At 52.4% G+C, this 57,671-nt stretch carries 51 protein-coding genes, 1 rRNA gene and 1 pseudogene (1 of these 53 running past the window's edge); 18 read left to right on the top strand and 35 right to left on the bottom strand.

Annotated features, from left to right (window positions below):
• The 3 genes from tyrB to dnaB all read right to left on the bottom strand — a co-directional run.
• Positions 1-336, bottom strand: partial view of an aromatic amino acid transaminase gene (gene tyrB, locus ACU8YC_RS20820; RefSeq protein WP_151218065.1) — the beginning only. 858 nt of this gene lie to the left of the window's left edge; the window shows 336 of its 1,194 coding nt (coding positions 1-336); its start codon is at positions 334-336; its stop codon lies beyond the left edge, outside the window.
• A gap of 133 nt (positions 337-469) precedes the next feature.
• Positions 470-1,549, bottom strand: a complete 1,080-nt coding sequence (alr, locus tag ACU8YC_RS20815; RefSeq protein ID WP_187253975.1) for an alanine racemase — start codon at positions 1,547-1,549, stop codon at positions 470-472.
• Between the two features lie 16 nt (positions 1,550-1,565).
• A complete protein-coding gene (gene dnaB / locus ACU8YC_RS20810; RefSeq protein WP_061067020.1) occupies positions 1,566-2,981 on the bottom strand; it encodes a replicative DNA helicase in 1,416 nt (471 codons plus the stop codon).
• 64 nt (positions 2,982-3,045) lie between these two features.
• Here dnaB and ACU8YC_RS20805 point away from each other — a divergent pair, with 64 nt between their 5' ends.
• The gene (locus tag ACU8YC_RS20805) at positions 3,046-4,029 is read left to right on the top strand and encodes a quinone oxidoreductase (protein WP_187253976.1); all 984 of its coding nucleotides are present in this window, start codon (positions 3,046-3,048) and stop codon (positions 4,027-4,029) included.
• Between the two features lie 370 nt (positions 4,030-4,399).
• On the opposite strand, the gene pspG is transcribed toward ACU8YC_RS20805, so the two are convergent.
• From pspG to ACU8YC_RS20790, 3 genes are all read right to left on the bottom strand, one after another.
• A complete protein-coding gene (gene pspG / locus ACU8YC_RS20800) occupies positions 4,400-4,642 on the bottom strand; it encodes an envelope stress response protein PspG (RefSeq protein ID WP_151218066.1) in 243 nt (80 codons plus the stop codon).
• A 133-nt stretch (positions 4,643-4,775) separates the two neighbouring features.
• Entirely contained in the window at positions 4,776-5,774 is a 999-nt protein-coding gene (dusA, locus tag ACU8YC_RS20795; RefSeq protein WP_286543708.1) for a tRNA dihydrouridine(20/20a) synthase DusA, read from the bottom strand.
• A gap of 106 nt (positions 5,775-5,880) precedes the next feature.
• Positions 5,881-6,369 (bottom strand): cupin domain-containing protein, encoded by a 489-nt coding sequence (locus ACU8YC_RS20790; protein WP_003031710.1) that lies wholly within the window; start codon positions 6,367-6,369, stop codon positions 5,881-5,883.
• Positions 6,370-6,484: 115 nt separating this feature from the next.
• Between ACU8YC_RS20790 and zur the strand changes: the two genes are divergently transcribed.
• The gene (zur, locus tag ACU8YC_RS20785; protein WP_151218068.1) at positions 6,485-7,003 is read left to right on the top strand and encodes a zinc uptake transcriptional repressor Zur; all 519 of its coding nucleotides are present in this window, start codon (positions 6,485-6,487) and stop codon (positions 7,001-7,003) included.
• A 48-nt stretch (positions 7,004-7,051) separates the two neighbouring features.
• Here zur and ACU8YC_RS20780 read toward each other — a convergent pair whose 3' ends face one another.
• From ACU8YC_RS20780 to ACU8YC_RS20765, 4 genes are all read right to left on the bottom strand, one after another.
• Entirely contained in the window at positions 7,052-7,261 is a 210-nt protein-coding gene (locus ACU8YC_RS20780) for a CsbD family protein (RefSeq protein ID WP_003031706.1), read from the bottom strand.
• Positions 7,262-7,397: 136 nt separating this feature from the next.
• On the bottom strand, positions 7,398-8,717 hold the full coding sequence (gene dinF, locus ACU8YC_RS20775) for an MATE family efflux transporter DinF (protein ID WP_187260062.1): 1,320 nt from the start codon (positions 8,715-8,717) through the stop codon (positions 7,398-7,400).
• A 70-nt stretch (positions 8,718-8,787) separates the two neighbouring features.
• Positions 8,788-9,396 (bottom strand): transcriptional repressor LexA, encoded by a 609-nt coding sequence (gene lexA, locus ACU8YC_RS20770; protein ID WP_003826596.1) that lies wholly within the window; start codon positions 9,394-9,396, stop codon positions 8,788-8,790.
• A 109-nt stretch (positions 9,397-9,505) separates the two neighbouring features.
• A complete protein-coding gene (locus ACU8YC_RS20765; RefSeq protein WP_003826594.1) occupies positions 9,506-9,874 on the bottom strand; it encodes a diacylglycerol kinase in 369 nt (122 codons plus the stop codon).
• Positions 9,875-10,045: 171 nt separating this feature from the next.
• On the opposite strand from ACU8YC_RS20765, the gene plsB reads away from it, so the two are divergent.
• Entirely contained in the window at positions 10,046-12,466 is a 2,421-nt protein-coding gene (gene plsB, locus ACU8YC_RS20760; RefSeq protein WP_286541272.1) for a glycerol-3-phosphate 1-O-acyltransferase PlsB, read from the top strand.
• A gap of 53 nt (positions 12,467-12,519) precedes the next feature.
• Here plsB and ubiA read toward each other — a convergent pair whose 3' ends face one another.
• The 5 genes from ubiA to malK form a co-directional block, all read right to left on the bottom strand.
• Positions 12,520-13,392 (bottom strand): 4-hydroxybenzoate octaprenyltransferase, encoded by an 873-nt coding sequence (gene ubiA / locus ACU8YC_RS20755; RefSeq protein ID WP_151218070.1) that lies wholly within the window; start codon positions 13,390-13,392, stop codon positions 12,520-12,522.
• A 13-nt stretch (positions 13,393-13,405) separates the two neighbouring features.
• Positions 13,406-13,903 (bottom strand): chorismate lyase, encoded by a 498-nt coding sequence (ubiC, locus tag ACU8YC_RS20750; protein WP_044715430.1) that lies wholly within the window; start codon positions 13,901-13,903, stop codon positions 13,406-13,408.
• Between the two features lie 180 nt (positions 13,904-14,083).
• Entirely contained in the window at positions 14,084-15,031 is a 948-nt protein-coding gene (gene malM / locus ACU8YC_RS20745; protein ID WP_286543711.1) for a maltose operon protein MalM, read from the bottom strand.
• Between the two features lie 113 nt (positions 15,032-15,144).
• The gene (locus ACU8YC_RS20740) at positions 15,145-16,500 is read right to left on the bottom strand and encodes a maltoporin (RefSeq protein ID WP_151218072.1); all 1,356 of its coding nucleotides are present in this window, start codon (positions 16,498-16,500) and stop codon (positions 15,145-15,147) included.
• 80 nt (positions 16,501-16,580) lie between these two features.
• Entirely contained in the window at positions 16,581-17,690 is a 1,110-nt protein-coding gene (gene malK, locus ACU8YC_RS20735; protein WP_151218073.1) for a maltose/maltodextrin ABC transporter ATP-binding protein MalK, read from the bottom strand.
• Between the two features lie 360 nt (positions 17,691-18,050).
• Between malK and malE the strand changes: the two genes are divergently transcribed.
• The 4 genes from malE to xylE all read left to right on the top strand — a co-directional run bounded on the left by malE (position 18,051) and on the right by xylE (position 23,677).
• The gene (malE, locus tag ACU8YC_RS20730) at positions 18,051-19,241 is read left to right on the top strand and encodes a maltose/maltodextrin ABC transporter substrate-binding protein MalE (protein ID WP_151218074.1); all 1,191 of its coding nucleotides are present in this window, start codon (positions 18,051-18,053) and stop codon (positions 19,239-19,241) included.
• 187 nt (positions 19,242-19,428) lie between these two features.
• Positions 19,429-20,973: a maltose ABC transporter permease MalF gene (gene malF, locus ACU8YC_RS20725; protein ID WP_151218075.1), complete on the top strand. Its 1,545-nt coding sequence runs from the start codon at positions 19,429-19,431 to the stop codon at positions 20,971-20,973.
• A gap of 14 nt (positions 20,974-20,987) precedes the next feature.
• The gene (malG, locus tag ACU8YC_RS20720; RefSeq protein ID WP_005132680.1) at positions 20,988-21,878 is read left to right on the top strand and encodes a maltose ABC transporter permease MalG; all 891 of its coding nucleotides are present in this window, start codon (positions 20,988-20,990) and stop codon (positions 21,876-21,878) included.
• Positions 21,879-22,201: 323 nt separating this feature from the next.
• Positions 22,202-23,677, top strand: coding sequence for a D-xylose transporter XylE (gene xylE, locus ACU8YC_RS20715; RefSeq protein ID WP_187253980.1), 1,476 nt, complete (start codon positions 22,202-22,204; stop codon positions 23,675-23,677).
• A gap of 45 nt (positions 23,678-23,722) precedes the next feature.
• On the opposite strand, the gene psiE is transcribed toward xylE, so the two are convergent.
• Entirely contained in the window at positions 23,723-24,133 is a 411-nt protein-coding gene (gene psiE / locus ACU8YC_RS20710; protein ID WP_003031674.1) for a phosphate-starvation-inducible protein PsiE, read from the bottom strand.
• 138 nt (positions 24,134-24,271) lie between these two features.
• Here psiE and ACU8YC_RS20705 point away from each other — a divergent pair, with 138 nt between their 5' ends.
• On the top strand, positions 24,272-24,724 hold the full coding sequence (locus ACU8YC_RS20705; RefSeq protein WP_151218076.1) for an acyltransferase: 453 nt from the start codon (positions 24,272-24,274) through the stop codon (positions 24,722-24,724).
• A gap of 34 nt (positions 24,725-24,758) precedes the next feature.
• On the opposite strand, the gene ACU8YC_RS20700 is transcribed toward ACU8YC_RS20705, so the two are convergent.
• The 5 genes from ACU8YC_RS20700 to pgi form a co-directional block, all read right to left on the bottom strand.
• Complete coding sequence (locus ACU8YC_RS20700) at positions 24,759-26,855, bottom strand: YjbH domain-containing protein (protein ID WP_151218077.1); 2,097 nt, start codon at positions 26,853-26,855, stop codon at positions 24,759-24,761.
• Complete coding sequence (locus ACU8YC_RS20695; protein ID WP_187253982.1) at positions 26,855-27,592, bottom strand: capsule biosynthesis GfcC family protein; 738 nt, start codon at positions 27,590-27,592, stop codon at positions 26,855-26,857. The genes ACU8YC_RS20700 and ACU8YC_RS20695 overlap by 1 nt, the downstream gene beginning before the upstream one ends.
• Positions 27,589-28,227, bottom strand: coding sequence for a YjbF family lipoprotein (locus tag ACU8YC_RS20690; protein ID WP_423390896.1), 639 nt, complete (start codon positions 28,225-28,227; stop codon positions 27,589-27,591). Before ACU8YC_RS20690 ends, ACU8YC_RS20695 begins: the two co-directional genes overlap by 4 nt.
• Before the next feature lie 85 nt (positions 28,228-28,312).
• Positions 28,313-28,555, bottom strand: a complete 243-nt coding sequence (yjbE, locus tag ACU8YC_RS20685) for an exopolysaccharide production protein YjbE (RefSeq protein WP_061382702.1) — start codon at positions 28,553-28,555, stop codon at positions 28,313-28,315.
• A gap of 469 nt (positions 28,556-29,024) precedes the next feature.
• Positions 29,025-30,671: a glucose-6-phosphate isomerase gene (gene pgi, locus ACU8YC_RS20680; RefSeq protein WP_151218080.1), complete on the bottom strand. Its 1,647-nt coding sequence runs from the start codon at positions 30,669-30,671 to the stop codon at positions 29,025-29,027.
• 301 nt (positions 30,672-30,972) lie between these two features.
• Here pgi and lysC point away from each other — a divergent pair, with 301 nt between their 5' ends.
• Positions 30,973-32,322 carry a lysine-sensitive aspartokinase 3 gene (gene lysC / locus ACU8YC_RS20675; protein WP_446895698.1) on the top strand — a complete coding sequence of 450 codons (1,350 nt, stop codon included), beginning with the start codon at positions 30,973-30,975 and terminating at the stop codon, positions 32,320-32,322.
• 42 nt (positions 32,323-32,364) lie between these two features.
• Here the strand turns inward: lysC and ACU8YC_RS20670 are convergent, their stop codons facing one another.
• Positions 32,365-33,150: a nucleotidyltransferase domain-containing protein gene (locus tag ACU8YC_RS20670; RefSeq protein WP_187260056.1), complete on the bottom strand. Its 786-nt coding sequence runs from the start codon at positions 33,148-33,150 to the stop codon at positions 32,365-32,367.
• Between the two features lie 5 nt (positions 33,151-33,155).
• Positions 33,156-34,283, bottom strand: a complete 1,128-nt coding sequence (locus tag ACU8YC_RS20665; protein WP_446895697.1) for a slipin family protein — start codon at positions 34,281-34,283, stop codon at positions 33,156-33,158.
• A gap of 448 nt (positions 34,284-34,731) precedes the next feature.
• Between ACU8YC_RS20665 and rtcR the strand changes: the two genes are divergently transcribed.
• The 3 genes from rtcR to ACU8YC_RS20650 all read left to right on the top strand — a co-directional run bounded on the left by rtcR (position 34,732) and on the right by ACU8YC_RS20650 (position 37,735).
• On the top strand, positions 34,732-36,312 hold the full coding sequence (rtcR, locus tag ACU8YC_RS20660) for an RNA repair transcriptional activator RtcR (protein ID WP_151218084.1): 1,581 nt from the start codon (positions 34,732-34,734) through the stop codon (positions 36,310-36,312).
• Between the two features lie 111 nt (positions 36,313-36,423).
• The gene (gene panS, locus ACU8YC_RS20655) at positions 36,424-37,365 is read left to right on the top strand and encodes a ketopantoate/pantoate/pantothenate transporter PanS (protein WP_151218085.1); all 942 of its coding nucleotides are present in this window, start codon (positions 36,424-36,426) and stop codon (positions 37,363-37,365) included.
• Positions 37,366-37,462: 97 nt separating this feature from the next.
• The gene (locus tag ACU8YC_RS20650) at positions 37,463-37,735 is read left to right on the top strand and encodes a DUF3811 domain-containing protein (RefSeq protein ID WP_003031655.1); all 273 of its coding nucleotides are present in this window, start codon (positions 37,463-37,465) and stop codon (positions 37,733-37,735) included.
• Here the strand turns inward: ACU8YC_RS20650 and rluF are convergent.
• The 4 genes from rluF to ACU8YC_RS20630 all read right to left on the bottom strand — a co-directional run bounded on the left by rluF (position 37,732) and on the right by ACU8YC_RS20630 (position 39,763).
• Positions 37,732-38,613, bottom strand: coding sequence for a 23S rRNA pseudouridine(2604) synthase RluF (gene rluF, locus ACU8YC_RS20645; protein ID WP_032948298.1), 882 nt, complete (start codon positions 38,611-38,613; stop codon positions 37,732-37,734). The two genes, ACU8YC_RS20650 and rluF, sit on opposite strands and share 4 nt — an antisense overlap.
• Positions 38,614-38,863: 250 nt before the next feature.
• Entirely contained in the window at positions 38,864-39,181 is a 318-nt protein-coding gene (locus tag ACU8YC_RS20640; RefSeq protein WP_252838894.1) for a CcdB family protein, read from the bottom strand.
• Positions 39,181-39,474, bottom strand: a complete 294-nt coding sequence (locus tag ACU8YC_RS20635) for a type II toxin-antitoxin system CcdA family antitoxin (RefSeq protein ID WP_187253990.1) — start codon at positions 39,472-39,474, stop codon at positions 39,181-39,183. The genes ACU8YC_RS20640 and ACU8YC_RS20635 overlap by 1 nt, the downstream gene beginning before the upstream one ends.
• Before the next feature lie 130 nt (positions 39,475-39,604).
• Positions 39,605-39,763, bottom strand: coding sequence for a hypothetical protein (locus ACU8YC_RS20630; RefSeq protein ID WP_187254001.1), 159 nt, complete (start codon positions 39,761-39,763; stop codon positions 39,605-39,607).
• A 103-nt stretch (positions 39,764-39,866) separates the two neighbouring features.
• On the opposite strand from ACU8YC_RS20630, the gene ACU8YC_RS20625 reads away from it, so the two are divergent.
• Both ACU8YC_RS20625 and ACU8YC_RS20620 read left to right on the top strand, forming a co-directional pair.
• Positions 39,867-40,028, top strand: coding sequence for a phage protein (locus ACU8YC_RS20625; RefSeq protein ID WP_003841416.1), 162 nt, complete (start codon positions 39,867-39,869; stop codon positions 40,026-40,028).
• A 241-nt stretch (positions 40,029-40,269) separates the two neighbouring features.
• Complete coding sequence (locus tag ACU8YC_RS20620) at positions 40,270-41,094, top strand: DUF2971 domain-containing protein (protein WP_435580765.1); 825 nt, start codon at positions 40,270-40,272, stop codon at positions 41,092-41,094.
• A 403-nt stretch (positions 41,095-41,497) separates the two neighbouring features.
• Here ACU8YC_RS20620 and ACU8YC_RS20615 read toward each other — a convergent pair whose 3' ends face one another.
• Positions 41,498-42,415, bottom strand: a complete 918-nt coding sequence (locus ACU8YC_RS20615) for a hypothetical protein (RefSeq protein ID WP_435580764.1) — start codon at positions 42,413-42,415, stop codon at positions 41,498-41,500.
• 691 nt (positions 42,416-43,106) lie between these two features.
• Between ACU8YC_RS20615 and ACU8YC_RS20610 the strand changes: the two are divergent.
• Positions 43,107-43,386 (top strand): annotated as a pseudogene (locus ACU8YC_RS20610) (addiction module antidote protein).
• A gap of 108 nt (positions 43,387-43,494) precedes the next feature.
• A complete protein-coding gene (gene pepE, locus ACU8YC_RS20605; protein WP_151218102.1) occupies positions 43,495-44,184 on the top strand; it encodes a dipeptidase PepE in 690 nt (229 codons plus the stop codon).
• Positions 44,185-44,237: 53 nt separating this feature from the next.
• Here pepE and ACU8YC_RS20600 read toward each other — a convergent pair whose 3' ends face one another.
• On the bottom strand, positions 44,238-45,869 hold the full coding sequence (locus ACU8YC_RS20600) for a Na/Pi cotransporter family protein (RefSeq protein ID WP_003031618.1): 1,632 nt from the start codon (positions 45,867-45,869) through the stop codon (positions 44,238-44,240).
• Between the two features lie 136 nt (positions 45,870-46,005).
• Positions 46,006-49,689, bottom strand: a complete 3,684-nt coding sequence (gene metH / locus ACU8YC_RS20595; RefSeq protein ID WP_187253993.1) for a methionine synthase — start codon at positions 49,687-49,689, stop codon at positions 46,006-46,008.
• 195 nt (positions 49,690-49,884) lie between these two features.
• Between metH and iclR the strand changes: the two genes are divergently transcribed.
• Positions 49,885-50,709: a glyoxylate bypass operon transcriptional repressor IclR gene (iclR, locus tag ACU8YC_RS20590; RefSeq protein WP_446895696.1), complete on the top strand. Its 825-nt coding sequence runs from the start codon at positions 49,885-49,887 to the stop codon at positions 50,707-50,709.
• Positions 50,710-50,756: 47 nt separating this feature from the next.
• Here the strand turns inward: iclR and aceK are convergent, their stop codons facing one another.
• From aceK to metA, 4 genes are all read right to left on the bottom strand, one after another.
• Positions 50,757-52,481: a bifunctional isocitrate dehydrogenase kinase/phosphatase gene (gene aceK, locus ACU8YC_RS20585; RefSeq protein WP_210905481.1), complete on the bottom strand. Its 1,725-nt coding sequence runs from the start codon at positions 52,479-52,481 to the stop codon at positions 50,757-50,759.
• 102 nt (positions 52,482-52,583) lie between these two features.
• Positions 52,584-53,888, bottom strand: coding sequence for an isocitrate lyase (gene aceA, locus ACU8YC_RS20580; protein WP_016155323.1), 1,305 nt, complete (start codon positions 53,886-53,888; stop codon positions 52,584-52,586).
• Between the two features lie 31 nt (positions 53,889-53,919).
• Entirely contained in the window at positions 53,920-55,521 is a 1,602-nt protein-coding gene (gene aceB, locus ACU8YC_RS20575) for a malate synthase A (protein ID WP_210905482.1), read from the bottom strand.
• A 268-nt stretch (positions 55,522-55,789) separates the two neighbouring features.
• On the bottom strand, positions 55,790-56,719 hold the full coding sequence (gene metA / locus ACU8YC_RS20570) for a homoserine O-succinyltransferase MetA (RefSeq protein ID WP_446895695.1): 930 nt from the start codon (positions 56,717-56,719) through the stop codon (positions 55,790-55,792).
• Between the two features lie 157 nt (positions 56,720-56,876).
• Here metA and ACU8YC_RS20565 point away from each other — a divergent pair, with 157 nt between their 5' ends.
• Complete coding sequence (locus tag ACU8YC_RS20565) at positions 56,877-57,314, top strand: acetyltransferase (RefSeq protein ID WP_446895694.1); 438 nt, start codon at positions 56,877-56,879, stop codon at positions 57,312-57,314.
• Between the two features lie 92 nt (positions 57,315-57,406).
• On the opposite strand, the gene rrf is transcribed toward ACU8YC_RS20565, so the two are convergent.
• Positions 57,407-57,522: ribosomal RNA gene (rrf, locus tag ACU8YC_RS20560) — 5S ribosomal RNA — on the bottom strand.
• Positions 57,523-57,671: the final 149 nt, after the last annotated feature.

Below are 57,671 nucleotides of genomic sequence, written 5' to 3'. Positions count from 1 at the left end.
TGCGCCAACCTTTAGCGCGCCGGAGCCGCCCAGCGTCTGAATGGTTGCGACGCGCTGCTGCTGGAGAACCGGATGATCTGCGCCAAACAGCAGTGGTGCAATGGTATGACGATAAGCGTTCAGACCTTCCATCGGCAGGTACAGCGAAGCGCCATGCGGTTTGGCATTGAGTCGGGCTTCCGCTTCCGCGACCGCTTTAAGCTGAGGAATAATCCCGTCTTCGTTGTAATACAGGCCAATGCTGAGGTTCACTTTGTCGCTACGTGAATCTTCTTTGAACCGCTCCATAAGCGATAAAATCGGGTCGCCAGCGTAGGCGTCAACTTTTTGAAACACGTGTGGTTCTCCAGGTTTACAGGCAGAGGGTAAGAACACAATAAACCGGAAGCAGGAGAAGATCGAGAGGATGTTGAGAGGAATATTGCCGGATAGCGGCGTAACCGCCTTATCCGGCATATCATGCGCTTAATTAATCGATATACTTCATCGCCACGCGCGAAGTCAGGCGCGTAATAAGTTCGTAAGCACTTACTTTCGTCATTTCAGCAATGCGTTCAACGGGCAGGCCTTCACCCCACAGGATCACCGAATCGCCAGCTTTGTCCTGCGCCTCGGGGCCTAAATCGACGCAGATCATATCCATCGCGACACGACCGACGATCGGCACTTCACGGCCATTAACCAGCACCGGTGTCCCTGACGGCGCTGCACGCGGATAACCGTCGCCATAGCCCATCGCCACCACGCCCAGACGTGTATCGCGCTCACTCTGCCAGGTTCCACCATAGCCAACCGGTTCGCCCGCCTTGTGTTCACGCACCGCAATCAGGCTGGAGGTCAACGACATCACTGGCTGGCAGCCAAAATCGGCGCCGATAGAGTGGTTTTCCAGCGGCGATACACCATACAGAATCAGCCCCGGACGCGCCCAGTCGAAGTGGGACTGGGGCCACAGCAAAATTCCCCCCGACGCGGCAATTGAACGTTGCCCAGGTTTGCCCTCGCAAAAGCTATTGAAGATATCGAGCTGTTTTTCGGTCGCGCCGCATTCAGGTTCGTCTGCGCGCGCAAAGTGGCTGACGATATTAACCGGTTGACGCACGTTTTCACATTGGGTCAAGCGCTGATAAAACGCCTCAGCCTTCTCAGGACGAACGCCCAGGCGGTGCATTCCCGTGTCGAGCTTCATCCAGACGGTGACCGGTTCAGCCAATTCTGCGGCTTCCAGGGCTTCAAGTTGCTCCTGGTTGTGGACGGCAGTATGCAGACGCTGCGCGGAGATCGTCGGCAGATCGGAGGCATCAAAAAATCCCTCCAGCAGCAGAATGGGCTGCGTGATCCCTCCCGCTCGCAACCGCAGGGCTTCTTCAAGACGAGCGACACCAAAAGCGTCCGCATCGGGGAGCGTTCGCGCGGTCTCTAACAGACCATGGCCGTAAGCGTTCGCTTTCACGACCGCAACCAGTTTGCTGGCAGGAGCCAGTTCACGCAGACGTTGCAGGTTGTGTCGCAGAGCGCGGCGGTTAATCACTACAGTTGCCGCTTGCATTTGTGTTCCTTAGAAATTACTCATCATCATATTGGGGGCCAGCATAGTTGTCGAAGCGGGACCACTGTCCGTTAAACGTCAGGCGCACCGTGCCAATCGGACCGTTACGCTGCTTACCAATAATAATTTCGGCGATGCCTTTTAAGTCACTATTTTCGTGATAAACCTCATCACGATAGATAAACATGATTAAGTCGGCATCCTGTTCGATGGAGCCGGATTCACGCAGATCCGAGTTAACCGGACGTTTGTCGGCGCGTTGTTCCAGTGAGCGGTTAAGCTGCGACAGCGCCACCACCGGCACATGCAGTTCTTTTGCTAACGCCTTCAGCGAGCGGGAAATTTCAGCAATTTCCAGCGTACGGTTATCGGAGAGCGACGGCACGCGCATCAGTTGCAGGTAGTCGATCATGATCAGGCCGATACCGCCGTGTTCACGGGCGATACGACGAGCACGCGAGCGCACTTCCGTTGGCGTCAGGCCGGAAGAATCATCAATATAGATGTTTCGTTTCTCCAGCAAAATACCCATTGTTCCGGAAATTCGCGCCCAGTCTTCATCATCCAGTTGACCGGTACGGATTTTGGTTTGGTCTACGCGTGAAAGCGAAGCCAGGGAACGCATCATGATCTGTTCCGAGGGCATTTCAAGACTAAAGATAAGAACCGGCTTATCCTGCAGCATTGCCGCATTTTCGACGAGGTTCATTGCAAATGTCGTCTTACCCATCGACGGACGCGCGGCGACGATAATCAAGTCTGACGGCTGCAAACCCGCCGTCTTTTTGTTGAGGTCGTCATAGCCGGTGTTCACCCCGGTGACGCCATCGTGCGGCTGCTGGAACAGCTGCTCGATACGCGCGACGGTTGCGTCGAGCACATCGGTGATGTTTTTCGGGCCTTCGTCTTTGTTGGCCCGACTTTCAGCGATTTTAAAAACGCGTGATTCCGCGAGGTCCAGCAGATCTTCACTGGAACGGCCTTGCGGATCAAACCCGGCTTCCGCGATTTCGTGCGCAACCGAAATCATGTCACGAACAACAGCACGTTCACGGACGATATCCGCATAAGCACTAATGTTCGCCGCACTTGGGGTATTTTTAGATAACTCAGCCAGGTAAGCAAAGCCGCCGACGCTGTCCAGTTGTCCCTGAACCTCCAACGATTCTGCGAGCGTGATCAGGTCGATGGGTTTTCCCATCTCCTGCAGTCGATGCATTTCGGTGAAGATGTGCCGGTGCGGTCGGGTATAAAAATCTTCCGCCACCACACGCTCGGCCACATCGTCCCAGCGTTCGTTATCCAGCATTAAACCGCCCAACACCGACTGTTCCGCTTCAATCGAGTGCGGCGGTACTTTCAGCCCGGCGACCTGGGGATCGCGCTCACGAGCATCAGTCTGTTGTTTGTTGAAGGGTTTATTTCCTGCCATAGTGAATGGAGTTACCGAGATAATGATTGGGTCGAAAGATTACCACATTTCTTTTGGAGGAAGCATGGCAACGCGTATTGAATTTCACAAGCATGGTGGTCCTGAAGTGCTTCAGGTCGTCGAGTTTACGCCTGCAGATCCGGCGGAGAACGAAATCCAGGTCGAGAACAAAGCGATTGGGATCAACTATATCGACACATACATCCGTAGTGGTCTTTATCCGCCGCCTTCTCTGCCCAGCGGCCTGGGAACCGAAGCCGCGGGCATAGTCAGCAAAGTGGGGAGTAAAGTAACGCACATTAAAGCAGGCGATCGCGTGGTTTACGCCCAGTCTGCGCTTGGCGCTTACAGCTCAGTACATAACGTTCCGGCCGATAAAGCCGCCATCCTGCCCAACGCTATCTCATTTGAACAAGCTGCAGCCTCATTCCTGAAAGGGTTAACTGTTTTTTATCTGTTGCGTAAAACCTATGAAATTCAGCCTGATGAACCATTTTTGTTCCATGCGGCTGCGGGCGGCGTCGGGATGATTGCCTGCCAGTGGGCAAAAGCATTGGGTGCGAAGCTGATTGGTACCGTCGGCAATGCGCAAAAAGCGCAAATTGCGCTGCAGGCCGGTGCATGGCAGGTCATTAACTATCGTGAAGAGAGCATTGTTGAGCGAGTGAAAGAGGTAACCGGCGGTAAAAAAGTGCGGGTGGTCTATGACTCAGTGGGAAAAGATACCTGGGAAGCCTCATTGGATTGTTTACAGCGTCGAGGGCTGATGGTCAGCTTTGGTAACGCCTCCGGACCGGTGACTGGCGTTAACTTAGGCATTCTGAATCAGAAAGGTTCGCTGTACGTGACCCGCCCTTCGCTCCAGGGTTACATCACCAACCACCATGAATTAACCGAAGCCAGCAATGAGCTGTTCTCGCTGATTGCCAGCGGGGTGATCAAAGTGGATGTCGCGCCGGGTCAGAAATTTGCGCTAAGTGACGCGCAACGAGCCCATGAAGTACTGGAAAGCCGGGCCACGCAGGGCTCGAGTTTACTCATCCCATAATGCTCCGACTTCCCCTAAACAATTCAAACAGCAGGATAAAAATGATTAGGCGTTTTTGAGCAGTGCTTGCGCTGACCCTGAAGGGGCTAGGCTTTAAGCTGAGTAACGCGGCAATTGAATGAATCCCCAGGAGCTTACTGGAGTAAGTGACTGGGGTGAATGAAAGCAGCCAACACACCTGCGGTTTGAATTATGACGGGGGAATAAAGAATTAGGGCTTCCCGTGGGAAGCCCTTTCTTTTTTTAGTTCGGCTGTATGTAGGGTACAGCTCGATGAATTCGTTAACCTGGCAATAGTGACAGATTTGATAATCAATTCCTATTTGGTTCTAAAGGCAATGTTACAGGTTGTGACGTACCGCTCAATACCTTAGTAAAATCGGCGGTTATTACGCTGATACTGTGGGACTTTTGGCGCTTTTATCGCCTTGATAATCCACACCACAGCAACGGCCAGTAGCAGCCAGGGTAAAAGTTTTATCATCAAGGCAAATAGTCCGCCCAAAAACATCACTGCAGTGGCGACCACTAATGCGGCCAATACCCCCAGCAAAGATACGCCGGTGACCATCAGCATGATAAAAAACCCAATCACAAAAAGTAGTTCCAGCATAGCTCTCTCCCGAAATTAAATACTCTCCACTGCATTACAAGAAACATGCCAAAATTATTATATTGATTTATAAAGCAAACGCCCCGCGACAAAGCGCTGGGCGTGGTGAAATTCACTAACTTTTGGTGAAAAATTAACGCTTGTCAGCGACCAGCTGCAAGGCGTGTTCCAGAACGTTAATATCTGCCCCGGCTTTATGCGCATTTTCGCTCAGATAACGACGCCACTGACGGGCCCCAGCAATCCCCTGGAACAGCCCCAGCATATGACGCGTCACATGTCCAAGATACGTACCTTTACTCAGTTCACGCTCAATATAGGGATACATGGCACGCACCACGGCGACCGGATCGGCATCCTGAGTAGTAGCGGCAAAAATCTCGCGGTCAACGGAGGCCAGAATACCTGGGTTTTGATAAGCTTCGCGCCCCACCATTACGCCATCCATATGCTGCAAATGGATTTTCGCTTCTGCCAACGATTTAATGCCGCCATTGATCGACATCGTCAGATGCGGGAAATCGCGCTTTAGCTGATAAACGCGGTCATAATCCAGCGGTGGAATTTCGCGGTTTTCTTTCGGACTTAACCCAGACAGCCAGGCCTTGCGGGCATGGATGATAAACATCTCACATTCGCCGTTACCCGAGACCGTGTTGATGAAATCGCACAGAAATTCGTAGCTGTCCTGATCATCAATGCCAATACGGGTTTTCACCGTGACCGGTATCGACACCACATCACGCATCGCTTTGACGCAATCAGCGACCAGTTGCGCATTTCCCATCAGACAAGCGCCAAACATCCCATTTTGAACACGATCGGAAGGGCAGCCCACGTTGAGGTTAATTTCATCATACCCCCGCTGTTCAGCGAGCTTTGCGCACTGCGCCAGTGCAGCCGGATCGCTCCCACCCAGTTGCAATGCGACCGGATGTTCTTCTTCGCTATACGCCAGATAATCGCCTTTGCCATGAATGATCGCACCGGTAGTTACCATCTCCGTATAGAGGAGCGTCTGGCTGGACAGTAAGCGCAAAAAGTAGCGGCAGTGCCTGTCCGTCCAGTCGAGCATCGGCGCGATAGAAAAACGATGAGCGGGAAAAGCGGTAGACTGAGATTCAGGCAGCATGGCGAATATTCAAGCATCCGGTTAAAAAAGGGGCGCTACTATAGCATAGACCGTTACGATAGTGAGCCACATCCTCACAGTTCTCCATCTCTGGTGCCGACCAACGCTACTTACGCCCCGGTTTTCCGTCGTGAGATCCAAAAAACTGCGGCGGATGGTCAACCCAGCGATCCTCTCGCGTGGCGGCATAGACCGGATTAAGCGGATAATAAATGCGATTGTATTTTTTGTTCGCCTCACCCACGACCAGCAGGCGCACCTCTTCACTGGTGTTATTGATAAAGGTGTGACACACCCCGGTTCCTGCAGGAAAACCAACGCTGTCGCCGGGCTCCAGCTTCCATAAATAACCGTTAATCCAGGCCTCAGGATATCCTTCCAGCACATAGATAAACTCTTCTTCATCACTTTCAGCATGCGGGTAAGACGTGCGCCGACCTGGCGGCAGGCGTTCATGATGAATGCCGAGTCGTCCTAACCCCAATTTGCGGGCAAGCGGCGCTCCTATGGCAAACAGCTCATCGCTGTCTGGGTAGGTGGAATCATCGGCCCCCTCAACTTCACGCCAGTGACGAATACAATCGGGTCTTTTCATGTTTATTTTCCAGTATTGCGATGGCTCAGGTATAGCACATCGCGGCGGATCTCGGCGTTTTAAGCAGAACATGTTAAAGTAAGGGATTAACCTTCCACGCAAATCGAGGCGCCAAATGGACAAAACCACTACGCAAGAGTTATTGGCTCAAGCTGAAAAACTCTGTGCGCAACGCAACGTGCGGCTTACGCCACAACGCCTCGAAGTGCTGCGACTGATGAGCCTGCAGGAAGGCGCCATCAGCGCTTACGACCTGCTCGACCTGTTGCGGGAAACCGAGCCGCAGGCCAAACCACCAACCGTGTATCGCGCGCTCGATTTTCTGCTTGAACAAGGGTTTGTGCATAAGGTGGAATCCACCAACAGCTATGTCCTTTGTCATCTGTTCGATCAGCCAACGCACAGTTCTGCGATGTTCATTTGCGACCGCTGTGGCGTGGTAAAAGAAGAGTGCGCAGAAGGTGTGGAAGACATCATGCATACGCTGGCGGCCAAAATGGGCTTTGCTCTGCGACATAATGTTATTGAAGCCCACGGGCTGTGTCCGGCCTGTGTGGAAGTTGAGTCATGCCGTCATCCAGGCGACTGCCAGCATGACCACACAATTCAGGTGAAGAAGAAAGTTGGGCGTTAGTCAGGTGGGAGAGCGTACATCCTTGTACTCTCAGGAGGGAAGGGTCAATTACCAGCGGTAATCATTACGTTTTTCCCAATCGTTAACTTCTTTTTCCGCCTGATCTTTGGCGTAACCGTAACGCTCCTGGACTTTACCAACCAGTTGGTCACGTTTACCTTCAATGACCGTCATATCATCATCGGTCAGTTTGCCCCATTGCTCTTTCACTTTACCTTTAAACTGCTTCCAGTTGCCGCCGACTTCGTCTTTATTCATCATCAAGTCCTCATCGTTAGGTTGTGAATAGCGAGAGTGCCATGTCCAGACACATGCTGTTTTCTCTGGACGTGAGAATAAGTGTAGTCAGTGATTCTGGGTTTTATTTACTATTCGGAATTTTTAACCATTCTGATCAGGCAAACCAGGTTCCATTACGCCAGTGACGCCGCCAGATAAAGGCCAACGACAGCCCGCGCAGCGCGAGGAAAACAGTTAACGCCAGCCACAAACCATGATTTCCGAGCCACGGCAAAGCCAGCAGCGTTAAGGCGAATCCCACTGCGGCAACGGCCATACTGTTACGCATTTCTGCAGCCCGCGTTGCGCCAATAAACATACCGTCAAGCAGATAACACCACACGCCCACCAGCGGTAAAACCACCTGCCAGAAAAGATAGCGATCGGCCAAAAGTTGGATTTGCGACAGTGAGGTCAGCAGCGCCACAATCTGCTCGCCAAACAAGGCATAGATCAGCGAAAAAAGGATTGCCACAATTCCTGACTGTCGACACGCTGCTCGCCAGACATCCAGCAACTGGCTGCCGTCCCGCGCCCCATAGGCCTGGCCCGAATGCGCTTCCACGGCATAGGCAAATCCGTCCAGTGCATAAGCGGTAAACGTCAGCAAAGTCATCAGTACGGCATTAACCGCAATGATATCGCCTCCCAGACGCGCCCCCAGCACCGTAATGGCCCCAAAGCAGAGCTGCAACAGCAGCGAACGCAGCATGATGTCACGGTTGAGTGCCAACAAACGACGGAAGTTGCCCCGCCACGCCTGTTTCAACATTGCCAGCGATATTCCGCGCATATGCAGGACTTTGCGCACCATCATCAGACCGATAAGCAGTGTGGCATATTCAGCAATCACCGTTGCCAGTGCCGCACCCTGCACGTTCATATGCAGACCCATCACCAGCCATAAATCGAGCGCAATGTTGAGAATATTGCCGACAATCAGCAGGATAACCGGCGCTCGCGCATACTGCACGCCCAGCAACCAGCCGAGCAGCACCAGATTCGCCAGCGAGGCTGGCGCGCTGAGCCAGCGGATTTCAAGGAAACGCCGGGCTTGTTCAAGTACAGGTTCACTTCCCCCGACAATATGCAGCGCTAAATCGATAATCGGCGTGCGAAACAGCGCGATAAGTACCCCTGCGCCCAGTGCCAGCATCAGCGGCTGTACCAGCGCGCGCGCCAGCGCCTGTGGATTTTTCGCACCAAATGCCTGCGCGGTAAGACCGGTGGTACTCATGCGCAAAAAAAGAAGCAGCATAAAGAGAAAACTGGTCGCCGTGGCCCCGACAGCAACGCCGCCAAGATAGACCGGGCTGTCCAGATGACCAATCACAGCAGTATCCACCAGCCCCAGCAAGGGAACGGTGATATTGGAGAAGATCATCGGTAAGGCGAGGTGCCAGAGCGCTTTATCAGAGGCGGTAAAGAAAGGCATACAGGAAAGCCTGATGAAAAGAAGTGAAAACTAGCTGTGGCGCAGAATGCGCCACAGTATTAATACATGATTACAGCCATTCACCGTTACGAATGACGCCTACCGCCAGCCCTTCAATGGTGAAGTTTTGCTCGCGCAGATCGACAACGATAGGTTTAAATTCACTGTTTTCTGGCAGAAGTTCAACCTTGTTGCCCTGCTTTTTCAGGCGCTTAACCGTGACTTCGTCGTCGATACGGGCAACAACAACCTGTCCGTTACGCACGTCCTGAGTTTTATGCACCGCCAGCAAATCGCCGTCCATAATACCGATATCTTTCATCGACATACCGCTAACCCGCAGCAGAAAATCGGCGTTCGGTTTGAACAATGAGGGATCGACCTGGTAGTGGCCTTCGATGTGCTGCTGCGCCAGAAGTGGCTCGCCTGCCGCCACACGACCGACAAGCGGTAATCCTTCTTCTTCTTCCTGCAGCAGTCGAATACCACGCGATGCACCGGAGACAATTTCCAGCACACCTTTACGCGCCAGCGCTTTCAGATGTTCTTCAGCAGCGTTTGGGGAACGGAACCCCAAACGCTGCGCGATCTCCGCACGCGTCGGTGGCATACCTGTCTGGCTGATGTGATCTCTAATGAGATCAAACACCTCTTGCTGCCTGGCCGTTAACGCTTTCATTCCGCCCCCTGGGTGTATATACAGTTATGCTGTGAGTATATACAGCTAAAGGTGATTTTGGAACCGCAAACTGCACAAAAAGCAGGAGATTTATGAAGATGTGGAATCCTTATCGCAAATGCGACCACAACAGAATGCCCCAGGTGATCAGAGCAACGAAAATAGACAACAACACCGCCGCAGAACCCATATCTTTCGCCCGGCCGGAAAGTTCGTGATACTCAGAGCCTATGCGATCAACCACCGCCTCAATCGCACTGTTGAGGATTTCAACGATCATCACCAGCATCACGGAACCAATTAACAGCACGCGGGTAATCGCATCGACGTCCAGCCAGCAGGCGATAGCTACGCCCAGCAGTACGGCAACGCTTTCCTGGCGGAATGCCGCCTCATTGATCCATGCGGCGCGAAAACCTTTCCAGGAATAGCCTGCAGCTTTGATAATTCGGGTGAATCCAGTGGTATTATTGGCCATCAAAAAGAACCTTTTTACATTATTAGCGTCAATGTCATTGTAACGTTACCCCGTTTGTTTCAGGGGGTGGCAAAGCAGCGCGAAGTATGACGGGATACCACAGAAATTCACTAAACTTTCTGATATCCTTGCAGCGCATTTGCATTATTAACCAGAGGCTTTACATCGTTTATGTCCGGCTGGCCACGAATTTACTACAAATTACTGAATTTACCATTAAGCATCCTGGTAAAAAGCAAGTCTATTCCGGCAGAACCTGCCCCGGAATTGGGACTCGATACGTCTCGTCCCATTATGTACGTCCTACCGTACAATTCAAAAGCAGACTTGCTGACGCTGCGTGCCCAATGTCTGGTGCACGATCTCCCCGATCCCCTGGAACCGCTGGAGATAGACGGGACTCTGCTGCCGCGCTACGTGTTTATTCACGGCGGCCCGCGCGTGTTCACCTATTACACGCCGAAAGAAGAGTCCATCAAGCTGTTCCATAACTATCTCGACCTGCATCGCAGCAATCCAGACCTGGATGTGCAGATGGTGCCGGTTTCGGTGATGTTTGGCCGTGCGCCAGGACGCGAAAAAGGCGAAGTCAATCCGCCGCTGCGCATGCTGAACGGCGTACAGAAATTCTTTGCTGTGTCCTGGCTGGGTCGCGACAGTTTTGTCCGTTTCTCCCCATCAGTCTCCCTGCGTCGTATGGCGGATGAACACGGTACGGATAAGATAATCGCTCAGAAACTGGCACGCGTGGCGCGTATGCATTTTGCTCGCCAGCGTCTGGCCGCGGTTGGCCCTCGCCTCCCTGCCCGCCAGGATCTGTTTAATAAGCTGCTGGCGTCAAAAGCGATCGCTCGCGCGGTAGAAGATGAAGCGCGCAGTAAAAAAATCTCCCACGAAAAAGCACAGCAAAATGCCATTGCACTGATGGAAGAGATTGCCGCCAACTTCTCCTACGAGATGATCCGCCTCACGGACCGAATTCTGGGCTTTACCTGGAACCGTCTGTATCAGGGGATTAACGTTCATAATGCGGAACGTGTACGTCAGTTGGCGCACGATGGGCATGAAATCGTTTATGTTCCGTGCCACCGCAGCCATATGGACTATATGCTGCTGTCGTACGTTCTGTATCATCAGGGGCTGGTTCCACCGCACATCGCTGCCGGTATCAACCTGAATTTCTGGCCGGCAGGTCCGATTTTCCGCCGCCTGGGCGCGTTCTTTATTCGTCGTACCTTCAAGGGCAATAAGCTCTACTCCACCGTTTTCCGTGAATACCTGGGCGAGCTGTTCAGCCGCGGTTACTCGGTTGAGTATTTTGTCGAAGGCGGCCGTTCACGTACCGGTCGTCTGCTCGACCCGAAAACCGGCACGCTGTCGATGACCATTCAGGCGATGCTGCGCGGCGGTACGCGTCCGATTACCCTCGTACCGATCTACATCGGCTATGAGCACGTAATGGAAGTAGGCACCTATGCAAAAGAGCTGCGTGGCGCGACAAAAGAAAAAGAGAGTCTGCCACAAATGCTGCGTGGCTTAAGCAAGCTGCGTAATCTGGGTCAGGGCTACGTTAACTTTGGCGAGCCGATGCCGCTGATGACGTACCTCAATCAGCATGTGCCGGAGTGGCGTGAATCTATCGATCCTATCGAGTCTATCCGCCCGGCCTGGCTGACGCCGACAGTGAATAACATTGCCGCCGATCTGATGGTGCGCATTAACAACGCTGGCGCGGCCAACGCCATGAACCTGTGTTGTACCGCGCTGTTGGCTTCCCGCCAGCGCTCTCTGACCCGTGAACAGTTAACCGAGCAGCTTGACTGCTACCTTAGCCTGCTGCGCAACGTGCCGTACGCAGCAGACTCAACTGTTCCTGCACAGAGCGCCAGTGAGTTGATCGACCACGCCTTGCAGATGAACAAGTTTGAGGTCGAGAAAGACACCATCGGCGACATCATCATACTGCCGCGCGAGCAGGCCGTATTGATGACCTACTATCGCAACAACATTGCGCACATGCTGGTTCTGCCTTCGTTGATGGCAGCCATTGTAACTCAGCGCCGTCGTATTTCACGCGTCGCGCTACAGCAGCATATTGATGCGTTGTATCCAATGCTGAAAGCCGAGCTGTTCCTGCGCTGGGAACGCAATGAGCTTGCCGGAGTGATTGACGAATTGGCCAGCGAAATGCAGCGCCAGGGATTGATCGCTCAGCAGGATGGCGAACTGCATATTAACCCAGCCCGCTCCCGTACGCTCCAGCTGTTGGCTGCGGGTGCTCGCGAGACGTTGCAACGCTACGCCATTACCTTCTGGCTGCTGAGCGCCAACCCGTCCATCAACCGTGGTACGCTTGAGAAAGAGAGCCGCACCGTGGCGCAACGCCTCTCCGTACTGCACGGCATTAACGCGCCGGAATTCTTCGACAAAGCGGTATTCAGCTCTCTGGTGCTGACGCTGCGTGACGAAGGATTCATTAGCGATACCGGAGATGCCGAGCCGGAAGAGACGATGAAGATCTATCAGATGCTGGCTGAACTGGTCACATCGGATGTTCGTCTGACCATCGAGAGTGCCACACAGGGCGAGTAAGTAAAAAAAACCGGTCGAAATGACCGGTTTTTATTTTGCAGGCTAAGCCAAACTCAAAAATGCCAGTAGCTCATCGCCAGTCCTAAAAACAGTACCAGCCCTACATAGTTATTGTTCATAAACGCTTTAAAACAGGCATCCCGTTCACGATTAACGATCAGCTTCTGCTGATACACAAACAGCGCACCCGCCACCAGCAGTGACCAGTAATAGCCCAGCCCCAGCCCGTTTAGCCAGCCCACCAGCGCCATCAGCACCAGCACGCCCACCTGCAGAATACCAATGATTAGCTTGTCGTTTTGACCAAACAAGATCGCGGTCGATTTAATGCCAATCTTCAGGTCATCATCCCGGTCAACCATCGCATACTGGGTGTCATAGGCCACCGCCCAGAGAATGTTGGCGAGAAACATCAGCCAGCAGCTCAGCGGCACAGACTCGCTTACGGCAGCAAACGCCATCGGAATAGACCAGCCAAACGCCGCCCCCAGCACCACCTGCGGCAAATGCGTATAGCGTTTCATAAACGGGTAAACCCACGCCAACGCTAACGCCGCAACGGACAACATAATGGTCATTGTGTTGAGCGTTAAAACCAGCAGGAAGGCGAGCAATACCAATACGACGAACAGCGTTCGGGCTTCTTTTTCGGTGACGGCCCCGCTCGGCAGCGGTCGATTCGCGGTGCGTTTAACGTGTCCGTCAAATTTCCTGTCGGCATAATCATTCACCACGCATCCGGCGGCGCGCATTAACCAAACGCCGGCGACAAATACCGCCAGGATCCACAGTTGCGGCATGCCTGGGGTTGCCACCCACAATGCCCATAGCGTAGGCCAGAGCAGCAGTAAGGCGCCGATTGGCTTATCCGTACGCATCAAGCGGTGAAACGCCAGCAGCTTATTCTGCGTCAGACTCCACTCCATCTTTATCTTCCTCTCAGTACAACGGCGATGCAGGTAGGAAAAGTTCGGTAAGCATCAGCGGCTTACCGCTCAGCCGCAGGCGGGAACGTCGCCCCCACAGCGCTGCATCACGGCCAATCTCAATAAAATCTCGGGTCAATGTCGATGACGTAAACAGGTAGCGCCCAAGCGGGGTTTTTCCCAGGTTTTGTAAGGCCAGTTCAGGGCCGCACAAAGTTGATTCAGGCACCACTGTGCGCCCGGCAAGCCAGGGTTCACCGTCCGCGCAGAGCAGGATTTCACGCAACCAATAACGGGGTTCTGTCGGCAGCAGCATCAGTTCTTCAGCCACCTCATTTTGCCCAACAAATCCTTCGCGAAGTAACGTGACGGTAACCTTTTTTCCCTGCTGCTCAAAACGTTTAGTCATGGAATCTTCCAGTAACAACCAGTCGAGCAGTTGCGGGTCCAGCGCCGGAATCGCATCAAAATAACGCAGCGCACGCAGTTGCGTTAACGCAGGGTGTGGCATGCCTTACTCTCCGATTTATAACCTGAAGGCATTGTATCGCAGAAAATGCATTACGGGGTGAGCAAACACAATTAAGTGATCGTCAAAGCAACATAAGTGTAACAATTAGCACCGAAGGATAAAAAAAGGTGCGCCAGGAGACGCACCAGTTGTTGCAAAATCAGCACTGCGGGGAAATGTTTACCCCTTGCCTTTTACACTGCTGATAAAGGTGGATCGGGCGGATTTGGATCCCAGACGCTCAGCTTCATCAAGCAGCTTCAGCGCTTTATCGACATCGCCTTTCGCCACGGCATCCTTAATGCCCTGGTTAAAATAACTTTCCGTGTCATTTAGCATTGGCTCACTTTTCTTCACCGGTTGTGGCGCTGGAGTAGCCACTGCTGCAGCCGGGGGCGCGTAGGCCACCGCAGGCGCGGCGGTATTGCCAACCGTGACAGGGCCAGGGCCGGATGAACCAAACAGCGGCCCAACCAGAACACTGGAAGAGGAGCTGGTTTTGACTTTCAGCTTCAGCAGACCGTCGGTGGTATGACGGGCAATCGGGTCTGGAATATCCGGAATCGCGTTCCCTACACCTTTGGCATAGGCTTTTGCCGGGTCAAGCAGGGTCGTGGTCTGCTGGAGATCTTTATCCGTGGTAAAAACCAGCATATAGAGTTTTTGCTGGCCCAGCGCAGGCGTCAGACGCATGACTCCTTCCAGGCGATCGGCACTCATCACGCCGGGTTCCTGATAAGTGAAATAACTGCTGGGGAAGAACGCAGATGGCGTCATGTTCTGATCAAGAATTAAAACGTTTGGTGCAAATACGCTGGTTTGTTTGTTGACTTCACTGGTCAGCGTCAGGGTTAACTCACCAATATTCGCGGGTACACTGTACGCAGCGACTGGGCCAGTAATACCAGCAACATCCAGACGCTGACCCGCTGTCGCTAGCTGTGTCGACTGGGTTTTGGATTGATCAACCGGCGTCCAGGTTAACTGTTGTAGCGCAGCAGTGGGAATAGCTGGAGCCGCGGTGGTGTTCTGCGGAACAATATTTACATCGGCCAGGCTGATGCCAGGCGCGCTGGCAAATAACCCTGCAGATAAACAAAGGGCAACGAGACTTTTCTTCATTTTCATTGTTATCACCTCAGATAGCATGGGTTCAGCGGTGGCCAGGCAATAGCGCGCTAAACCGTAATCAAGAGGGGCTGGCGCCCCTCTTTCGGTCTTTACGTCAGATTAGTGCTGAATTACCACCAGATTTCCATCTGGGCACCGAAGGACCACTCATCGCTGTCGCCACGGCTGGTTGTGCTGATACCAGAGTTGGTTGCGGCGGCATATTTAGAAACTTTGTCGCCATTTTTCACGTAACCCCACTCTTCATCCCATTTGGCATAGGTTGCGAAGACGCGGATTGCCGGGCGAGACCAGATGCTGTCGCCCGCCTGCCACTGTTGCGCCAGGGTGATTTTGTACTGGCTGTTGCGATCGCCAGTTTGCTGAGATTTGACGTTGTCGTAACCGACTTCCAGCAAGGTGCTCATGATCGGCGTCCATTTGTACATCGGACGGATACCGACGGTGTACCATTCGGTACCCAGGTCGTTATCCAGGTCGATGTTCTGATACATACCGACGTACATCAGGTCCCACTTGTCGCCCAGAGAGATTGCACCGTGGTCAAGTACGCGTACCAGGCTACCGTTGTTATTGATGTTGTTGTCAACATGATGGATGACAGGTGCATCTGGAGATACCTGCGTATCGAAGGTAGAGCCGTAAGTCCCCTGCGAGCCGCCCTTACCTTGCGTTGTCATGGCGTCAGTCGCGTACTGAACAACAAATTTGTTATAGCCTTTCAGCATGCTTTGGGTGTGTTCTGCGGTGAACATCCAACCATCTTTCGTTGCGTCATCCGCGTAGCTGTAACCGTCGGTTTTATTCGCGCGGCCATAGTCCACACCCAGCTCCAGCATGCCGTCAGGGTTAGTAGCCATCTGCGCTAAACGTACGTCAAATACGTCGTTCGCGGTATCTTTAGAGGTGTCGTAGATATTCTGGCTACTGAAGGTATAAGACCCTCCAGCTTCCTGAGAACGGGTGGCCGCCAGAGACAGTTTACCGAAGCCCAGATCGATGTTTTCAATACCAGCGCCAGGACCTGAAATATCCCAGTAGTAGAAGTCGATCATGTGGACGTCATGACGCTGATAGAAACGCTTACCGGCCCAGATAGTGGAGCCTGGCAGCCATTCAATCAGGTTTTTACCCTGCACGTTGGCTTCACGGAATGCCGGACTGGTCGATTCCCAGTCATTCTGTTGTGCCACAGAGTAGGCTACGTTGGTGTCGAAGTAGAAGCTCTTATCGCCTTCTTTCCACACTTCCTGACCTAATTTGATTTCCGCATAGGTTTCACATTCGTTACCAAGACGGTATTTACTTTGAGCACCGGTTGCCTGGAAACACTGTTGTTCACCGCCGCTACCCGTCCAGCCTATGCCGGAACGTGCATAACCATGGAAATCCACAGCCATTGCCTGAACAGACATAATGCCTGCCGCCACAGCAACCGCCAGAGGGAGTTTGCGCAGAGTAATCATCGTTCTATCTCCTGAGATCATTGCTTTTCTCTAAACGCATCGACTTGATAGTTTTGCGTTTCGTTTTTTTTATGGGGGCCTTAAACGCCCGGCTCTTGATGCAACCGACGACATGCAGTGCCATCCTCACGGAACAGATGGCAACGCTCTGGCGGCAGGCCGATAGCGAATGTGGCACCCTCTTGTACCAACACCACGTCGTTCTGGCGGTAAACCAGGTTTTGACGGATGGCGGGGATCTGGATATGAATTTGTGTTTCGTGACCAAGCTGCTCGACCACCTGCACTTCACCTTCGAGGGTGACATCGGCGATATCACTGGGCAGCAAATGCTCCGGACGGATACCTAAAGACATGTTGGCGCCAACCTGCACCGCGTGGCTGTCTACCGGCAGCCATATTTGCTGGCGGTTGGGCAGTTCAACCTGCACCTGATCGATGGCCGTCCCGGTAACTTTCACCGGCAGGAAGTTCATCTTCGGCGAGCCAATAAACCCGGCAACAAAGCGGTCAGCCGGGTAATGGTACAGCTCCAACGGTTTACCAACCTGCGCCACGCGCCCCGCATCCAGCACCACGATTTTGTCGGCCAGCGTCATCGCCTCGACCTGATCGTGGGTGACGTAAATCATCGTGCGGCCAAGACGTTTATGCAGACGGGAGATTTCAATGCGCATCTGTACGCGCAGTGCTGCATCGAGGTTGGAGAGAGGTTCATCGAGCAGAAATACGCGCGGTTCAGCGACCAACGTACGACCAATCGCCACGCGCTGACGTTGTCCGCCGGAAAGTGCTTTCGGTTTACGCTCCAGCAGATGGGCCAGTTGCAGAACTTCCGCCACCTGATTCACGCGCTGGTTCATCACCTCTTTTTTTGCGCCAGCCAGCTTGAGGCCGAACGACATATTTTCCGCAACGGATAAATGGGGATACAACGCGTAGGACTGAAAGACCATGCCCACACCGCGTTCGGCGGGCGGAATGTCGTTCATCCGGGTCTCACCGATAAACAGGTCGCCACTGGTGATGGTTTCAAGTCCGGCGATCATACGCAGCAAGGTCGACTTACCACAGCCTGACGGTCCAACAAACACCACGAACTCCCCTTCGTGAATGTCGAGATTGATATCTTTTGATACCACCACGTCACCCCAGGCTTTCGTTACATTACGCAGCTGTACGCTCGCCATGCCCTTCTCCCTTCGTTACAACCTGTCATCGACAGCAACATTCATGATGGGCTGACTATGCGTTATCCCTTGATGGCGTGAATCCTCCACCCCCCGGCTTTTTTATGGGGGAGGAGGCGGGAGGATGAGAGAGCAGCGTCTGAGACCCGGCCCTCCTGCTTCAGAGGAATTTCGTGATGCAGCCTGCAAAAATCGGTGGGTTTTTATGTGCGCCAGTACGCAATACTCACATTTATGTAACACAGATCACATAAAGAGCGGGTGGGGCGTAGGGATAAGGAGGATGGAAAGAGGTTGTCGTATAAAGAAACTAGTCACCGTTAAGCCACCTCTGCAAAATCACCAAACAGGATGGGAACTATGAAAATCAAAACTGGCGCACGCATCCTCGCATTGTCCGCATTAACGACGATGATGTTTTCCGCCTCGGCTCTCGCCAAGATTGAAGAAGGTAAGCTGGTTATCTGGATTAACGGCGACAAAGGCTATAACGGCCTCGCTGAAGTGGGCAAAAAATTCGAAAAAGACACCGGTATCAAAGTCACCATTGAGCACCCGGACAAACTGGAAGAGAAATTCCCTCAGGTTGCCGCAACCGGTGACGGCCCGGACATCATTTTTTGGGCGCATGACCGTTTTGGCGGTTACGCTCAGTCTGGCCTGCTGGCTGAAATCACGCCAGACAAAGCATTCCAGGACAAGCTCTATCCGTTCACCTGGGATGCCGTGCGCTATAACGGCAAACTGATCGCCTACCCGATCGCGGTTGAAGCGCTGTCGCTGATTTACAATAAAGACCTCGTGCCAAACCCACCGAAAACCTGGGAAGAAATTCCTGCACTGGATAAAGAGCTGAAGGCGAAAGGTAAATCCGCGCTGATGTTCAATCTGCAAGAACCGTACTTCACCTGGCCACTGATTGCCGCCGACGGCGGTTATGCATTCAAGTTTGAAAACGGCAAGTACGATGTGAAAGACGTGGGCGTGGATAACGCCGGCGCGAAAGCGGGTCTGACCTTCCTGGTCTCCCTGATCAAGAACAAACACATGAACGCGGATACCGACTATTCCATCGCCGAAGCCGCCTTTAACAAAGGCGATACGGCGATGACCATCAACGGTCCGTGGGCATGGTCGAACATCGACAAGAGCAAAATCAACTACGGCGTGACTCTGCTGCCAACCTTCAAAGGTAAGCCGTCTAAACCGTTTGTTGGCGTGCTGAGCGCCGGTATCAACGCTGCCAGCCCGAACAAAGAATTGGCGAAAGAGTTCCTCGAAAACTACCTGCTGACCGATCAGGGTCTGGATGAAGTGAACAAGGATAAACCACTGGGTGCGGTTGCGCTGAAATCCTTCCAGGATCAGTTAGCCAAAGACCCACGTATCGCGGCCACCATGGATAACGCCCAGAAAGGCGAAATCATGCCGAACATCCCGCAGATGTCTGCATTCTGGTATGCCGTTCGTACTGCAGTGATCAACGCCGCCAGCGGTCGTCAGACAGTTGATGCTGCACTGAAAGACGCGCAGGGTCGTATCACCAAGTAATACGGTTTCCCTTATTTCTTAGGGAATCAGGTTTATTGAATACGTTGTTACGCGAAAGCATTCGCGCTACATCGAGGCGGCAAGGAGGCAAATCCCCAGGAGCTTACATAAGTAAGTGACTGGGGTGCGCTTCCGCAGCCAACAAAGAGGTAGTGCGAAGGATAAAGCGTAAAGAGGATTGAACCCCATGGATGTCATTAAAAAGAAACACTGGTGGCAAAGCGACACACTGAAATGGTCAGTGATAGGTCTGCTTGGGCTACTGGTCGGTTACCTTGTTGTTTTGATGTACGCTCAGGGGGAGTACCTGTTTGCCATCATGACGCTGATTTTAAGCTCTGCTGGCCTGTATATTTTCGCTAACCGCAAAACCTATGCCTGGCGCTATGTTTACCCGGGCGTTGCCGGTATGGGGCTGTTTGTCCTGTTTCCGCTGATTTGTACGATCGCGATTGCCTTTACCAACTACAGTAGCACCAACCAGTTGACCTTTGAACGTGCTCAGGAAGTCCTGATGGATCGTTCTTATCAGGCTGGGAAAACCTACAACTTTGGTCTGTATCCGGCGGGTGCGGAGTGGCAACTGGCCCTCACCGACGGTGAAACCGGCAAGAATTATGTTTCCGACGCCTTTAAATTTGGCGGCGAACAGAAACTGCAACTGAAAGAAACGGATGCCTTGCCAGCGGGCGAGCGTGGGACGCTGCGCATCATCACGCAGAATCGCCAGGCGCTGAACCAACTGACCGCCATCCTGCCGGATGAAAGCAAAGTGATTATGAGCTCGTTGCGCCAGTTCTCCGGCACGCAGCCACTTTATACGCTCGCTGATGACGGTACGCTCACCAACAACCAGAGCGGCGTGAAATACCGTCCGAACAACGACATTGGTTATTACCAGGCGATTAACGCCGACGGTAGTTGGGGTGCAGAAAAGTTAAGCCCTGGCTATACCGTGACCATCGGCTGGGATAACTTCACCCGCGTATTTACCGACGAAGGTATCCAGAAACCGTTTTTCGCCATCTTTGTCTGGACGGTGGTCTTCTCCGTTCTGACCGTGATCCTCACCGTGGCCGTCGGGATGGTGCTGGCTTGTCTCGTACAGTGGGAGTCACTCAAAGGCAAAGCGATTTACCGTGTGCTGCTTATCCTGCCGTACGCTGTGCCGTCGTTTATCTCGATTCTGATTTTCAAAGGGCTGTTCAACCAGAGCTTTGGTGAAATCAACATGATGCTGAGCGCACTGTTTGGCATCAAACCGGCCTGGTTCAGCGACCCTACCACCGCACGCTCGATGATTATTATCGTCAATACCTGGCTGGGTTATCCGTACATGATGATCCTGTGCATGGGTCTGTTGAAAGCGATTCCTGACGATTTATATGAAGCCTCGGCGATGGACGGCGCTGGCCCGTTCCAGAACTTCTTTAAGATTACGCTACCGCTGCTGATTAAACCGCTGACACCGCTGATGATTGCCAGCTTCGCCTTTAACTTTAACAACTTCGTGCTGATTCAACTGTTGACCAACGGTGGCCCGGACCGTCTTGGCACCACCACGCCAGCAGGCTATACCGACCTGCTCGTGAGCTACACCTACCGTATCGCCTTTGAAGGCGGCGGCGGTCAGGACTTCGGTCTGGCAGCGGCGATTGCCACGCTGATCTTCCTGCTGGTGGGTGCGCTGGCGATTGTTAACCTGAAAGCCACACGAATGAAGTTTGATTAAGGGAGACAACGAACATGGCTATGGTACAACCCAAATCTCAGAAACTGCGTCTCTTAACAACGCACCTGCTGTTGCTGATTTTCATCGCAGCGATCATGTTCCCGCTGCTGATGGTTATCGCTATCTCGCTGCGCGAAGGTAACTTCGCCACCGGTAGCCTGATCCCGGAAAACATCTCCTGGGAACACTGGAAACTGGCGCTGGGCTTTAGCGTTGAGCACGCAGATGGCCGTGTGACGCCGCCGCCGTTCCCGGTACTGCTATGGCTGTGGAACTCAGTGAAAGTGGCCACCATTACCGCGATCGGTATTGTGACGCTTTCCACCACCTGTGCTTACGCCTTTGCCCGTATGCGCTTCCCCGGTAAAGCAACCCTGCTTAAAGGGATGCTGATTTTCCAGATGTTCCCGGCGGTGCTGTCTCTGGTCGCGTTATATGCCTTGTTTGACCGCCTGGGCCAGTACATTCCGTTTATTGGTCTGAACACTCACGGCGGCGTGATCTTCGCCTATCTTGGCGGTATTGCGCTGCATGTGTGGACGATTAAGGGCTATTTCGAAACCATCGATGGTTCGCTGGAAGAAGCGGCCTCGTTGGACGGCGCGACGCCGTGGCAGGCATTCCGCTTGGTGCTGCTGCCGCTTTCCGTTCCGATTCTGGCGGTGGTGTTTATTCTGTCATTCATTGCCGCTATTACCGAAGTACCGGTCGCGTCACTGCTGCTGCGTGATGTGAACAGCTACACCCTTGCGGTAGGTATGCAGCAGTACCTCAATCCACAGAACTATTTGTGGGGCGACTTTGCCGCCGCAGCTGTACTTTCAGCCATTCCGATCACACTGGTGTTCCTGCTGGCACAACGCTGGCTGGTCAACGGCCTGACGGCAGGTGGTGTGAAAGGTTAAGTTTTACCGAAGTAAACGCCCGGCAACGGGCAAGCCACTGCAACCCTCAACTTATGTTATCCCAACCTGTGACTGTTATTCGGCGCTCTACGGAGCGCCCTTTTTTTATGTTATTTTGCATTACGCTTACGATTATTTCCTTTCGTGCTCCCCATCACTGCAATTATATTTTGCGCCTGAAAATGAACTAATTAAACGGAATTAAGATCACAGAAAAGACAAAACGTAATTGCAATGTAAAAAATGATAATTGTCTTCCCTGCCTGTTAAATTCACCATCACGGCACTGATCAAAAGAGCTGTACCCTCTAAGGCAGGTCTGAATGAACACTCAATATAATTCTAGTTATATTTTTTCGATTACATTAGTCGCAACTTTAGGAGGACTATTATTCGGTTACGACACTGCTGTCATATCCGGAACGGTAGAATCCTTAAATACCGTATTTGTCGCTCCACAACACTTAAGTGAATCCGCCGCCAACTCATTGTTGGGTTTTTGCGTCGCCAGCGCGTTGATTGGCTGCATCATCGGCGGTGCGCTGGGCGGCTATTGTAGTAACCGCTTTGGTCGTCGGGACTCGCTGAAAATCGCGGCCCTGCTTTTTTTTATTTCCGGTATTGGTTCCGCCTGGCCTGAATTAGGCTTTACCACGATTAATCCAGATAACGCCGTACCCGTTTATTTGGCCGGATACGTTCCCGAATTTGTTATTTATCGTATCATTGGTGGTATTGGCGTAGGTTTAGCCTCGATGCTCTCACCAATGTATATTGCCGAACTGGCCCCCGCACACATTCGTGGGAAACTGGTCTCGTTTAACCAGTTCGCCATTATTTTTGGTCAACTATTAGTGTATTGCGTTAACTATTTCATCGCGCGTTCAGGCGACGCTAACTGGCTGAATACCGATGGCTGGCGATATATGTTTGCGTCAGAAAGTATTCCCGCCCTGCTGTTTTTACTGCTGCTGTACACCGTACCAGAAAGCCCGCGCTGGCTGATGGCGCGTGGTCGACACGAACAAGCAGAAGGTATTCTGCGCAAGATTATGGGTAGCACACTCGCCACTCAGGCCATGCAGGAGATCAATCAGTCTCTGGAACATGGTCGCAAAACCGGTGGTCGCCTGCTGATGTTTGGTGCAGGCGTTATCGTCATCGGCGTAATGCTTTCCATTTTCCAGCAGTTCGTCGGTATCAACGTCGTGCTGTACTACGCCCCGGAGGTGTTTAAAACGCTGGGAGCCAGTACCGATGTGGCGCTGCTGCAGACCATTATTGTCGGCGTGATCAACCTGAGCTTTACCGTATTGGCGATCATGACGGTGGATAAATTTGGTCGCAAACCGCTGCAAATTATTGGCGCCTTAGGTATGGCCATTGGTATGTTCAGTCTCGGTACTGCGTTTTACACCCAGGCTTCCGGGCTGATAGCGCTGCTGTCGATGCTGTTTTACGTCGCCGCATTCGCCATGTCCTGGGGGCCGGTTTGCTGGGTGCTGTTGGCCGAAATTTTCCCCAATGCGATTCGTGGCAAGGCACTCGCCATTGCGGTTGCCGCTCAATGGCTGGCAAACTACTTCGTTTCCTGGACCTTCCCGATGATGGACAAAAATTCGTGGCTGGTTTCCCATTTCCACAACGGTTTTTCCTACTGGATCTACGGTTGTATGGGCATTCTGGCAGCCTTGTTTATGTGGCGGTTCGTACCGGAAACCAAGGGCAAAACGCTGGAAGAACTTGAACAACTGTGGGAGCCCGCAGCAGAGAAAGCGAAACCTGCCTCTGCGCAGTAACCCTGACCATCAACACGCCGCAGCCCGAATGCGGCGTGTTGTTTTTTACTCTCGCTTCAGCCGTTTGGAATTACACAGCCACAGGGTGATCACCAGCAGCAGGATCGCCGCAGAATAGATCAGCACATCCATCGGCGCTTTATGATCGACGATGATCAACCGCACAATCGCGGTGATCCCGATATAGACAAAGTAGCGCAACGGAAAGTGAAACCCTGACTGAAAGTACTTCACAATCAACGCGATAAATTCAAAATACAGGAAGTAAACCACCAGCCCTTCCACCAGCTCATATTTGCTGGTTTGTTCCGGCGCGAACAGCACATCCGCCAGATGCAGCGTTTCTTTCCCGAGGAATACGACCAGGATCAGGCCCAGACTCAGCAGTCCCAGATTCAACACGGTCTGTAAAATGGTGGAGATAAACTCCACGCGCGGACGAGATAGCGACGTCATAACAGCACCTCATACTCAGTGGCGAGGTTCCTGTATAACGCAAAAATGTGACAGAGATCTACATTTTTTGTTTATGTTTTGTGCAAGAAAGGTCAACAGAGAATGATGAATACCACGATACATTTCACAGGATGAATTATGCAGCTAAGACAATCTGCTATCCGCAACGTGACCTGCGGTGAGAACGTGGTGATTTATGAACCCGCCAATCTCTACGATTGCATATTGGGTGACAACGTTTTTGTCGGACCATTCGTTGAAATCCAGGGCAACACGCAGATTGGTGCAGACAGCAAAATTCAGTCGCATACCTTCATCTGCGAATATGTCACCCTCGGCGCCCGCTGTTTTATCGGGCATGGCGTGATGTTCGCCAACGATATGTTTCGCGGAGGAAAACCCAACGCCGACCGCAACAGCTGGGGTCGCATTACGATTGGCGACGATGTTTCGATCGGCAGCGGGGCGACCATTCTGGCGGTCACTGTCTGCGATGGCGCGGTCATCGGCGCGGGCAGCGTAGTGACCAAATCGATCACCGAGAAAGGCGTGTATGCGGGAAACCCGGCAAAATTATTGCGCCGTTTATAGAGCCGGATGAGCGCAAGTCGCATCCGGCCATCAGTCAGCGGAAGTTTTCACTTCTGTCGCTGGTCATATCGTACAGACCAAACTTACGCCCAAGCTGCTGACCGCCATCGCGCGTTAACGGCGTCCAGCCAATCGCCGCGCGACTGCGGGTTGGGCCTGACGAGAACAGATCCAGCGGCACGGAAACGTACACCCCTTTAGTAAAATCACCTTCGCCATACTCATCCGGCGAGGCGTTAGTGATAGTCGCATAACCACCCACCACGACACCGCTGTCGAAGCGTTTGGCGATCTCCAACGTTCCGCCCTTATCCCCGGCCAGATACTGACCCACGCTGGCTTTCACCAGCACATCCTGGGCGAAAGAAGGATTCCAGTACGCCGTCAAATGCCCGGTCTTCACGCTGTAGTCGGTGAATTTCATCATGTCCTGCGCGCTACGCCAGTCACGCTGTTTCACGTAGTTGGCATCAACACCAAACGCCCAATCGCTGTCCAGCGGGCGATACAGCACTTCTGCCCCCGCCCCGCCATACATGGTCTCCAGATAGCCGCCGTACACCTGTCCGTAAAACCCGTTGCCGAGTGACTGGAAGTAGTTGGCCTGCAGGTTATTCACGTAAACATCGTTTTGCACATAGTCACGTACATGGGTACGCACACGCGGCAAATGCGAATCCTGCGGCGGGTTGGTGTAGTTAAACTTGTCATAGTTATTGGCGAGGTTGGCGAACAAACTCCCGGTGGTCAGCAGATGATCGGTCACCCACCAATCCGCCGTACCCATCACGCCCAACTGATACATATAGAAATTTTCCGGGCCGCCCACCGACTGGTTAAGCACAGGATCGATGTGGAAATCGAAGCGCGACTTATCGATATACCAGCCCTGCTCGGTCGTTTTCGGCACCACCGGCTCCACGCGTTTTTGCGCCAGCTGAGTCTCATGGCCCAACGGTTCGCCTTCCAGATGGTGCTTCAGGCTGGAAACTTCTGTTTCGGTCGTCACCTGCGGCAAGTTAAGGCGATTTTCCGTAATACGGATCGTGCGGATCCCGTCTGGAAGATCGTTCATCACGATCCGGTTGGCACGCTCGATCCCCTCGCGCGAATCACGGTATTTCACCTGTTCGCCGGTTACATACAGCGTATCGCCCTGCACCTGGATTTTAGGATCCGCCAGCCCGGCATTGTATTTCAGCAGCGTTAGCTGATTCGCCACTACCGAATGTTGCAGGATGGCATCCTGCGGCTGCGGCTGATACTTCGGACGGGCGTTATCGTTATAGTGTGGTCGCAAGTCGTTAAAGTTAGTCCGCAGCGTGAACCCAAACATAAAGGTGTTCCCGCGCTCATAGCTGAGGTTAACGTCGGCCCAATCGGTGACGCGATAAATAGCGCCGACGTTAAACTTGCTCTTCTGATCCAGCTTGCCCGCAAAATCCTGCTGGTAATTATTGCCCTCGTACTCCAGTTTCAGACGCAGCGGCTGCCAGGGTGTCTGATATTCCACGCCGCCAAACAGCGACGCCGGGCCGTGGAACATCTGGCTGCCGTCAATGGAACCCGCCTGCTTGTAACTGTTATCGCGATGACAGAATTTATCGCTGTATGAGCAAAACGGATTGCTGACGTTACCACTGGTCCCGAGGTATCCCCAGCCGAGACCGAGTGAGAAATCAAACGGTCCCCAGGCTTTGTTCGCCACAATATACTCCGCATCGAACAGGCCGGTTCCGCCAATATCGCGCGCGCCCACCGCCACCTGCGGCATCCAGTAGCTCTCTTCCCACAATCGCAGTTTAAGGTCGAAAGCCTTATCCTTGTATGTCTGATCGCCTGAAAACGACTCCACGCTGCTGTATTTTTTAGTGCGCACATCGGTATAGCGCAGGGTCGTTTCCAGCCACGGAAACAGTTGCACCGACGCAGAGTAATAGCGGTACTGATCGTTATCGCGGTAGTTAAGGCTCATTTCGCCCTCACGCGCCATGCGTGCGGTTGGGGTTTGCAGCAGCCCTACGCCACCAAAATCAGACTGGGAAGGACCAATCGGCGCAGGATACGTTTCACCGTGACAGGCCGCGCTGATACCCAGCGCCAACAGGCTGAGCAGATAAGTTTTTCTCATTATTCGGGTATCCGCTGGGTCAGGGTGCGAAGAATGTCGGCATTGATTTCATCCGGGGTGCTGCTCCAGACAGAGTCCGACAGCCCGACAAAAATGATGCTGCCGGGCATCGGCTCAATATGACGTTTGTTCCAGTAGGCGACCGGTACTTTTTGTGTGCGTCCGTCGGGATAGACAACCCAGGCGTAGCTACGATCCGCGCCGCTGAGCCGATGCTGCCCATCGAGATAGCTGGCAACATCACGTCCGGGTATAAACGGCTGTTTACCCGAGTGGCTTAGCAAACCCAACAGCGTGATATCCGTGGGCTGCGGTCCGACCCACAGCGTGTAATTACCCTGCAACGGCGGGTTGCCTCGCTCACTGGTACGCACTACATCCGGGTCGAGATTAATTGTCTGCCTGCCGGTCACCTTCAGCGCCTGAATTTGCTGGCGTAATGCGTTGATAGCGCCAGCATCATCACCGCTTGCTTCAGCGCTCAACGTCGCCAGACGAGCCAGTAATGCCTGCTGCTGACGTTGTGCCTCAGTTGTTGCCCGCTCTTCGCTGATAACCGCGCCTGGCCACCAGCTATTGCTCAACCGCGGCTGTCCGACCAGGTCGAGCAGATGTTCAGCCCCGGTCAGCGTTTTTGCTTCTGTGCTACCTGTCGTGATCACTTTTACACTGCCCACAGCAAAAACAGATGCCGCGCACAGGCTGAATGTCAGCGCAGTAATCATTTGTTTCATCATGGTTTTGCCGCCTTAATCAGCGTAGTTTTCACCGGGAAGAAACCTGCGCCAAGATACTGTTCTGACTGGCGAATCATGCCGTCACTATCTACCCAGTAGCGGTTATGCCAGCGCGTTTGATCGGTGGTGACCTCTTCATCGAGGATCCGTACCAGCGTGTTATCGCTGCCGACTTTGATGGTGTCTGCGCCATCCCAGGTGAAAACCGAGCGCGCGGTGGCATAGCGTACCTGCTGATGTTCAGTCCAGCCCATCGTGCGGGTCCACGTTGCGCCGTCGACTATCTGATTTGGCTTGATGAGCGGGTCTGCCGCCAGATTATTCACCTCGATCAGGTTGTCTGTACCGAGCTGTGTTTTCACGATGCGCCCATGCTGCGTGACAAGAATGGCCCGATCCTGAGTCACCCATTTCTGCTGTCCGTTTTCTGCAAACGCGAGTACCACAAACAGTTGGGGACCGCCGTTGAGCTGCATGTACTGGCTGGCGTAAGGCATGTTTTGAATTTCATCGTCCGTCATCTGTACGCCGGGAGTACCAAACACGCTATCCCACAGCGAATGCCCCAACCCTTCGGTGGTGGCTGAGCACGCCTGTAGTAACAGGCAAACCATTATGAGCGCTGGTCGCTTCACGACGTTTCTCCGCAGCGGCAAAATAACCACACCGAAGTGTGGTTATGGTTAATCCCCGTCATACTTCAGGGGCTACGTACTGGTGTTACTGGGTACTGGTGGTTGTCGTGGTGGTGGTTCCGGTATTAGAACCATCGCCGCCGCCGGTCGCCGCCAGGGCAACCCCCACCGCAGAACTTACGGTGCTCACGCTGGTCGCGGAGGAACTTCCCGCCGAAACCGACGCGGCAGCCGACCCTGCAGCCTCACCCACCTGAACGGGGGCGGCATAGACAGAGGTCACCGCAAGCGCAGATATAGCCCAAAGGCCATACAGAACTTTTTTCATCACAAATTCCCTTCATTGTATGAATGGAGATTTACCCAAAAGAATTTCGGGCGAGATCGAGTATACACAAGCGAAGTTTGTAAATTAGGTCGAGAGGGAATTTAGGACAATTAGATAACGAGAGAAAAAATTATTAATAGCAAATAATAAAAACAAATTAATTCAAATAGTTAAAATATAATAGTAAAAACACAATATCCGGTAAATCTGAAAATATCAGAAACAGGATAACGGTGAATAAATTATTTTAGGATTAAGCTCAATTAAATTTTTAGGTAATAACGTGGAGAAGTGGAATTATCTTATAAAAAAAGCTGATAATAATATCAGCTTCTATCACAGGTAATCTGCAAATTCATTCGAATTGCAGCAAGGCGGCAAGATCGTTAATCCCCGAGGCCATAGATAGCTATGTTCCCGGGGTTAACGAACGCAGCCAACACCGCTGCGGTTCGAAGGAAGAAGCAGATTAGCGCCAGGACTTATAACGGTTAATCAAACCGTTGGTAGAACTATCGTGGCTGCTCACTTCGGAACCATCTTTCAGCTCTGGCAGAATACGGTTCGCCAGCTGTTTGCCCAGCTCAACGCCCCACTGGTCAAAGGTGAAGATGTTCAGGATCGCGCCCTGAGTGAAGATTTTGTGCTCGTACAGGGCAATCAGCGCACCCAGGCTGAACGGCGTGATTTCGCGCAGCAGGATGGAGTTCGTTGGACGATTACCTTCAAACACTTTGAACGGCACAACGTGCTCAAGCGTAGCCGGATCTTTACCCTGGTCGCGATATTCCTGCTCAACCACTTCACGAGACTTGCCGAATGCCAGCGCTTCGGTTTGCGCGAAGAAGTTAGACAGCAGCTTCGGGTGGTGATCCGACAGCGGGTTGTGAGTGATGGCCGGGGCGATGAAATCGCACGGCACCATTTTGGTACCCTGGTGGATCAGCTGGTAGAACGCATGCTGGCCGTTAGTGCCCGGCTCACCCCAGATGATTGGGCCAGTCTGGTAATCCACCGCATTGCCGTTACGGTCAACGTATTTACCGTTAGATTCCATGTTACCCTGCTGGAAGTAGGCAGCGAAACGGTGCATATACTGGTCATACGGCAGAATCGCTTCGGTTTCGGCACCGAAGAAGTTGTTGTACCAGATACCGATCAGCGCCAGCAGCACCGGCAGGTTTTTCTCAGCCGGGGTGGTGGAGAAGTGTTTGTCCATCGCGTGCGCGCCAGAGAGCAGCTCAACAAAGTTGTCGAAGCCTACGGACAGGATGATGGACAGACCAATTGCAGACCACAGGGAGTAACGACCGCCAACCCAGTCCCAGAACTCAAACATATTGGCAGTATCAATACCGAACTCGCCAACCGCTTTACCGTTGGTAGACAGCGCTGCGAAGTGTTTGGCTACGTGCTTGTTGTCGCCAGCGGTCGCCAGGAACCAGTCGCGCGCGCTGTGGGCGTTGGTCATGGTTTCCTGGGTGGTGAAGGTTTTGGAAGCGACCAGGAACAGCGTGGTTTCCGGGTTCACTTTTTTCAGCACTTCGGCGATGTGCGTACCATCGACGTTAGACACAAAGTGCATATTCAGGTGATTTTTGTACGGACGCAGCGCTTCAGTCACCATGAACGGGCCGAGGTCAGAGCCGCCGATACCGATGTTCACGACATCAGTAATGGCTTTGCCGGTATAGCCTTTCCAGCTGCCGGAGATAATCGCTTCAGAGAAGGATTTCATCTTTTCCAGCACCGCGTTCACTTCCGGCATCACATCTTTGCCGTCAACGATGATTGGCGTATTGCTACGGTTGCGCAGCGCCACGTGCAGTACGGCACGGTCTTCAGTGCGGTTGATTTTCTCACCGGAGAACATGGACTTGATAGCACCGGCCAAATCGGTTTCTTTTGCCAGATCCTGCAGTTTAGCCAGCGTTTCTTCAGTGATGCGGTTTTTGGAGAAATCCACCAGCATCAGATCGTCAAACGTCGCGGAAAACTTAGTGAAACGATCGCTATCTTTCGCGAACAGATCCGCGATAGTAACGTCTTTCATTTCTTCAAAGTGTTTTTGTAGTGCCTGCCAGGCTGAGGTCTGTGTTGGATTGATGTTTTTCATTAGCAATACTCTTCTGATTTTGAGAATTGTGACTGAGATCGATTGTAACGCCAGCCACAGAAAAGTGTGATTGTTTTAATGCCATTGCCAGGGCATCCGCCAAATGTGGCTAAAAAGTATAGCTGTTATAAGTACTGTTACTCAGCGTTAACGCAGCATGAAAAATCCGCATAATCCCAGCGTTGACAGTACAGGCCACACATTTTATTTATAAATACGGTATTTGCATTTGCGCCTGCACCGGTTTCCGTTCTGCCTTTGTGCCATGGTCGCTCTATTCATTCCCTGACACGAGGTAGTTATGACTGATGTAGTTGTCTCCAAATTTGGCGGTACCAGCGTGGCGGATTTTGATGCCATGAATCGCAGCGCTGATGTCGTGCTTTCTGATGCTAACGTACGTTTAGTGGTGCTGTCCGCTTCAGCGGGTATTACTAACCTGCTGGTCGCGCTGGCAGAAGGTCTGGAGCCAACCGAACGCTTCGAAAAACTCGACGCCATTCGTCAAATTCAGTTCAATATTCTGGAACGCCTGCGTTATCCGAACGTCATTCGTGAAGAGATCGAACGTTTGCTGGAGAACATCACCACACTGGCAGAAGCGGCGTCACTGGCGACCTCAACCGCGCTGACCGACGAACTGGTCAGCCACGGTGAACTGATGTCTACCCTCCTATTCGTCGAGATCCTGCGTGAGCGCAACGTGCAAGCGCAGTGGTTTGACGTGCGTAAAGTGATGCGCACCAACGATCGTTTTGGCCGTGCAGAGCCCGACGTTGCGGAGCTGGCTGAACTGGCTTCGCACCAGCTGGCCCCGCGCCTGAGCGAAGGTCTGGTCATCACCCAAGGCTTTATCGGCAGTGAAAGCAAGGGCCGCACCACCACGCTGGGACGCGGCGGCAGCGATTATACCGCCGCCCTGCTGGCCGAAGCGCTGCACGCAACGCGCGTTGATATCTGGACCGACGTTCCCGGCATCTACACTACCGATCCGCGCGTGGTTCCGGCTGCGCAGCGTATTGATGAAATCGCTTTTGAAGAGGCCGCAGAAATGGCGACCTTTGGCGCGAAAGTACTGCATCCGGCAACCCTGTTGCCAGCCGTACGTAGCGATATCCCGGTATTTGTTGGCTCCAGTAAGGAGCCAAAAGCAGGCGGTACGCTGGTCTGCAATAAAACCGCGAATCCACCACTGTTTCGTGCGCTGGCGTTACGCCGTAAGCAGACGCTGCTGACACTGCATAGCCTGAATATGCTGCACTCTCGTGGTTTTTTAGCGGAAGTGTTCGGCATCCTGGCACGCCACAATATCTCGGTCGATTTAATCACCACATCCGAAGTCAGCGTCGCGCTGACGCTGGATACCACCGGTTCAACGTCCACCGGCGATACGCTGTTAACGCAGTCTCTGCTGATGGAACTGTCGGCCCTGTGTCGGGTTGAAGTGGAAGAAGGCCTGGCGCTGGTGGCATTGATTGGCAATGACCTGTCCAAAGCCTGCGGCGTGGGTAAAGAGGTGTTCGGCGTACTGGAGCCGTTCAACATTCGAATGATTTGCTACGGCGCATCCAGCCATAACCTGTGCTTCCTGGTGCCCGGTAACGAAGCTGAGCAGGTGGTACAGAAGCTGCACCATAATTTGTTTGAGTGAGTAGACGCTAACGCCCGATGGCTCTTGTACCATCGGGCATTTTCACCGCATCACCGTGTCATATAATAGTCGGTCCAGTGTCCGGACATTCCCCTCCCGGCTGTCTGGTAAGATCGGCGGAATTTCTCCTCTCTCCAGTTCGGTGCGGATAAACGCATGTAACAATGGACGACGCGGACCATACTCAGCCTCACCTGAGCGCTGTTTGCGCGCCAGCAATTCGTCGATTTCCTGACGCAATGGCGCATCCAGTTCACTTCCCGCCAGCAGCTCGGCAAAACGCATCGGCGGTACGCCCTTGCCCGCTTCCACCCAACGTACCGCCAGCAGCGGCCGAATGACGTAGAAGTACTTCTTCAATCGCACGTCGTGGCCCTGCAGATAACCGCGAAAGTTTTTCCGCGCCATTGAATAGTAGTGCCAGCGGGCACGCAGCGGGGAAAACCATTCAGGCACCAACGCTTTCAGCGCCGACACGGTCGCATCATCCTGCTGATAGACCACCGGCGAATCCAGCCACTCGATAAGCGTCGGGTTTGCGCCTTTGAGTAACCCCAGCGCCTTGCGCCATTCCCAGCCGCACACGTCCAGCTCATCATCTATCGGCAGCTCGATAACATCACGTGGCGCTTCGATCCGCAGATACCATTCAGGGGAATGAACATAGAGGAACCGCACGTCGTAATCGCTGTCTGGCGAGGCAAATCCCCAGCCACGGCTGCCGGACTCACAGGCGTACAGCACCCTGACGTTATAGCGTTTCTCCACCTCTTTTAGCTGGCGCAATACCCGTTCGCGCATTGCACCGTCCACTGTGTTGTAACTCATTATTTTTATCCTTTTATGTTCACAAGACCGTGCAACACCTGGTCGAGGCCACCGAATACCGAGATTTTATCGATCCGTTCCGCGACTCTTTCGAGGGTTTCCAGTTCTTTTAAGCGCAGCGCTACCGGGTTGTTTTCCATTACTTTTGCGGTATTCAACAGCGATCGCGTGGCAGCAGTCTCTTCACGACGTCGGATCACGTTGGCCTGGGCGGATTTTTCCGCTTCAACCAGTTGCGACAAAATGGCCTTCATATCGCCGGGCAGGACAATATCCTTTACCCCCAGCGAAGCCACCTCGATACCAAACGGCGTCATGCGGGCTTTCACCTGCGCGTTCACCACCTCATCAATCACCTGTTTATCTTCCAGCAGTTCGTCCAGCGTGCGCGTTCCCACCGCTTCACGCAGCGCAAACTGCAACTCACGGTAAAGGTGATCCAGCGGTTTAGTCAGTTGACCAAATGCCAGCAGTACATCGCTATAACGCCAGTTCGCCGCCAGGTTCAAACGCAGGTTGACCTTATCTTTGGTCAGGATCTCCTGGCCGCCGACCTCCAGCACCTGCAAGCGGGTATCCACCACTTCCGCTTCAATCAGATGATTTACCTTCCAGTATGCTGTTAACCCCGGCGGCAACAGCGCCTGAGTTTCACCATCAATTTTCAGTACACCAACGTGCCACGCCGGAACCTGCACCGTTAAGATCGCTTCGCGACCTTTCACCGCACCGCTGCGACGGGGCTGTAACACCGCGTTCATCACATCAACAGGAACCAAAACCTGACGTGTATCCATCCGCACCAGCTTCAGTGCTTCATCGGCCTGCCAGTACAGACGGCGCGTTGCCGGTGGCAAAATTTCCTGCAAGATGCCGTTCACATACAGCGCACCTGCTTCAGTATCGGTTAAATCAGCCATCACACAGTACTGCTCCACCCATGTAGGCTGGAAGCGACGTAAATACTCCGCGAGCGCTTCCGGAATTTCGCTGCCATCGGTATTGATTACCAGAACGTCCGGAGTGTTAAACCATGGCAAACGGTGTTCACCTGTATTCAGCACCTGATAGTAGTCACCCTGTCGGGATAACAGGCCAAGCTGGCCTTTACGAATAGTAATTTTCTTAGCCATTTTATATTCCTTAATATCGTTCAGGCGCGGGTGCAGGGGCGAAGCGGCAGGGGAATTCCCTTTTGCCTGCCGCACGGCATCTTTACCGGCAGCCTGTTCTGGAGCGTGCTAACTGCGCATTGCTCCGCTTTATTTCTATGATTAACAACCAGTTTCATTGGGAGAATGAATCGGGAATCGAACCCATTTGGTGGTCATCGGCTGACGGAACACTTCCGGAAAACAACCTGTGCCGTTCCTGACGTGCCGGCGGGGTTTAACCCCCTGCGCTTTCAGCGTGATTGACGCAAGTGTTATTGCCAGAAGCGTGCCAGGAATTAAAACAGGCATGATTAATTTTTAATTAATTGATTTTCATAGCTTTAATTATTTACGCCAATCATGGCGGTTGTCTCGATGGGTTTATTTTTTTATCTTTTAATCTCTTATTTATCTTTTTGGATAAACCATGAAGAAGCAACGGGTAGTGATTGGCGTACTGGGAACGGTGCTGGATAAGCGCGGCAAGCGGGCCAATCGGTTTAAGAAATGGCGACCCACGGTTGGGCTATGCCAACAACCCGATTTCCCTGTCGACAGGCTGGAACTCCTCCACCAGCCACGCGATGAGAGCATGGCGCAAAGGTTGATTGAAGACGTCGCGCTGCTTTCGCCGCACACCCAAGTCCGCCCGCATACCGTTACCATTAACGATCCGTGGGACTTTGAAGAGGTCTACGCCGCGTTTCTCGACTTTGCCACGCATTATGAGTTTGATACGGAAAACGAAGAGTATCTGGTGCACATCACCACCGGGACTCACGTGGCACAAATCTGCTGGTTTTTGCTGACGGAAGCGCGTTACCTGCCCGCCAGCCTGTTGCAAACCAGCCCGGCACCACGCGGTTCATCAGATGAAGCCGTCGCCGCTGGCGTCTGCTCGGTTATCGATCTCGATTTAAGCCGCTATGCCACGCTCACCAGTCGTTTTCAGCGCGAACAGCAGCAGTCGGTATCCTTTCTGAAAGCCGGGATTGATACGCGCAACGCCACTTTCAATAAACTGATCGATCGCATTGAGCGGGTAGCTCTGCGCTCAACAGACCCGATCCTGCTCACCGGCCCTACCGGCGCGGGCAAATCCTTCCTCGCGAAACGTATTTTTCAGCTACGCCAGTCGCGGCATCTGGTGGCGGGAAAACTGGTGGCGGTTAACTGCGCGACCCTGCGCGGTGATAATGCGATGTCAACGCTGTTTGGCCATGTGAAGGGGGCGTTTACCGGTGCGCTCACGGCGCGTAGCGGATTGCTGCGAGAGGCCGATGGCGGCGTGCTGTTTCTCGATGAGATCGCCGAGCTGGGGCTGGACGAGCAGGCCATGTTACTCAAAGCGATTGAAGAAAAAACCTTTTTCCCGTTTGGGTCGGACAAAGAAGTACACAGCGATTTTCAGCTGATTGCCGGCACCCATCGCGACATGCGGCAATGGGTCGCTGAGGGCCGTTTTCGCGAGGATCTCTACGCGCGTATCAACATGTGGAGTTTCACCCTGCCCGGTCTCGCGCAGCGGCGGGAGGATATCGCGCCGAACGTCGAGTATGAGCTGCAACGTTTTTCCAGCAACAAGCAGACGCAAATCCGTTTCGATAAAGAGGCACGCACTTCCTATCTGGCGTTTGCCTGCTCCCCGCAGGCGCAATGGCGCGGCAACTTTCGTGAACTCAGTTCATCCATCGCGCGCATGGCGACACTTGCCGAACAAGGTCGCATTACCTTATCCCTTGTCGAAGAAGAGATTGCGCTGCTAAAGGAGAGTTGGCAGATAGCCACTCCGCAGCCTGAACTGAATATGGACATTGACCTGTTCGATCGCCGCCAGTTAGAAACGGTACTGGAAGTGTGCCGCCGCTGCGCGTCGCTGTCGGAAGCCGGACGCGAACTGTTCGCCGTCTCGCGGCAGAAAAAAGCCAATCCTAACGATGCGGACCGCCTGCGCAAATATCTCGCGCGTTTCGGGCTGAGCTGGGAAAACATTCACTGCGGAACATAAACATAATTTGTTTGAATAATATTCCATCACGCGATACACAATAACTATGGCCGGGCTCGATCCCGGCTTTTTTATAACAACACAACACATTTCAATCGCAAGGAATACAACATGCTCGCTACTCTCACGCGGCTGTTCCCGTTATGGGCGCTGCTGCTCTCTGTTATTGCGTATTACACGCCCTCCACATTTACGCCTGTCGGGCCATTCGTGCCATCGTTACTGATGCTGATTATGTTCGGCATGGGCGTGCACCTGAAGGTGGATGACTTTAAACGCGTACTCTCACGCCCTGCGCCGGTTGCGGCAGGTATTTTTCTACACTATCTGGTGATGCCGCTCGCCGCATGGATTTTGGCGCTGGCTTTTAATATGCCACCGGAACTGTCCGCAGGTATGGTGCTGGTCGGTAGCGTCGCCAGCGGAACGGCATCTAATGTAATGATTTACCTGGCGAAGGGCGATGTGGCGCTCTCCGTGACGATTTCATCGGTTTCAACGCTGGTCGGTGTTGTCGCCACACCGCTGCTCACCCGTCTTTACGTCGACGCGCATATTCAGGTAGATGTGATGGGTATGCTGCTGAGCATTCTGCAGATCGTGGTTATTCCGATTGCTTTGGGCCTGGTCATTCACCATCTGTTCCCACGCGTCGTAAAAGCCGTAGAACCGTATCTGCCCGCGTTTTCTATGGTGTGCATCCTGGCCATCATCAGCGCTGTTGTGGCAGGTTCTGCGTCGCACATAGCGTCGGTCGGCTTTGTGGTAATTATCGCCGTTATTCTGCATAACACCATTGGCCTGCTTGGCGGCTACTGGGGCGGGAAACTGTTCGGCTTTGATGAATCCACCTGCCGCACACTGGCGATTGAAGTCGGCATGCAGAACTCCGGCCTCGCCGCTGCGCTGGGCAAAATCTACTTCGGTCCGCTCGCCGCTCTGCCCGGCGCGTTGTTCTCCGTCTGGCATAACCTTTCCGGTTCGCTGCTTGCGGGTTACTGGTCCGGTAAACCGATTGCTAAAGAACCACAGCAAACAGTGAAGGAAAGTTAAAAAAATGCCGGGTAGCACATGCTTACCCGGCCTGAGTGCTATCAGCCTGACCAGGATTACCGTACACTGAGAGTATCGGCTAACAGAGGGCACCCGTATGGCACTCCCCCGCATTACCCAAAAAGAGATGACTGAGCGCGAACAGCGTGAACTGAAAACGCTGCTTGACCGCGCACGCATTGCGCATGGTCGACTGCTGACCAACGCAGAGACCAACAGCATCAAGAAAGAGTACATCGATAAGCTGATGGCCTTGCGCGAAGCCGAAGCTAAAAAAGCCCGCCAGTTGAAGAAAAAGCAGGCTTATAAACCGGACTCAGAGGCGTCATTCTCCTGGTCGGCGAATACGCCAACGCGCGGCAGACGTTAACGTCCTTTCTTCTTACGCCCCGGCGAGGTAAAACGCTTCCCGTTTGCCGCCGGGCGCGATTTCTCTTTCTCCGCTGATTTTTCGATTTTCACTACCGGGCGCTTGATACCTGCGGTGGCGGCTTTTGGCTTCGCTTTCGCCTTCGGTTTAGCTTCTGAAGAAGAATTCTCAATCAGCTTGAACAAATCGATCAGTTCGTCATCCGTCAGGTCGCGCCATTCACCTAGCGGCAGGCCGGACAAACTCACGTTCATGATGCGTGTGCGCTCAAGCTTCGTCACTTCATAACCAAAGTGCTCACACATACGGCGGATCTGGCGGTTCAGCCCCTGAATCAGCGTGATGCGAAACACAAACGGCGCTTCTTTCTTGACCTTACATTTCTTGGTAACGGTGCCGAGGATTGGCACACCGGCTCCCATCCCACGAATAAAGTCGTCGGTTACGGGCTTATCGACCGTCACCAGATACTCTTTTTCGTGATCGTTACCGGCGCGCAGGATTTTATTCACCAGGTCGCCGTGGTTGGTCAGAAAGATCAGCCCCTGGGAATCTTTGTCCAGACGGCCAATGGGGAACACGCGCTTGCTGTGGTTAACGAAATCAACAATGTTGTCGCGTTCGCTATCTTCGGTGGTGCTGACAATCCCTACCGGCTTGTTCAGTGCGATAAAAACCAGATCCTCCGCTTCACGCGGCTCAATCAACCGACCATTCACTTTTACGACGTCGCCAGGCATCACCTGATCGCCAATGGTGGCGCGTTTACCATTCAGGAAGACATTCCCTTGTTCGATAAAGCGATCCGCCTCGCGACGCGAGCAGATTCCGCTTTCACTGATGTATTTATTTAATCGGATGGATGAGTCGGGCAGCATAATTTCTCCTGTATACACTTCATCCTTCAAGCCGTCTCTGCGTTGGCTGCCCTCACTCACCCTGGTCACATAGTTATCTATGCTCCCAGGAATTCGTTCCCTTGCCGCCTTGATACAACTTGAATGCTTTTGTGTATTAAAAGCGAAATATACCTTACCTTGCAGGCGATAAAAATAATCGTGCGCGAATGCCCGAGGGCTATTTGTGATCCGTCACACCTTTCAACATAATCAGCCCCGTCATGGTGCTCTAATAACCGTTAAGCAGGAAATCAATCGCATCGCGAAGTTCAGCCCTGTTTGCGGTCAGATCTCCCACACAGTTACCCATATTCTTCACCGGTATGCCTGTCATCATATGCGTCATCACCACATAGGCTTGCCCACCAATATTAACAACAGGACAAATTTTAGCTGGCGGTACTTCGTTGGGGAACTGGCTTAGCGCGATAACGGGGGCAACCAGTACATGTTGCAAAACAGCGGCCACCGGATGCTGTAAGCTAATTAAAAACGGATAAACGCTTTTTCCACTGCCAGTATTCTCATAAGCGCAATACTGCTCCATCAGAATGTCCTTTGAAAATCACTGAACGAACCGTTTTCTTCCACCCATTGATTCAATGCTTCTATCGATTTTTTATTATCCCGCAACCATTCTTCACGTTTGTTCTCGCGAAATTTTTCGATTAGGGCTTCAGTTAAAACAGCTGACAGATTGATTTTAAGCTTGCGCGCCTCTTCCAGTATCTCTGGAGCCAGAGAGACATTGACTGATTTTTTTACCTTAGACACAGTGCGCATGACAACCCCCATAACAGTGCGCATGACATGCCTAAGATTAGCGTAATAAACGAGCATTTCCTATTCCCAGACCAACAAATCATTATGTCACACTAAGGTGGTTGCACAGGTCTGTCACATCCCGAAGAAGAAGTCTGCGAGGCGCTTTCCAGATGAGTTTAGGGGGGCGCTGACAAACAGTTGCTGGTCAGCTTTCGCCCATAAAACTCAGCGTATGGTACAGCCCTGCCAGCGCCTCTTCACAACCGAACGACAGCACCAGATTCTCTTCGGTAGTGAGATGGCGACAATCAAGATGGCGGAACGCCTCGGCGAGTGGAAAATAAAGCAGATCAGCTTGCGGCATGCGTGTTCCCGCACTTTCGGGGCGTTGTTATTTTTGATATGTGAGCGTAATGTGTCATCACACATACCCACACCACTCTTGTGTAATTAAGGTGTCACCACACATGAACGAAAGAAGAGGCAATCCCCCGTTTCAATTCCGTCTGGATCCGGAACTGCGCAAAGCGATGGAAGAAGCACAACGGCAGGATGGCGATGAATCGTTGGCAGCCTGGATTAAACGTGTGATTAGAAAAGAACTGAAGCAGAAAGGGATTGAAGTCTAGCGATCGACATTATGTATCGTTTTCTGGAGGTCTGCTTAGAGCGATCAGCAGACGGTCGTAATTGAGTCGCCATGGAGTTTGCTAACGATGCCGTGTGTCAATCAACTGGGAACAGGTCATTACAGCTATGTATCTTGGATAAAATAAGAATTGATTAGCAGGCAAAACTATGAAGATGTTGTTCTAAACAAATCAATATATTAAACTGAACTAAGTTACTCCGTTAATAAGCGCCCGCTATATGAATACTGATCTTGCTTTTCGCTATGCAAATGCTGAAACATTTTTAAAAATGCTTGAAAGCCAAGAATTATGGTTTACCGATCTCCGGAACATGAATGATTGGGATGAGTATTCTGCTGGTTATAGGATTGCTAAAAATGTGATAATAAATGAATTTCCAAACCACATTCAGGTGCTAGAAAACATCTCACGTGATCAGATGCGCGACGATTTCATGATGCTTATTTGTTCTCTTACAAGTGATGGAGATTGTTTGAGCATGTGGCGTGGGTATGGGGATAACGGTAAAGGTGCTGCCGTTGGTTACAACACATTTGAGATAGAGAATCATCATCTCTTTAATCGGTATCTACAAAAGCTATCCCCTATTCAAGGTAAAGCTAAGTTTTATCCCGTTATCTATTCAGAAGAAAAACTTAAAGAACAAATAAGGTCTTACGAGCGTAGATTATTCACACTTCGTGATGATATTCCACAACATATGGTTCATGATATCATGATATTTAAGTCTCGTATGTTTGGAGATCTACTTACAAAACTATGCACTTTATATAAAAATGATTTTTTTAAAGATGAAAGAGAAATTAGAGGATTTATTGAAATAAACAATGTCGTAGATCCATACGATATGGGTAAGCGTAATACTGATTTTGGTGATGCACACTACCATAAGATTAGCTCATCCTTCCATGGTATTCCATCAATCAAAGAAGTTGTACTGGGACCTTTATATGAGGAATCTGATGAATACGTTCGTTCAAAATTGGAAGAAATGGGATTAAGTGGTGTAAATATTAGACGCTCCAGAGGTACATATCGTTGATGAGACTAGACCAACAGAAATATGGTTGTTCTGTAGTGGGTGTATAAGCATCCCCCACAAGCATTACTATTTTAATTTTCAATACCTGACCTGTCAGCAATTTATTTATATATTGTAAAATCTCGACTTCCGCTTCTGGCATGTAGCAGACAAGCACGTGGCACTAAAGGTCTGCTATGAGCTGTGAAAAGTGGAAGTTCGCAATTATCCTCACCACTGATAAGTAGCTTTACTTATAATACAATGTGTTAGCTAATGTAATGGGAGATGAACAGTGTATTATAATTGGATGCTGTAGTTCATATGTGGGAGCATATTATTGTAAAAAACCGGCTTGCACCGGTTTAAACTCACACGTGATAATCATTTGCTAAAAGTTTTATGCAAAATATGAAATGCTAATTCACTCCATTTCTCTTTTGGCTAATTCTTCCCATTCGTCGATGGAGTTATTATAAGGAAATACCTCTTTAACTATGAAAGGAATGTAGCTTTCTTCAGCGTTGTGATGTATTTCATTACTGATATTACTGGTGATTCCAAATTTTACGTCAGGGTCGCTTTCAGAGAAAGCTATATGAAAAGGCTGTTGGCTTAAAGCCTGTTTAATTTTACTTGCTTGCTCTGATGGAAGTACTTTAAGTAGTTGTTTAAATGTTTTTTTGTTAAAGTCCAGAGAAATAGCCATTTCAATATCTCCGGGTATTGTAGATACGCACGTGTATGAGCGTTCACTCAATCGACTAATAAATTTAGTGTTTATAGCTGGGGCACTAAAAGAACCATTTTTAACCAAACCCATTTTTCGAATGTGAATTCCAAAATCAGGCGCATAATTCAAAACAGCCGGATTAGCTTTAATATCTGGATTTAATATCCTAAATAATTTTTCCCAGTGATTATCAATGTCTTTTAAAGAAAATCTGAGTATTGGATGGAGTTCCCGGATGCTATATAGAACAAATTCATTCCCATTGCACAAAGCATACATTTCCGCCCTTATTTCTGGATGTATGGCATAGCTATAGGCTTGCTCGACGTGCATGCTTTTAGATATTTTCTCATTAGGAGCCTTTGCATCAAGAATCCAATATGGTCGGTCGTTAGAAAGAAAAACATAATCCGGTACTATTGAGATTTTTCTTGGCTGGGAACCTATTGAGACAAATGGATGTGTAAGCGTTTTGCTCCTGATTACACGGCTATCTCCTGATGATTTATAACCAAGAGCTTTAATAATTGGTAAAATCAACTCTTCTCTAACTGAATCCTCTTTAAATTCATCAGAGCTTAGTAGGTTAAAATCAAAATCATCAAACATATTCCCCCCTACATATATCTATTTGACAAAGAATGTGTAATTCACGTTATTCAGTGCCATTGTAAATCACTATAGAATAAAAAGATAATTACAATTGACTGTGTTATCTTATATTTTTATTTATAGCACAAAAAATGCCCCTAAAGGTTGTTTATTGCGATAGTTAAAGCTGATCACATTTCGGCAGTCAGTCCAAGATACTCATTTCAACATGGCTTAGGTTTGTTTACCGTCGATGAAGATAATTGTGCCCATAGTACGATGCTTTCAACCGGTATGATCTGTTCCTCAATGATTCACGCAGTACGAACCTAGCAACTTCCGCTTCTGGCTCAAAGCCGCCTCTCCCCTGTTATCGTTTCGCGTATCAACTGCAGCATCCTGGAAAATTATGCATTACTGCGAGGCGCCTTCCTGTTTCCTCCTGCCAGCATTTCCCCTTACTCCCCATTTTTTTATTCTCTGGTCTCAACGTGTCAATTCAGAATGTAGTTTATAAAATACATGGAACGTAATAATGGAAATTCTTCAGACCACGGTTTTCCAACGCTGGGAGCAGAATCTACGGAATCGCAGGGCCAAAACGCTCATTGCCGCACGCCTTTTCCGACTGGCGAATGGTTTAGCTGGCGATGTTAAACCTGTTGGGGAATGCTCGCCCGTTCACTGGACTATCAGGAGACATTCCGCCATGAATAAGCTTACTCAGTACGATCCCGCTGCTGCGCTGGTTGATGCTGAAGAAATTGCTCTATTTATGGCGGATGCCCTCGAAACAGGCGAAGCAACGTACATTGCAAAAGCGTTGGGCGTGGTGGCACGCGCTAAAGGAATGGCGAACATCGCGGCAGAAACGGGATTATCCCGCGAACAACTCTATCGCTCGTTTAGTGAGAAAGGAAATCCGACGCTGAAAAACCACGTTGGCTGTGATGAAGGCGCTCGGTATTGGATTGACACTTAAAAAATAGCCATAGCTTCTGTCCCCCTTCCAACATCGTGAGCCATATCAGTAAGGCGTCAGGCTGATAGTGGTAGCATTAGCGCGGTTTGTAATTTTCTGATTACAGGGAGAAATGATGGAACTGCTTTTATTGAGTAACTCGACGCTGCCGGGCAAAGGATGGATGGAACATGCGCTGCCGCTGATTGCTGAGCAACTGAATGGTCGCCGTACGGCGGTGTTTATTCCGTTCGCCGGCGTGACGCAAACCTGGGATGAGTACACGGCGAAAACGGCAGCCATCTTTGCGCCAATGGGCGTCAATGTTACAGGCATTCATACCGTTGCCGATCCGATTGCTGCCATTGAAAATGCAGAGCTGGTGATTGTCGGCGGGGGTAATACCTTCCAGTTGCTGAAAGAGAGCCGCGAGCGTGGGCTGCTGTCGCCGATTGTCGATGTCGTCAAGCGCGGGGCGCTGTACATTGGCTGGAGCGCGGGTTCCAACCTTGCCTGCCAGACCATCCGCACCACCAATGACATGCCAATTGTCGATCCCAAAGGCTTTGATGCGCTGGGTCTGTTCCCGCTGCAGATTAACCCACATTTCACCAACGCGCTGCCGGAAGGTCACAAAGGCGAAACACGTGAACAGCGTATTCGCGAGCTGCTGGTGGTTGCGCCAGAGCTGACGGTGATTGGCTTGCCGGAAGGTAACTGGATTAAGGTAAGCAACGGTCAATCTGTGCTCGGCGGCCCGAACACCACATATATCTTTAAAGCGGGTGAAGAGGCGGTTGCCGTTGAGGCGGGTCACTGCTTTTAATTGATTGGTTGTCTGATGCCGGATAAGCGCAGTGCTATCCGGCATTGACTCAGTTAGTAATCGTCGCGCTCATCATCTTCATCCGGCTGTTCCAGCACGCTGTAGGCCACGGAGCAAAACAGCGAGTTCAGACGCTGCATATCGCCCAACAACGCCAGATGCAGGGAACTGGTCTCGATGCTTTGCACGTTCTGCTGATGCAGTCGGTCAACGTGCGCGTGCGAATAACGACGGTTGAGAATACGGAAACGGTGCTTGCTGCGGCGTAGACGACGGGCACTGGTCACATCGCCCGAGAAGAACACCGACATCGCCAGTTGCAGATTGCTGAGCAGCTGATCGTAAAGCGCATCCAGCTCTTTCAGCCCTTCCACAGAGAATGCCCGACGGGCGGCCAGCGACTTATCAGCAATCTCACTCCCCATACGTTCGACGATATCGGATGCCTGTTCGAGGTTGAGCGACATTTCGATAATCTCCGCCCAACGGCGTGACTCCTCTTCCGCCAGTTCATCCTTTGGCATCCGCGCCAGATAGAGCTTAATCGCCGTGTACAGCACGTTGATGTCATCCGCCATCCTGCGCAACTCTTTCTCTTCGCGCGGCTCGCCGTGCATCACCTTCTTCAACCCGTCCATCATCTGTTCCATCGCATCACCGATGCGCAGCGCTTCGCGGGCGGCATTGGCGAGAGCGAGCGTTGGCGTATCCAGCGCGCTGACGTCCAGATGCTTGGGCTTCAGATGCGCGTCCAGCTCCGGTTCATCGCGGATGATGCGCTTACAAAAACGCGCCATCGGTTCAGCGAACGGTACCATCGCCACACAGCGTACCAGGTTGTAGAAGACGTGGAAGTAGATAACCAGTTCGGATTTCGGCAGCGGTAGCTCATCCATCAAATTCGCCAACGGATGAACAAACGGCAGGATAATCAGGCTGCCCACCAGCTTAAACAGCAGACTGCCGAGCGCCACACGACGGGCAGCAGCATTCGCAGCACTGTTGTTGAGCATCGCCAACAGACCCGAGCCGAGGTTGGCGCCAATCACCAGACACAACGCTACCGGGAACGAGATAATGCCTGCGGCGGTCAGCGTAGCCGTCAGCAGTACCGCCGCCAGGCTGGAGTAACTGATAATCGCAAACATGGCGCCAATCAGCGCATCCAGCATGATATCGCCGGTAAGTGAGGCGAAAATAACCTGTACGCCGTTAGCCTGGGTGATCGGCGTTACCGCCTGCACAATCAGCTCCAGTGCCAGTAAAATCAATCCCAGCCCAATGCCAACCCGCCCAAGTTGTCCCACGCGGGACTGTTTCCGTCCGAGAAAGAAGATCACGCCGATAAAAATCAGCAGCGGCGACAGCCAGGAGAGATCGAAGGTCAGGATACGCGCCATCAGCGCGGTCCCCACGTCGGCACCGAGCACAATCACCAGCGCAGGAGTGAGCGCCACGAGATCCTGCGCGACAAACGAAGTCACCAGCATGGTGGTAGCGTTACTGCTTTGCACCAGGGCAGTGACGCCGATGCCAGCACAGAAGGCGAGCGGTTTCTTTTCAACGCTACGGCTGAGTACGGTGCGTAAACGAGCGCCGAAGACGCGCATCACGCCGGTACGCACAATATGCGTACCCCAAACCAGCATCGCGACGGCAGAAAGCAGGTGTAACAGAGTTAACACGGAATCAGGTACTCCTTATCGTTATATGTTCCTGAGGCCGAAGCCTTCTTTCAGTATAAGGGTTTAAACGTAATAAAGAGACAGGGCACTCATTGAGTGCCCTGTTTGTTGTAAATAAAGATGACAGTTTTGTGGCTCAGTCAGCGTCGTAACCCAGATTAGGCGCTAACCAACGTTCGACTTCCGCCACGCTCATGCCTTTACGGAAGGCGTAATCTTCAACCTGATCGCGCTGAATTTGCGCCACGGCGTAGTACTTGCTGTCCGGATGACTGAAATACCAACCGGATACCGACGCACCAGGCCACATCGCGAAGGATTCGGTGAGCTTCATTCCAGTGTGCGTCTCCACATCCAGCAGTTCCCAGATGGTGGCCTTTTCGGTATGTTCCGGGCACGCCGGATAGCCCGGTGCCGGGCGAATGCCCTGGTAGTTTTCGCGGATCAGCTCTTCATTACTGAGGTTCTCATTCGCCGCATAGCCCCAGTAGACTTTACGCACGCGCTCGTGCAGGTATTCTGCGAAGGCTTCCGCCAGACGGTCAGCGATCGCTTTCACCATAATCTTGTTGTAGTCGTCATGCTGGGCTTCGAAGGCGTCCGCCAGCGCATCTTCCTCCAGACCACCGGTAACTGCGAAAGCCCCAATGTAATCTGCTTTGCCACTCAGTTTCGGCGCGACAAAGTCAGACAAGCAGTAGTTGGCGAAACCGACTTTCTCCGTCTGCTGACGCAGGTGATGGCTCACGTTGATGACGTGCGTCCGCGTCTCGTCACGGTAAATCTCGATGTCATCGCCGACACGGTTGGCCGGGAACAACCCCACCACGCCACGCGGATTCAGGGTCTTCTCTGCGCTGAGTTTATCCAGCATGTCGTTGGCGTCTTTGAACAGGCGCTTCGCCTCTTCACCCACCACTTCATCCTCGAGAATGCGCGGATATTTTCCCGCCAGCGACCAGGTCATAAAGAACGGCGTCCAGTCGATGTAGTTACGCAGCGTTTCGATGCTGGCTTCGACTGACTGTACGCCGAGGCGGTGCGCCACCGGCGGGGTGTAATTTTCCCAGTCAAACGCCAGATCGTTTTCACGCGCGGCAGCCAGCGTTACCGGCGGGGTACGCGGTTTCTTACGCGCATGCTGGATACGCACGGTTTCGTACTCTTTACGCGTACGAGCGACAAAGTCATCGCGCTGAGTGTCAGAGAGTAGCGCGGCCACTACGCCTACGGTACGCGAGGCGTTCTGTACGTACACCGTCGGGCCGCTGTAGTTCTGCTCAATTTTCACCGCCGTGTGCGCTTTCGAGGTGGTCGCGCCGCCAATCAGCAGCGGAATAGTGAAGCCCTGACGCTCCATCTCTTTCGCTACGTTGACCATTTCATCCAGCGACGGGGTAATCAGCCCGGACAGGCCGATCAGATCGGCATTCACTTCACGCGCGGTTCTGAGGATTTTCTCCGCGGGTACCATCACGCCAAGGTCGACGATTTCGTAGTTGTTGCACTGCAGCACCACGCCGACGATGTTTTTACCGATGTCGTGCACGTCGCCCTTCACGGTCGCGATGACCATTTTGCCATTGCTGGAGCCTTTCTCTTTGCTGGCTTCGATGTACGGTTCGAGGTAGGCCACCGCCTGCTTCATCACGCGGGCGGATTTCACCACCTGCGGCAGAAACATTTTGCCCTCGCCGAACAGGTCGCCAACCACGTTCATGCCGTCCATCAATGGCCCTTCAATCACCTCGATCGGACGCGCGGCCTGCTGGCGCGCTTCTTCGGTATCCAGTTCAATAAATTCGGTTATGCCTTTCACCAGCGAGTATTCGAGGCGTTTTTTCACGTCCCAACTGCGCCATTCCGCCATCTGGGCATTGGCAGTCTCGTCGGTTTTGCTCCCGCGATATTTCTCGGCCAGCTCCAGCAGACGCTCGGTGCCATCGTCACGACGATTGAGGATCACATCTTCAACCGCATCACGCAGCTCGGCGGGCAGGTCGTCATAGATCGCCAGTTGTCCGGCGTTGACGATCCCCATATCCATGCCGTTGCGAATGGCGTAGTAGAGGAATACCGCATGAATGGCTTCACGTACCGGGTCGTTGCCACGGAACGAGAACGACACGTTAGAAACGCCGCCGGAGATCAGCGCATGCGGCAGTTCGCGTTTGATGTCTTCACAGGCACCGATAAAGTCCTGCGCGTAGTTGTTGTGTTCCTCAATGCCGGTCGCGACCGCGAAGATGTTCGGGTCAAAGATAATATCTTCCGGCGGGAAGCCGACTTCTTCGGTCAAAATTTTGTAGGCGCGACGACAGATCTCAATTTTGCGCGCGCGTGTGTCGGCCTGGCCCTGCTCGTCAAAGGCCATCACCACCACTGCCGCACCGTAGCGACGCAGCAGCTTCGCGTGATGAATAAAGGTCTCAACCCCCTCTTTCATCGAAATGGAGTTCACGATGCCTTTGCCCTGAATGCACTTCAGCCCTTTTTCGATAACGTCCCATTTTGAGGAGTCGATCATGATCGGTACCCGGGCGATATCCGGTTCACCGGCAATCAGGTTAAGGAAACGAACCATCGCCGCTTCGGCGTCGAGCATCCCCTCATCCATGTTGATATCGATAATCTGTGCGCCGCTTTCTACCTGCTGGCGGGCGACGTCCAGCGCCTCGCTGTATTTCTCTTCTTTGATCAGGCGCTTAAACTTCGCTGAGCCGGTAACGTTGGTCCTTTCGCCGACGTTCACAAACAGGCTGTCATCGCCGATATTCAGCGGTTCGAGGCCAGACAGGCGGCAGGCCACCGGGATTTCCGGCAGTTTGCGCGGCGGCAGCCCGTCCACTGCGCGGCTCATGGCGGCGATGTGTTCCGGCGTGGTGCCGCAGCAGCCGCCAACAATATTCAGGAAGCCCGCTTCGGCCCACTCGCGAATTTGCGCCGCCATAGTGTCGGCATCAAGATCGTATTCGCCAAAGGCGTTCGGCAGCCCGGCGTTCGGGTGTGCGGTAACGTAGCATTCGGCAATACGCGACAGTTCCTGCACATACTGGCGCAGTTCATCCGGCCCTAAGGCGCAGTTCAGACCAAAAGTCAGTGCGTCGGCATGGCGCAGCGAGTTATAAAACGCTTCGGTGGTTTGACCGGAGAGCGTACGGCCAGAAGCGTCGGTGATGGTGCCGGAGAGCATAATCGGCAGCTCAACGCCCAGCGCTTCAAATTCGGTTTTTACCGCGAAAATAGCGGCTTTGGCATTCAGGGTATCAAATACAGTTTCAATCAGGATCAGGTCACTGCCGCCTTCCACCAACGCTTTGGTGGATTCCCGGTAGGCGGCCACCAGCTGATCAAAGGTAATATTGCGGTAAGCCGGGTCGTTGACGTCGGGCGATATAGACGCCGTACGGTTGGTTGGGCCAAGCACGCCCGCGACGTAGCGCGGTTTATTTGGCGTACGCGCCGTCCATTCGTCTGCTGCCGCGCGCGCCAGTTTGGCTGCCGCAAAGTTGATTTCCGCCGACAGGGATTCCATCTGGTAATCCGCCATGGCGATAGTCGTGGAGTTAAAAGTGTTGGTCTCGATGATATCCGCACCCGCCTCGAAGTAGGCGTTGTGAATCGCAGCGATCACCTCCGGTTTGCTGAGCACCAGCAGGTCGTTGTTGCCTTTCAGATCGCACGGCCAGTCGGCAAAGCGTTCGCCGCGGAAATCCTCTTCACTCAGACGATATCCCTGGATCATGGTGCCCATACCGCCGTCCAGCACCAGAATACGTTCATTTAACTGCTGACGTAATTGTTCAACTTTGCTGCTCACACTCGCTCCCGACAACGCTCAACCAGACCGAAAAAAACTCAACAGACCATACTGGCACAAACCTGAGAGGCGGAAAAGAGAACAACGGCCAACATGAGACATGTTCAGCTTCACTCATCCGATCAGTACAGGAATTCTTGCATTATATTTGAATAAAACGAAAATGATTTCCACGATACAGAAAAGGAGTCTGCCATGGTTGCCCCCGTTCCCGCGAAACGCGGTAGAAAACCCGCCGCTACCACTGCGCCCGCAACCGGGCAGGTTCAGTCCCTGACGCGCGGCCTGAAACTGCTCGAGTGGATTGCGGAATCCAACGGCAGCGTGGCGCTGACCGAGCTGGCGCAGCAGGCCGGCCTGCCAAACTCCACGACTCACCGATTATTGACCACCATGCAGCAGCAGGGATTTGTTCGTCAGGTCGGTGAATTAGGGCATTGGGCCGTGGGCGCGCATGCGTTTATTGTCGGCAGCAGCTTTCTGCAAAGTCGCAATCTGCTGGCGATTATCCACCCAATCCTGCGCAAACTGATGGAAGATTCCGGTGAAACGGTCAACCTCGCCGTGCTGGATCAAAGCGACCATCAGGCGATTATTATCGACCAGGTGCAGTGTACCCAACTGATGCGCATGTCTGCACCCATCGGCGGCAAACTGCCGATGCACGCCTCCGGTGCGGGTAAAGCGTTTTTATCCCAGCTGAGCGAAGAACAGGTGACTGGGCTGCTGCACCGTAAAGGGCTGCACGCATACACCCACGCCACGCTGGTGTCGCCGGTGCATCTGAAAGAGGATCTCGCCCAGACGCGTAAGCGCGGGTATTCCTTTGATGATGAGGAACATGCGCTGGGCCTGCGCTGCGTGGCATCATGCATTTATGACGAGCACCGCCAGCCGTTTGCCGCCATTTCCATCTCCGGTCCGATTTCGCGCATTACCGACGATCGCGTGACCGAGTTTGGCGCCATGGCGATCAAAGCGGCGAAAGAAGTAACGCTGGCGTATGGTGGCTTTCGCTAAGATGGCATTGCCGGGTTGCGGCTACGCCTTACCCGGCCTACAGACAATTATGTAAACCTCACACAAAACCGCTGCTTGCGCCGATAGGCGTAAACATCTTCCACATGCCCTTCACGGATCCGCGTTTGCAAACCCCGCCAGTAGTCGGCGTTGAATAAGTCAGCGTGCATCTCTTCAAATAGCGGACCAATACGCGGGTCAGCACACAGCCAGTGGCGAAACTCTTCCGGGAAAACATCCCCTGGAGATACGCTGTACCACGGTTCAGCGCTCATCTCATCTTCCGGGTAACGCGGTGGCGGGATATGGCGGAAATTCACCTCCGTCATATAGCAAATTTCGTCGTAGTCATAGAACACCACGCGCCCGTGGCGGGTCACGCCAAAGTTCTTAAACAACATATCGCCGGGAAAAATATTGGCGGCGGCCAGCTGACGAATCGCGTTGCCGTACTCTTCAATGGCATCGCGCAGTTGCTGGCCTTCGACCTGCTCCAGCCAGATATTCAGCGGCACCATGCGCCGTTCGATATACAAATGGCGAATGACAATCTGATCGCCGAGATCGGTAATTTTGTCCGGGGCTTCCTGTAGCAACAGCGCCATCAGCGCCGGGGCGATTTGCCGTTTATCCAGCACAAAGTTTTCGAACTCCTGGGTGTCAGCCATTCGCCCAACGCGATCGTGCTCTTTGACCAGTTGATAACAAGCGCGGACGTGGGCTGCAGACATCTCTTTTTGCGGGGCAAATTTATCTTTGATAACTTTAAACACCCGATCAAAGCCCGGCAGGGTAAACACCAGCATGACCATGCCGCGGATCCCCGGCGCTTCGATAAATTGCTCATCGCAATGGGCAAGATACAGCAGATATTCACGGTAGCTTTCGGTTTTGGCGTGCTTCTGACAGCCAATCGCCATATACAATTCCGCGGTGGTTTTACCGGGCAGGATCTCGCGCAGCCACTCCACCAGTGCGGCCGGCAACGGTGCATACACCATGAAATAGGAGCGGGCAAAGCCAAACACAATGCTCGCCTCCGCCGTCGTGGTCAGGCAGGTATCGACAAACAATTCACCTTCGTCTGTCCGGTGAATTGGCAATAAAAACGGCAGCGTCCCGGAAGGGGTAATCAGCTTACCGACCAGCCAGGCGGCCTTATTACGATAAAACAGTTCATTCGCCACCTGTAAATGGCAGCCCTGCAACACATTCGCACCGAGGGTTTCGGTCAGGTGCTCAATGATGTAGTGGATATCCCGATGTTTGTTCTGCCACGGTAGACGCAAGGGCAGATCGCTAAGGACGCGTGTGAGCAGCCACTCCCAACCTGAATCAGGGAAAAAGTCTTTCGCCAGCGGGCGTGGGATCGTGCGAAAACGGCGCTCTGGCTGAGAACTGAAAATAAACAGCCGCTCGGGAGTCAGCGAGCGGTGGTCAAATAACCGGCAGTAAACGGAGTTAAAAAAGCTCTCCGCAATCTCGAAGCGCGGGTAATCCGGTAATAGCCGGGTGTAATGCTCTTTCACGCGAAGTAAAAAATCCGCATCAGTGCTTTTACCGTCAGTAATGCAGCGCAACTGCTCCACCACCAGACCGACGTGATGATCATAAAGGTGAATACGGCTTTTCATCGCCTGCTGAACCGCATGCCAGTCGGCATGTTCAAAACGCTGCTGCGCGCCGGAGGTGACTTCCAGAAAACGCCCGTATTGGGCGTCGAAACCTTGCAAAATCGTCTGAGCAATCAGTAATTCCAGGCCACGCGTCATTGATTTCTCCCATCCGGCACAACGTCATGCCGGATGGCGCATTCGCTTATCCGGCCTACATCCCTTCGTAGGCCCGGTAAGCGCAGCGCCACCGGGCATTGATCAAAACTGCGATTCTTCAGTCGAGCCGGTCAGTGCGGTCACCGAGGAAGTACCGCCCTGAATGATGGTGGTAACTTTATCGAAGTAACCAGTGCCCACTTCCTGCTGATGGGATACAAAGGTGTAACCGTCTTTCGCCGCCGCAAATTCTGGCTGCTGAACCTTCTCAACGTAGTGGCGCATGCCTTCACCCTGCGCATAGGAGTGTGCGAGGTCGAACATGTTGAACCACATGCTGTGGATGCCCGCCAGGGTAATGAACTGATATTTGTATCCCATATCTGACAGCTGCTGCTGGAAGCTGGCAATGGTTTTATCATCCAGGTTTTTCTGCCAGTTAAACGACGGTGAACAATTGTAGGCCAGCAGTTTGCCAGGGAATTTGGCATGAATAGCATCGGCAAAGCGCTTCGCCAGTTCGAGGTCCGGCGTGGAGGTTTCACACCACACCAGATCCGCATACGGTGCGTAGGCCAGACCACGGCTAATCGCCTGCTCAATACCCGCATGTGTACGGTAGAACCCTTCACTGGTGCGTTCGCCGGTGATGAACTCGCTGTCGTAGGGATCGCAATCAGAAGTAATCAGGTCGGCTGCGTCAGCATCGGTACGCGCAATCACCAGCGTCGGAACGCCCATAACGTCGGCCGCCAGACGGGCCGCCACCAGTTTCTGGATAGCTTCCTGAGTCGGTACCAGCACTTTGCCACCCATATGACCGCATTTTTTCACCGATGCGAGCTGATCTTCGAAGTGAACGGCCGCTGCACCAGCCTCAATCATCGACTTCATCAGTTCAAACGCGTTCAGTACACCGCCAAAACCCGCTTCCGCATCGGCAACGATCGGCAGGAAGTAATCCACATAGCGCGGATCGTTCGGTTCAATACCGGTTGACCATTGGATCTGATCGGCGCGACGGAATGTGTTGTTGATTCGATCCACCACTGCCGGGACGGAGTTCGCCGGATACAGCGATTGATCCGGGTACATGCTTGACGCCAGGTTGGCATCTGCCGCCACCTGCCAGCCTGAAAGGTAGACCGCCTCAATACCGGCTTTCGCCTGCTGCAGCGCCTGGCCGCCGGTCAGCGCACCGAGGCTGTTGATATACCCTTTCTTCGATTCACCGTGCAGCAAACGCCACATTTTCGCCGCGCCAAGCTGTGCCAGCGTGCATTCCGGGTTGACCGAGCCACGTAATTTCACCACTTCCTCCGCGCTATATGGGCGGGTAATGCCTTCCCAACGCGGTTGAGTCCATTCTTTCTGTAATTCTTCGATTTGTTGAGTACGGGTTTTCATGTGCAGATGCTCCATATTGTTATGTGGTGGATTACGCAAGCAGGCGGTAACCTGGCAGGGTGAGGAAGTCGATTAAGTCATCTGATGTGGTGATTTGCTCCATCAGGCGCGCGGCATCGTCAAAACGTCCGCTGCTGTAGCGCTGTTCGCCCAGCTCGTCCTGAATCACCAGCATCTCTTCGGCCAGCATCTGGCGGAACAGCGGTTTGGTCACCGGTTTGCCATTGCTGAGCGTTTTCTGGTGGTGGATCCACTGCCAGATGGAGGTACGGGAGATTTCGGCTGTGGCCGCATCTTCCATCAGACCGTAAATCGGTACGCAGCCATTACCGGAGATCCACGCTTCGATGTACTGCACTGCGACACGGATGTTGGCGCGCATACCTTCTTCAGTACGCTCACCTTCACAAGGCGCCAGCAGTTGTTCTGCGGTAATCGGCGCATCTTCTTCACGGGTCACGAACAGCTGATTTTTGTTTTCACCGAGCACGTCGTTGAACACCGCCATTGCGGTATCAGCCAGTCCCGGATGAGCAATCCATGTGCCGTCATGACCGTTATTGGCTTCCAGCGCTTTGTCCGCTTTTACCTTGGTCAGCACCTGGTTGTTACGTTCTGCATCTTTGCTGGGAATGAACGCCGCCATACCGCCCATCGCGAACGCGCCGCGTTTATGGCAGGTTTTAATCAGCAGGCGTGAATAGGCGCTGAGGAATGGCTTATCCATCGTCACCACCTGACGGTCCGGCAACACGCGATCCGGGTGGTTCTTCAGCGTTTTGATATAGCTGAAAATGTAGTCCCAGCGACCGCAGTTCAGGCCGACAATATGGTCTCGCAGCGCGTGCAGAATTTCGTCCATCTGGAAGACGGCCGGCAGCGTTTCAATCAGCAGAGTCGCTTTGATGGTGCCGCGCGGCAGATTAAAGCGATCTTCTGCATAGCTGAACACTTCGCTCCACCATGCTGCTTCTTGCCAGGCCTGCGTTTTTGGCAGGTAGAAGTAAGGGCCGCTACCTTTTGCCAGCAACGTTTTGTAGTTGTGGAAGAAATAGAGGGCAAAGTCAAACAGGCTGCCCGGGATGGATTCACCACGCCAGGTGACGTGTTTTTCCGGCAAGTGCAGACCACGAACGCGACACACCAACAGGGCCGGATTGGGTTTAAGTTGATAAATTTTACCGGCTTCGTTGGTGTAACTAATGGTGCCATTGACCGCATCGCGCAGGTTGATCTGCCCATCGATTACTTTGCTCCACTCAGGAGCCAGCGAATCTTCAAAATCAGCCATAAAGACTTTGACATTTGCGTTCAGCGCGTTGATGACCATCTTGCGCTCAACAGGCCCGGTTATCTCTACGCGGCGATCCAGTAAATCATCAGGAATACCGCGAATTTTCCAGTCGCCCTCACGAATGGAAGCCGTTTCCGAAATAAAATCAGGCAACTTACCGTCATCAATATCCTGCTGCTGCTGGATACGTGCAGCCAGAAGTTTATTGCGTTTTGGTGTAAATCTTGTAACCAATTCGGTCAGAAACTCCACCGCTTCAGCGGTCAGAATCTGTTGCTCCTGTTCGCCACGCGGCCTGGTGAAGACCAGTTCATCGGTTGTCGTTGCCTGTTGATTCATTGCGTAGTTCCTCGTCATTGATCCAAACACATCCCCAATGCGAACGAAGGATCGTTGTGCGGTTTTCGTTCAGCACAACTAAGACTACTCATTTAAATTTCAAAATCAAAAACAATTTCCATTTTTAATTTAAATATCAATTAACTCATTGATAACAATATAAATAAAATTTAATTACATGATGAGGTGCATTTCGGAAATAAAAAAGGCACCCGAAGGTGCCTGATTCAACATGCTGAAACGCTTAAGGATCGTCTGCTACAGAAGATTAATCCAGCGTTGGATTCATGTGACGCAGATCATATGGCGTGATCTGGTAGACGTAATAGTTGAGCCAGTTAGTAAACAACAGATTGCCGTGGCTACGCCAGGTTGTCCGCGGTTTGTTTTGCGGGTCATCTTTCGGGAAGTAGTTATAGGGTACTTCCGGCATTAGGCCCGCTTCGACATCACGAAAATACTCACTGCCGAGCGTATGAGCGTCATACTCAGGATGACCCGTCACAAAGGCAATTCGTTTATCTTTGCTGGCAAACAGGTAAGCATCTCCCTCTTCTGTCTCGGCAAAAATCTCGAGATCGGTGTAGTCCCGGATAAGTGCAGCAGGAAAATCGGCATAGCGCGAATGCGGAGCCAGGAACGCATCATCAAATCCACGCGTCAGTAGTGCATGTGGGTGCAGAATATGATGCTCATAAACGCCTGAGAGTTTATCCGTACGGGTTTGCTTAGGAATTCCGTACAGGATATTCAGCGCGGCTTGTACCGCCCAACAGACAAATAGCGTCGAGGTAACGTGATCTTTGGCCCATTCAAGCACTTGTTTAATCTGCGGCCAGTAAGCCACGTCATTAAATTCAACCAGACCCAACGGCGCGCCGGTCACGATCAGTCCGTCAAAGTTCTGATCGCTGATATCCTCGAAATTACAGTAAAAGTTATTCAGATGCTCCGTAGGGGTGTTGCGTGACTCCCGGGCATCGATGCGCAATAGCTGAACATCTACCTGTAGCGGTGAGTTAGACAGTAAGCGCAGGAACTGGTTTTCCGTTTCAATCTTCTTGGGCATCAGGTTGAGGATGAGCACCTTCAGTGGTCGAATTTCCTGACCGGAAGCGCGGGATGTCGTCATGACAAAGACGTTTTCCTCACGCAAGAAATTGACGGCGGGTAGCTCGTCCTGCACGCGAATTGGCATAACCTGATAACCTCACTACATACGTTTAAACGTTTAGACATCCAGACAGCTGAAGATACCCAGGAATCATGCGAATGTCGAGCCTGCATCCTCAAGTTGAGAAAGTTTCACGGCCCCTTGCTGTAGAATAGTGCAGTAAAGATAAAAGGAGAATGCTATGCCCTTTACCATTCGTCGTTCGCGTAAGGACGAAGGCGATAAGCTCGTATCTATCTGGTGTCGTTCAGTCGATGTGACGCACCATTTTCTCTCACCGGATTATCGCATTGAGCTGGAAGAGCTGGTACGTTCATTTTTACCAGAAGCTCCACTATGGGTTGCAGTGACAGAACAAGATGAGCCTATCGCCTTTATGCTTCTGACCGATCAGCATATGGATGCCCTGTTCGTCGACCCGGATGCACGTGGTCGTGGTATTGGTAAGTTACTCATTGAACATGCTTTATCAATGACTTCAATGCTAACGACCAACGTTAATGAACAGAATGAGCAGGCGGTTGGATTCTATAAAAAGATGGGATTTAACGTGACGGAACGGACAGAAGTGGACGATCTTGGACGACCGTACCCGTTACTCAGCCTCGTACACGGCTAGCCGTACTTCCGGACGCCGCAGCCGGCGGATTTCACGGCGCACAGACGCAAAAAAGCCCATCCGGCAGGATGGGCTTTTTCACTTTATTTGATGCCTGGCAGTTCCCTACTCTCGCATGGGGAGACCCCACACTACCATCGGCGCTACGGCGTTTCACTTCTGAGTTCGGCATGGGGTCAGGTGGGACCACCGCGCTACAGCCGCCAGGCAAATTCTGTTTATCAACACACTTTTAGTCTGTCGATGTCATCTGTATCAGGCTGAAAATCTGTCTCTTCGCCAAAACATCTTCGGCGTTGTAAGGTTAAGCCTCACGGTTCATTAGTATCGGTTAGCTCAATGTATCGCTACACTTAC

This window comes from Citrobacter sp. VF227 (assembly GCF_052950715.1).
This window is presented reverse-complemented; position numbering and strand designations above follow the sequence as displayed.

Bases quoted from the DNA above. Each gene is read 5' to 3' on its own strand.
- ACU8YC_RS20630 (WP_187254001.1), bottom strand. From the start codon at position 39,763: ATGCCGCAAGCTGATCTGCTTTATTTTCCACTCGCCGAGGCGTTCCGC.
- aceK (WP_210905481.1), bottom strand. From the start codon at position 52,481: ATGACGCGTGGCCTGGAATTACTGATTGCTCAGACGATTTTGCAAGGT.
- aceA (WP_016155323.1), bottom strand. From the start codon at position 53,888: ATGAAAACCCGTACTCAACAAATCGAAGAATTACAGAAAGAATGGACT.
- psiE (WP_003031674.1), bottom strand. From the start codon at position 24,133: ATGACGTCGCTATCTCGTCCGCGCGTGGAGTTTATCTCCACCATTTTA.
- ACU8YC_RS20695 (WP_187253982.1), bottom strand. From the start codon at position 27,592: ATGATGAAACAAATGATTACTGCGCTGACATTCAGCCTGTGCGCGGCA.
- aceB (WP_210905482.1), bottom strand. From the start codon at position 55,521: ATGAATCAACAGGCAACGACAACCGATGAACTGGTCTTCACCAGGCCG.
- ACU8YC_RS20670 (WP_187260056.1), bottom strand. From the start codon at position 33,150: ATGAGTTACAACACAGTGGACGGTGCAATGCGCGAACGGGTATTGCGC.
- dnaB (WP_061067020.1), bottom strand. From the start codon at position 2,981: ATGGCAGGAAATAAACCCTTCAACAAACAACAGACTGATGCTCGTGAG.
- pepE (WP_151218102.1), top strand. From the start codon at position 43,495: ATGGAACTGCTTTTATTGAGTAACTCGACGCTGCCGGGCAAAGGATGG.
- ACU8YC_RS20640 (WP_252838894.1), bottom strand. From the start codon at position 39,181: ATGGAGCAGTATTGCGCTTATGAGAATACTGGCAGTGGAAAAAGCGTT.
- pgi (WP_151218080.1), bottom strand. From the start codon at position 30,671: ATGAAAAACATCAATCCAACACAGACCTCAGCCTGGCAGGCACTACAA.
- dinF (WP_187260062.1), bottom strand. From the start codon at position 8,717: ATGCCTTTCTTTACCGCCTCTGATAAAGCGCTCTGGCACCTCGCCTTA.
- rluF (WP_032948298.1), bottom strand. From the start codon at position 38,613: ATGCTGCCCGACTCATCCATCCGATTAAATAAATACATCAGTGAAAGC.
- lysC (WP_446895698.1), top strand. From the start codon at position 30,973: ATGACTGATGTAGTTGTCTCCAAATTTGGCGGTACCAGCGTGGCGGAT.
- ACU8YC_RS20615 (WP_435580764.1), bottom strand. From the start codon at position 42,415: ATGTTTGATGATTTTGATTTTAACCTACTAAGCTCTGATGAATTTAAA.
- panS (WP_151218085.1), top strand. From the start codon at position 36,424: ATGCTCGCTACTCTCACGCGGCTGTTCCCGTTATGGGCGCTGCTGCTC.
- zur (WP_151218068.1), top strand. From the start codon at position 6,485: ATGGACAAAACCACTACGCAAGAGTTATTGGCTCAAGCTGAAAAACTC.
- ubiC (WP_044715430.1), bottom strand. From the start codon at position 13,903: ATGCCACACCCTGCGTTAACGCAACTGCGTGCGCTGCGTTATTTTGAT.
- ACU8YC_RS20765 (WP_003826594.1), bottom strand. From the start codon at position 9,874: ATGGCCAATAATACCACTGGATTCACCCGAATTATCAAAGCTGCAGGC.
- malM (WP_286543711.1), bottom strand. From the start codon at position 15,031: ATGAAAATGAAGAAAAGTCTCGTTGCCCTTTGTTTATCTGCAGGGTTA.
- ACU8YC_RS20805 (WP_187253976.1), top strand. From the start codon at position 3,046: ATGGCAACGCGTATTGAATTTCACAAGCATGGTGGTCCTGAAGTGCTT.
- ACU8YC_RS20565 (WP_446895694.1), top strand. From the start codon at position 56,877: ATGCCCTTTACCATTCGTCGTTCGCGTAAGGACGAAGGCGATAAGCTC.
- ACU8YC_RS20705 (WP_151218076.1), top strand. From the start codon at position 24,272: ATGCAGCTAAGACAATCTGCTATCCGCAACGTGACCTGCGGTGAGAAC.
- yjbE (WP_061382702.1), bottom strand. From the start codon at position 28,555: ATGAAAAAAGTTCTGTATGGCCTTTGGGCTATATCTGCGCTTGCGGTG.
- ACU8YC_RS20740 (WP_151218072.1), bottom strand. From the start codon at position 16,500: ATGATTACTCTGCGCAAACTCCCTCTGGCGGTTGCTGTGGCGGCAGGC.
- ACU8YC_RS20700 (WP_151218077.1), bottom strand. From the start codon at position 26,855: ATGAGAAAAACTTATCTGCTCAGCCTGTTGGCGCTGGGTATCAGCGCG.
- ACU8YC_RS20625 (WP_003841416.1), top strand. From the start codon at position 39,867: ATGAACGAAAGAAGAGGCAATCCCCCGTTTCAATTCCGTCTGGATCCG.
- dusA (WP_286543708.1), bottom strand. From the start codon at position 5,774: ATGCTGCCTGAATCTCAGTCTACCGCTTTTCCCGCTCATCGTTTTTCT.
- metA (WP_446895695.1), bottom strand. From the start codon at position 56,719: ATGCCAATTCGCGTGCAGGACGAGCTACCCGCCGTCAATTTCTTGCGT.
- lexA (WP_003826596.1), bottom strand. From the start codon at position 9,396: ATGAAAGCGTTAACGGCCAGGCAGCAAGAGGTGTTTGATCTCATTAGA.
- alr (WP_187253975.1), bottom strand. From the start codon at position 1,549: ATGCAAGCGGCAACTGTAGTGATTAACCGCCGCGCTCTGCGACACAAC.
- xylE (WP_187253980.1), top strand. From the start codon at position 22,202: ATGAACACTCAATATAATTCTAGTTATATTTTTTCGATTACATTAGTC.
- ubiA (WP_151218070.1), bottom strand. From the start codon at position 13,392: ATGGAGTGGAGTCTGACGCAGAATAAGCTGCTGGCGTTTCACCGCTTG.
- ACU8YC_RS20665 (WP_446895697.1), bottom strand. From the start codon at position 34,283: ATGGCTAAGAAAATTACTATTCGTAAAGGCCAGCTTGGCCTGTTATCC.
- malF (WP_151218075.1), top strand. From the start codon at position 19,429: ATGGATGTCATTAAAAAGAAACACTGGTGGCAAAGCGACACACTGAAA.
- malG (WP_005132680.1), top strand. From the start codon at position 20,988: ATGGCTATGGTACAACCCAAATCTCAGAAACTGCGTCTCTTAACAACG.
- malK (WP_151218073.1), bottom strand. From the start codon at position 17,690: ATGGCGAGCGTACAGCTGCGTAATGTAACGAAAGCCTGGGGTGACGTG.
- pspG (WP_151218066.1), bottom strand. From the start codon at position 4,642: ATGCTGGAACTACTTTTTGTGATTGGGTTTTTTATCATGCTGATGGTC.
- ACU8YC_RS20790 (WP_003031710.1), bottom strand. From the start codon at position 6,369: ATGAAAAGACCCGATTGTATTCGTCACTGGCGTGAAGTTGAGGGGGCC.
- iclR (WP_446895696.1), top strand. From the start codon at position 49,885: ATGGTTGCCCCCGTTCCCGCGAAACGCGGTAGAAAACCCGCCGCTACC.
- ACU8YC_RS20620 (WP_435580765.1), top strand. From the start codon at position 40,270: ATGAATACTGATCTTGCTTTTCGCTATGCAAATGCTGAAACATTTTTA.
- rtcR (WP_151218084.1), top strand. From the start codon at position 34,732: ATGAAGAAGCAACGGGTAGTGATTGGCGTACTGGGAACGGTGCTGGAT.
- ACU8YC_RS20780 (WP_003031706.1), bottom strand. From the start codon at position 7,261: ATGAATAAAGACGAAGTCGGCGGCAACTGGAAGCAGTTTAAAGGTAAA.
- plsB (WP_286541272.1), top strand. From the start codon at position 10,046: ATGTCCGGCTGGCCACGAATTTACTACAAATTACTGAATTTACCATTA.
- ACU8YC_RS20635 (WP_187253990.1), bottom strand. From the start codon at position 39,474: ATGCTCGTTTATTACGCTAATCTTAGGCATGTCATGCGCACTGTTATG.
- ACU8YC_RS20650 (WP_003031655.1), top strand. From the start codon at position 37,463: ATGGCACTCCCCCGCATTACCCAAAAAGAGATGACTGAGCGCGAACAG.
- malE (WP_151218074.1), top strand. From the start codon at position 18,051: ATGAAAATCAAAACTGGCGCACGCATCCTCGCATTGTCCGCATTAACG.